Origin of the sequence: Plesiocystis pacifica SIR-1 (assembly GCF_000170895.1) — a bacterium.
GTDB classification, from domain to species: Bacteria; Myxococcota_A; Polyangia; order Nannocystales; family Nannocystaceae; genus Plesiocystis; species Plesiocystis pacifica.
Genome location: NZ_ABCS01000078.1, coordinates 1 through 47308 on the forward strand (window position 1 = coordinate 1; position 47308 = coordinate 47308).

Consider the following 47308-nt stretch of genomic DNA (forward strand, 5'->3'; position numbering starts at 1 on the left):
TAGACTCCGGTGGTGGATCGGAGCGCCGCGATCTTTTGGACCCTCATCGTCTACAAGCTCGTGATGATCGCCATCGGGATCGCGGCCGAGCGCATGGCCAAGGACGACAGCGACTACTTCGTGGGCGGGCGCAACCTCGGCCCCGGGGTCGCGGCCCTGAGCGCCTCGGCGAGCTCGTCCTCGGTGTGGACGCTGATCGGCGTGACCGGCTACGCCTACGCCCACGGCCTCGCGGCGCTGTGGCTGTTCCCGGCCTGCGTCGGCGGCTTCGCCCTGAACTGGTTTTGGCTCGCGCCGGCGCTGCGCCGGGCGGCTCACGAGCAGCGCGCGGTCACGGTCACGGATCTGCTCGCCGGTCCAAGGCCGCGGGGCGGACAAGGGCAGGGGAGCCGCCGCGCCGTCGTGGTGGTGGCCTCGCTGATCGTGCTCGTGTGCCTGGTGACCTACGTCGCCGCCCAGTTCCAGGGCGCGGGCAAGGCCTTCGCCGAGACCTTCGAGCTCGAGTTCTCCACGGCGCTGCTGCTCGGCGCCGCGATCGTCGTGTTCTACACCCTGCTCGGCGGCTTTTGGGCCGTCAGCCTGACCGACACGCTGCAGGGCCTGATGATGGCCTTCGCCGCCCTGCTCCTGCCCATCGTCGCCCTGATCGCCGTGGGCCCGGGGGACCTGTGGGCCGAGCTCAGCGGCGTCGAGGGGGGCGTGGGCGCGGCGCTGACCAAGGGCGCGAGCGGGGCCGCGGCGATCGGCTTCGTGCTGGGTCTGCTGGGCATCGGCCTGGGCTATCCGGGCCAGCCCCACGTGGTCAATCGGCTCATGGCCCTGCGCGACGCGGACGCGGTGCGGACCGGCCGGCGCATCGCCATGGCCTGGGCGGTGGTGCTCTACGCCGGCATGCTCGTGCTCGGCTGGAGCGCCCGGCTGCTCTTGCCCGAGCTCGCCAGCCACGAGGACGCCTTCGTCGCGAGCACCGAGCAGCTGCTCCACCCCGTGCTCGCGGGGATCATGATCGCGGCGCTGCTCTCGGCGATCATGTCGACGGCCGACAGCCAGCTGCTCGTCGCGGCGGCGACGGTCAGCCATGACCTCATCGGCGGCGGTCAGAGCGACGCAGGAGCGGACCAGAAGACGAGCAGCCTGATGCGTTCGCGCTTGACGGTGCTCGCGCTCGCGGCCGGGGCGGTGGTCGTCGCGCTGTTCGTCGACGAGACCATCTTCTCCTCGGTGCTGTTCGCGTGGACGGCGATGGGATCAGCCTTCGGCCCCGTGCTGCTGGTCACCGTCCTCTACCGCCGACCGAGCACCGGCGGCGTCCTCGCTGCCATGCTCGTCGGCTTCAGCCTGGCCGTGATCGCGCACTGGATCCCCTCCGCCAAGGGAGGGGTGCTCGAGCGGATCGTGCCCTTCGTCGCCGCGCTAACGCTGTCCTGGTGGTCTGCGCGACGGACCGAGATTATTGCGCGTTAGATAAAAAGTAAGCCAGCTTGCCAGGGCAGCAGTGTCGTCCTACCTGATTAACAGGGACCCGCGACCACGGAGGCCGCGCCCCGAATCACGCCCAGGGAAGGGCACGCCGACCAGGAGGGTTGGGATGACCGCGATCGAAGCACGAGTGAACGAGCACTTTGGAGAACTGACCCCCGCCACGCGCGCTCCTCTTTCCGGAGCCGTCGCTCACAGGGTTCGGGGCGCGCGCCAGCGCCTCGCCGCGAGCGTGCGCCTGGTCCGGGCGCTGCAACGCCGCGACCTGGCTCGAGTGATGATCAGCGTCGGCGACCTGCGCCGCGCGGCTACTCGGTGAGCGCGGCGATCATCGCGTTGTAGACGTTGTTCCAGCCCTCTTCGGTCTCGAGCACGATCGTCGGGTTGTTGTCCGCGTAGTTGAAGTAGCTGCGCAGCGAGCCGTCGGCGCCGTAGATGTAGATGTCGTCGGTGCCCAGGCCGGTGTCGTTCAGGAGCTCCCAGGCGTCGACCTCGGCGGTGTCCTGGAGCAGCGGGAAGGCCACGCGGTCGATGAATTCTTGCTGCGTGGACTCGTAGCCCATCTGGTTGATGGCCAGGAAGTAGACGTCGTAGCCGTCGAGCTCGAGCTCGAGGCGCATCTCCTCGAGCTTCTCGATGGTGCCCTGGCAAATCTCGCAGGTCGTGCGCATCAAGGTGACGAGGGTGACCCGGCCCTTGTAGGCCTCGAGGCTGGTGGTCTCGCCGAAGTTGCAGCTCTGGGGCTGGAAGTCCTCGAGCTGGAAGTGGGCCCAGCTCGATCCGGGCGCCTTGGGGTCTGCGGGCTGGGGCTCTTCGAGGGGGGGCACGGCGTCGAGGGGGCCCTCGCAGTCGGGCTCGCCGGTCTCGGTGGTGTCGTCGGTGCTCGCGTCCGTGTCCGTGGGCCCGGCGTCGGTGGTGTCGCCGTTGGTCTCGGTCTCGCCGGCGGTCTCGGTCTCGCCGGTAGTCTCGGTCTCGCCGGTGGTGTCCGTCGAATCGTCCATGGCCTCGTCGCCCGCGGTCTCGCCTCCGTCGCCGGCCTCGTCCTCGGTGCCCGAGGTGCACGCGAGGCTCGTGGTCAGCGCGACGGCCGCGAGGGCCAGGAGGGTCTTGGATGCGAGGCGGGTCGAGGTCGGCATGGCAGGCTCCTAGGCGCCCGAGTCTATAACAATCTACGGCTCCGACCGCGGGGACGTGACGCGCGTGAGCCCTTCTTCCATACTCCGGCGATGCGCGTCGCCGTCGACACCCACGGTTGCCGGCTCAACCAGGCCGAGAGCGACGCGATCGCGGAGCAGCTGCGCGCGGCGGGCCACGAGCTGGTGCCAAGGGCGGAGCTCGCCGACCTCTACCTGCTCAACAGCTGCGCCATCACCCACGAGGCCGACGCGGACGCCCGCGCGGCGGTCCGTCGGGCGCGGCGGCACAACCCGGCGGTCGAGGTCATCGTCACGGGTTGCCACGCCAACGCCGAGCCCGAGGCCCTCGCGGCCATGCCCGAGGTCACGGCGGTGCTCGGCAACCTCGAGAAGGGCCGCGCCGAGCTGCCGCGGCTGATCGCCCAGGCGCTGGACTCTGCGCGGGGCGAGCGGGCGGATGGCGGCGCGTTCGTGTCGGTGTCGCGCCTGAGCCGATCGGTCCGGCGCGAGCGTCCGGACGCGTGGAGCCTGCCCCCGGCGACGAGCGTGCCGCGGACCCGCCCGCTGCTCAAGGTCCAGGACGGCTGCGACTACCAATGTAGCTTTTGCATCGTGCCCAGCGTGCGCGGGCGCAGCCGCAGCCTCGACGTCGAGACCCTGGCCACGCAGCTGCGCGGGCTCGTCGACGCGGGCCACCCCGAGGTCGTGCTGACCGGGGCGCACCTGGGCCTGTGGGGTCGAGACCTGGGCCAGGGCGAGCGGGGCTTGGCGGCTCTGGTCGCGGGCCTGCGCGCGGCCGTGCCCGAGGCGCGCCTGCGCCTGGGCTCCGTCGATCCTCACGAGGTCGACGACGCCCTGGTGAGGTGGGTCGCCCGGGGCGTCGACGGCCGCGGCGCGGGTCTGGTCCCGCACCTGCACCTGCCCATCCAGCACGGGGACGACGGCGTGCTCCGGGCCATGCGACGGGCCCACCGCGTCGCCGACCTCGAGCAGCTGGCGCCGAAGCTGCGCGCCGCCGACCCGCACATGGCGATCGGCACCGACGTCATCGTGGGCTTCCCGGGCGAGGACGACGGCGCCTTCGAGCGGACCCACGCGCTGTTCGAGGCCCTCGCCATCCCCTTCGCCCACGTGTTCAGCTGGTCGCCGCGCTCGGGCACCCCGGCGGTGGACCTGCCCGACCGCGTGCCCGCGCCGACGGCCGCGGCGCGCTCGAAGGCGCTGCGCGAGCGGGTCGCTACCAACTGGGCGGGCTTCGTCGACGGCCAGCTCGGCGCGCTGCGCTCGGCCGTGGTCCTGCGCCGACGCAACCGCCAGGGGCAGCTCGTCGCGCTGACCGACAACTACCTGCGCGTGGTCCTCGACGGGCCCGACTCGGCCCTCGGGCGGCGGGCGTGGATCGAGCTGCAAGGCCGCGAGGACAAGCGCGTCCGCGCGAGCTTGCGCGACTAGCAGGCCGGGGATTTCCTCGACACGAGCCACAGCACGCCCCCGACGCGCGAGTCCTTTGTCGCCGAAAGCTCGCAGTACACCCGGTACAGCTTCGTTTTGGCTTCGCGGTCTCGCACGCCGGTGACGCACTGTGGCCCGCGCCGAGAAAATCCCCGGCCTGCTAGTTGGCGACCTCGCTCAAAAAGTCCACGGCCGCCTCGACGACCTGGGGGTCCCGGACGATGCGGCGGTGCCCCAGGCCCGCGGTTTCGACCAGGGTCGCCCCGGGCCAGCGCGCCGCGAGGGTCCGGCCCTCGGCGATGGGCACGTCGTCGTCGTCCTCGTCGTGGATGATGAGCAGCTTGGCGTCGAGGGTCTCGGCCAGGGCGGTGACCTTGGCGTCGGAGAAGGGGTAGCCAAAGCGAGCCTCGATGCGTCGCTGCGCCCGACGACCGACCTTGGGCGCGAAGCCCAGGAAGGCCGCGGCGCGGTGCAGGTATTCGTCGGGGTGGGCCGGCGGCGCGACGTAGACGACCTTCTCGGGGGCGAGGCCGCGGGCCATGGCGATGGTCACCGCCGTGGTCCCGAGGGAGTGGGCGATGATCGCCCGGGGCTCGCCGATGACCTGGGCCACGCGCTCGACGGCCTCGGCCAGCTCGGGCAGCCCGGTCAGCCGCCCGTCGGCGTCGCCGTGGGCCGGCGCGTCGAAGGTCACCACGCGGTGACCGGCCTCGACGAGGGGCCGGGCGAAGGCGGCCATCTGCGCCCCGCGACCGGCCCAGCCGTGGACCAGCAGCACCGGGCCGCCGTGGAGCGAGCGTCGACCCCAGGCGAAGATGGGCACGTGGCGGCGATCGTCGAAGCGGATGCTCCCGCGCTCGGCCGTGGCCAACCATTCGTGCTCGCGCTTGGGCCGAGGGTGCTTGCGTGGGGTCAGGAAGAGCTGCTCGAGGCAGCGGGCCGAGAGCTCCGGGGAGACCCGGGACAGGGGCGGCGCCAGGGTCTGAATAACGCGAACGGTCGTGCTTTTCTCGGTCATGGTGGAGCGTCTCGTGGGTCGCTGGATCCGGAGACTCAGCGGGGTGAGGGACCCTGGGCGTCGCGGATCAGCCGCTCGAAGGCCCGCTTGGCGCGGCGCGGCGAGGCCTCGATGCCCATGAGTCGTTGGTATTGGTGGAAGGCCAGGACGAAGGCCCAGGTCTCGAAGGCGAGCTGACGGGTGTCGAGATCGGCGCGGAAGTGGCTGACTTCGACGGCGATCTCGGCGGCCCGGACCAGGGTCTGGCGCAGGTCCTCGAGGTGCATCACGAGGCGCTGGCGCACGACCCCGGGGCGATCGTCGAAGTCGGCCGCGGCGGCGACGAAGGGGCAGCCGCCGCGCATGGCCGTGGTCGACCACTCGAGCCACAGCTCGAACATCGCCTCGACCCGCGGGAGCCCCCGGGGCTTTTTGATGGCCGGCAAGACCACGTTGAGCCGGAAGCTCTCCGCCGCGGCGTCGAGGACCTGGCACTGCAGATCCTCTTTGGAGTCGAAGTGGGCGTAGAGCCCACTCTTGGACATGCCGACTTGCTTGGCGATGACGCCGATCGACAGACCCTCGAGCCCGATCTCGGTGGACAGGTCGAGCGCCTGGCTCAAGATCGCCCGGCGAGTGTCGTGGCCCTTACCCATGCGTCATCTTCGCTGCTTTTTCGAAATAGCACGACCGGTCGTTTGTGACAAGAGTTGTGACTCGGGCGGGGGGTCTCCAAGGGAGATCCCAAGGCACACAAACTACTGGTGTTGCATCTGTTCGAATCAATGCCAGCCACGAGAGCGCTCTGTTTGGCTCTCGGCGGAGGGGTCGACTCGAATCACCGGCTAGCTCACGAGAATTGGGGGTCTAGGCGGCCTCGCAGGCCTTGCCCGTGACTTGTGATTGCCCCTTGCGTGACTGACTTGTGACTGACCCATGGTACACGCCGCCCCATGCCGACCACCATCCTGATCGTGGAGGATGAGCAAGACCTTCTGGATACGCTGGAGTTCAACCTGCAGCGCGAGGGCTACGCCACACGCCGGGCTGCGAGTGGCCGGGCGGGCCTGGAGGCCGCCGCGCTGGAGCCGGCCCCGGACCTGGTGTTGCTCGATCTCATGCTCCCCGACATCTCCGGGACCGAGGTCTGTCGGCAGCTGCGCGCGGCCGAGCGGACCCGCAGCGTGCCGGTGGTGATGCTGACCGCGCGCGGCGAAGAGGTCGACCGCGTGGTGGGCTTCGAGGTCGGCGCGGACGACTACGTCACCAAGCCCTTTTCGGTCCGCGAGCTGATGCTCCGCGTCCGCGCCATCTTGCGCCGGGCCGGGACCAAGGCCGAGGCGCCCAGCCGCCTGCAGCACGGCGACCTCGAGGTCGACGTGGCCGGGCACCGCGTGTGGGTGGGCGGCAACGAGATTCGCCTGACGGCCCTCGAGTTCCGGCTGCTGGCCACGCTGCTGTCCCGCGCCGGTCGGGTCCAGACCCGCGACACCCTGCTCTCGGACGTCTGGGGCATGCACGCCGGGCTGACCACGCGCACCGTCGACACCCACGTGACCCGCCTGCGCAAGAAGCTCGGCGACGCCGGCAGCTACATCGAGACCCTTCGCGGCGTCGGCTACCGCTTCCGCGACTCCCAGGACGGCGGCGCCGCGCTGCCCCCAGGGGCGGGTGCGCCCTCGCCCTCCGCCTCCCCGGGGGCCAAGGCCGTCGAGGCGCGCTGATTCGAGCCCGCACCCGCCCGCCAGCCCGCGCAGCTCCCTGGCGAGCTGAGGCTGGCGGTACTTTCTCCACGGGAGAGTCAGCGTGCAACTCGGCGTCCGGGCCAAATTTTTCATCGTCACCGTGCTCATCGTGGTCGCGGTCGACTTCGCCGCGGGCGTGTACCTGCAGGTCAAGCTCAAGGCCGATCACGAGGCGCGCATCGAGGACGAGCTGTCCCGCCACGCCCGGGCGTCGCGGGAGTTCCTGGGCCCCCTCGACGCGCCCTGGGCCCCCGAGCTCATCGACCCCTGGGCGGACCGCCTGGGCGCGGCCATGGACACGCGGGTGACGATCATCGACGCCGAGGGCCTGGTGCTCGGCGACTCGAACCTCGAGGTCCGTGAGCTCGCCAGCCTCGAGAACCACGCCGACCGCCCCGAGGTCCGCTCGGCCCAGCCCGATCGCTGCGGGCTGTCCACGCGCTACAGCGAGACCCTGAACACCGAGATGCTCTACTGCGCGGTCGTGCTCGAGGGCGAGCGCGGCTACGTCCGCGTGGCGACCCCGCTGCGCGACCTCGACGAGACCTTCGAGCGCCTGCGCCTGGTCCTGGTGTTCGCGGGCCTGCTGGCCGTGGCCCTGGCGATCGGCGCGGGCTCGGTGGCGTCGAGGTTGATGTACGGGCGCCTGCGCGCGCTGATGGAGGCGGCCCAGGCCGTCGCCGAGGGTGACCAGAGTCGAGAGATACCTGTGACGAGTAGCGATGAATTTGGGGGCTTGGCCGGCTCGCTGAGCCGCGTGTCCAAGGAGCTGGAGCGGACGGTCAAGGAGCTCACCTCCGAGCGCGACTTGTTCGAGGCCGTGCTCCAGTCCATGGAGGAGGCCGTCCTCGCCGTCGACGCCGACCGCCGCGTGGTCGCGGTCAACCGCTCGGCGCGGGACTTGCTGAGCATCACCGGCAAGGTCCAGGGGCGCCTGCTGCTCGAGGTCGTGCGCATCCCGCAGCTGTCCGACGCCGTCGACACGGCCCTGCGCGGCGAGTCGCGCAGCATCGACGTCAACCTCGAGACCCGCAGCGGCCTGCACCACCTGCTCGTGCGCGCGACCCCGCGGGGCGAGGGCAGCGGCGCGGTGCTGGTGATCCACGACGTGACCGAGGTGCGCCGGCTCGAGACCGTGCGTCGGGACTTCGTGGCCAACGTGTCCCACGAGCTGCGCACGCCGGTCAGCATCATCCAGGCCAACACCGAGACCCTGCTGGCCGGGGCCCTCGACGAGCCGGCCCAGGCGCGCCGCTTCCTCGACGCCGTGCGCCGCAACGCCGAGCGCCTCGGCCAGCTGATCTCCGATCTCCTCGACATCTCGCGCATCGAGGCGGGCAAGTACGCCATCGAGATGCGCCCGCTGTCCGTGGCCTCGGTCGCGCGCTCGGTCAACAAGGCCGTGGCCGAGGCCTGCCGCCGCCGGGGCGTGGTGCTCGAGGTCGACATCGAGCCCGAGCTTCAGGTCCGCGCCGACGCGGGCGCCCTCGAGCAGGTGCTCATCAACCTGGTCGAGAACGCGGTCAAGTACGGCCCCGAGGGCGGGCTGGTCGAGCTGGCCGCGCGGGAGGACGGCGCGGCGGTGCGCATCGAGGTCCGCGACGAGGGCCCGGGCATCGCCCCGGATCACCGCAAGCGGGTGTTCGAGCGCTTTTATCGGGTCGATCCCGGGCGCTCCCGGCACATGGGCGGAACCGGCCTCGGCCTGGCGATCGTCAAGAACCTGACCGACGTGATGGGCGGCGACGTGGGCGTCACGCCTCGCGAACCCACCGGATCGATCTTTTGGCTGAGCCTCGGCCGCGTGACCGAAGATGACAATTCGACCCACCAGGCGAGTGGGGGGAATGGTCAGAGTTCGGGTGGCGGCGAAGAAATCAATATTGTCCAAAAGGCCGCTCAGGGCTGATTGAGCTGTAGTTTTCCAGTGGCAGTGTGACGGGACGCGGGGCCGGTGTCTGGCCCGTGTGTTGTTTGCGCAGGCGCCCGCGAGCCGTCGGTATTTTGTGACAGCCCATTGCTATGGGTGGAAATCATGGAGCGTCGGTTGTTCTCCGCTGCGCTGGGCGCACTCGCTGTGCCCTCGACGAAGCCCGACGGCTTGCACAACGTTGGTCCAGGGTCTTACGATGGGCAGCTAGGCCCGCGTAGGCGGGAGATCACGATGAGCGAGTCCGCGCCACGACAGACCCCCCGCGACTACGAGAGCGAGCTGCGCGGGCTCAAGACCAGCCTCCTGGCGATGGGCGGACGCGTCGAGCAAATGATCGGGCAGGGGACCCGGGCGCTGCTTCATCGCGACGCCGTCGGAGGTGCCGAGGTCCGCAAGGCGGACAAGGCGGTCAACGACGCCGAGAAGGACATCGACGGCATGGTCCTGCGCATCCTGGCCCAGCGTCAGCCCATGGGCTCGGACCTGCGCTTGCTGACCCGCGCGCTCAAGATGGTCACGGACATCGAGCGCATCGGCGATCTGGCCGTCAACCTCGGCAAGCTGGCCATCGACCTGTCCGAGCTGACCACGCCGGAGATGACCGTGCACCCCGCCATCGAGCGCATGGCCGAGACGGTCCGCTCGATGATCGCCGACGCCCTCGACGCCTTCGTGGAAGGGGACACCGAGCTGGCGCGCAAAGTCATCGCGCGCGACGACGAGGTCGACGAGCTCCACGACCAGGTGTTCGAGGAGGTCCTGCTCGGGATGATGGGCAAGAGCATGGGCGTGGCCGTTGGCATCCGGGTTCAAGAGGCCGGGCGCTTGCTCGAGCGCATGGGCGATCACGCCACCAACCTCGCCGAACAGGTGGTGTTCCTCGTCCACGCCGAGGACATCCGCCACCCGCCCCGAGAAGACTGAGGGGGTCTGGGCCCCTATAGTGCGCCGCATGACCGAGTCTGACGGCAGCACGGGCGGCGTCCCCCGCAGGGTGATCGCCCTGATCGTGGCAGGGATCCTGGTGACCCTGGTGAGCTCCGGTGTCCTGCTCTACTCGCGCTTGTCGGCCGTGGGCAGCGAGCAGTTCGAGGCGGTCCCCGACTTCCTGGCCGCGCCCGAGACCATCGAGCCGCGGGTCCGGGCGGTGTCCGAGGTCTTGATTCGCCTCGAGCTCGGGCGCAGCGCCATCGACATCGTCGACGGCACGGGGCAGCGCCACTCCATCTCCCAAAACGGCAACTGGACTCGAGAGGAGTCGCCGGTCGAGGGCGGGAAGAGCTTCCCCCTCGCCGAGCTCGACTTCAGCGCGGTCCCGGCGATCGTCGCGTCGGCCACGGCGCGGGCCGGCACGAGCCCGACCCAGCTGGTCGCCGAGCGCGTCGAGGGCGAGCTGCGCTGGCAGGTGCGGGTGCCGGGGGAGGGCGGGGTGCAGGTCCTCGACTACGGCCTCGACGGCGCGCCGCTGCCTTGACCCCGAGAGCCCGCGATGTCCTGGCTCTGGCTCCCGTTCGCGGCGCTGCTGAGCGGACCGCCCGGGGAGCCTGGGTCGGCGGACCTGCCCGCGCTGACGTTGCGCTGGGACGCGCCGGAGCCCTGCCCGACGAGGTCCAGGTCCGCCAGCGCGTGGCCGCCTAACGGAGCGAGGGGACTGCGCTGCGCTGCGCGAGCTGTCGGCGGAGGCGAAGCTGCGCGGGCGAGAGCCGGGGGCCTGGTCTCTTCACCCGGGGTCGATGGCCTCGACGCGGTCGACGACGAGCCGCTCGTCCTCGACGTGAAAGCGCAGGTTGACCCCGGCCAGGCGCACCCCGTAGCTCCGCGACGCGTCGCCGCGCTGGTGCGCGGGCCTCGGGTCCCAGCGCAGGCTGTGCTCGATGGTCGCGCGCAAGCTCGAGGGCTCGGGCGCGGCCGCGAGGGTAGCCTCGGCCTCCGTCGAGAACGCGACCGCGAGGGCCGCGGGCGGGCTCGCGGCCCACTCGCAGCGGGCGTCGGCGGGGGCCTCGGCCCACGGCAGGTAGGGCTTGAGGTCGAGGACCGGGGTGCCGTCGAGGAGGTCGGCCGCGAGCACGCGCAGGCGTCGATCGTCGACGCCGAGGACCCGGACCAGGGAGAGCGCGAGGGGGTTGGGCCGGTGCGGCGAGCGGGTCGCAAACACGCCCAGGCGCGTGGAGCCGCCGAGCCGAGGCGGGCGCACGGTGGGCCGCCAGCCCTGGTCCGCGGTCGCGTGGAACACCGCGATGACCCACACGTGGCTGACCTGCTCGAGGCCGCGGAGCGCCTCTTGGGGGATGCGCTCACGGTCGAACTCGATGGTCGACTCGACCAGCTCGGCGAGGCCGCTCTGACGCGGGATCCCGAATTTTTCGGCGTAGGGCGAGCGCACCCAGGCGACGGGCTCGAGGGTCACCGAGGCGCTCATGGGCGACCGCCGAGGCCGGCGGCGGCGAGCAGCTGGCGCAGCCCCGGCGCCCCGGCGCGCATGGCCTCGGCCTGCCAGCCCAGGTAGCGCTGGCCGTCGATGAGGTAGACCTGCGAGAGGATGCGCCCGGCCTCGGGGTAGTCCTCGTCCAGGGTGCCCACGGCGCGGGCGCCCACGCGGCGCAGGAAGGGGAGGGCGGCGCGGTTGTGGATCGGCTCGAGCACGATGGTCGTGAGGATGTGATCGTGGCCGGCCTCGCGGATGAGGTCGTCGAGGAGGCGCGCGGCCAGGGCCACGCCCCAGCGCCGCGCCCCGGGGGAGGGCAGCACGGCGAGCTGCTCGATGTAGGCGACGCGCTGGCTGGCCACGCGCTCGAGCTCGAACTCGGGGACCCAGTCGACGGCCTCGCGCCGGGCCCACAGCGGCGAGGCGCGCAGCACCGGATCGTCGAAGCTGAGCCCAAAGCCCCAGATGGGCTCGGGGCTGTCTGCGCCCGCGGGCCGCTCGAGCACCCAGCCGCGGCCGTGCTCGAGCATCGCCCGGTAGCCGTCGGCGTCGCAGCCGAGCAGGAAGCCACCGGCGCGCGTGGCCCCGTGCTCGGCAGCGGCGGCCATGGGCAGGGCGCGCTTGACCGTCACGAAGGCCTCGGCGTCGGTGGTCGTCGCCCGGCGCAGGCAGGGGGCCCGAGGGTCGAGGGCGATCATGTCTCGTCGACCTCGATGATCCGCGCGCCGCGGAGCTGGTAGAGGATGGCGCCGAGGATGGTCTCGACCTTCTGGTTGTCCGCGAACGCGTTTGGCATGGGCTGGCGGTGCTCGGGCAGTTGGTACCAGGGCAGCTTGGGCATGCGGTGGTGGGTGGCGTGCTCGTTGAAGTTGAGCAGCCACCACGAGGCGACGCGGTTGGGCCGCAGGCTGCGGACGTGGAAGCGGACCTGTGGCCCGTAGCTGGTGTCGTAGTGGTAGATGTAGACGAGCAGGGAGTAGACCCAGGCGAAGGCCAGCAAGGGCGCGCCCAGGCACAGGCCCCAGACCCGCGCGCCGCCGAGCTTGGCCACGCCCAGGTGCACGCCCACGCCCACGGCGAAGGCCGCCATGGACAGCAGCTGGTCCCGCCCGGTCCACCCGCGAAAGGCCGGCGAGATGCGGCGCGCGACGGACAGCGGCATGGCGAGGAACAAGAGCACGGAGATCAGCGAGTGGATGAACCACCCGCCGGCGAACACCGCGATGAACCACAGGACGTGGCAGCGCAGCCGCGCGAGCTTCGAGGCCGGCCGCTTCAGCACGAAGGTGTCGATCGCCGAGGTGTGGTGATCGCGGCGGTTTTGGCCGTGGTGGAAGGCGTGGATCTTGCGGTGAATGCGGAGCGGGAGCATCAAGGGCAAGAGCAGGAGCTGACCAATGGCGTCGTTGATGCCGCGGTGCTCGGGCCACAGCTTCCGGTGCGAGGCTTCGTGGGCGACGACGTAGAGGCGGTGAAACCAGCAACCTTGCGCGAATACGCATAGGCCCACGACCAGGCGGTTTGCGCCTGCGTGATCCGCCCACAGCGTCAGCGCTGCGAGGGCCGCGAACACCCCGACGGACTCGAGCAAGAGGCGCAGCGTCAGCGGTCGATGGCGCGGATCGAGCGGCGTTTTGGGGCGCGTCACGACCTGGTTTTCGCGCACCTGGGGAAGGGAAACAATGTGGGTTTGATCGGGGGAATCAGGAATGGGGGTTGAGCGATATTGAGCTGTGAGGAGCGCACGCACTCGAATGATCGATATCGATTTTTTTTGGACTCTAGATCACGGCTGAGAACACATATGAAGTGAGCCGCGGTGGGCTCGGCGCCTGGCAGGGAGCGGAAGGCGCATGGTGACCGCGAGTCATGAAGGAGCTGTTCGAGATGGAAGACAAAGCCGACGATCGCCGCCCCGCCGCTGATGGCGCACGAACCCGGGGGGTCTTGGATCCCGGGACCACGATCGCCTACCGCTACGAGATTCGGGACGTGGAGTGCCGCAGCGCCTTTGGCCTCCGCTACCGCGCCTTCGACGTGGTCCATGGCGTCACAGTGTCCTTCCTGCGCCTTCGCCGGGAGTTCGCCGGGGACGAGGTCCGCGACCGCCTGTTCGAGACGCGGGCCTCGGCCTGCGACGAAGGCTCGGCGGTGGTCGACCTGCGCGACTACGGGGTCGACATCGACGGCCGGCCTTACCTGGTGACCGAGCGCGACGAGGCCAGCGAGAGCCTCGGTCAGCGCATGGCGCAGGGCCCCGTGGGCTACGAGGAGGCCCTCGGCCTGCTCCAGGCCATCGCGTCTGGGCTCGCCTCGGTCCACGTCGACGGTCTGGTCCACGGCTGCGTGGAGCCCGACTGCGTGCTCATCAACGACGCCGACAGCGGCCGCGCGCCCATCGAGCTGCGCTGCTTTGGGCTGCTCCCGGCGCTGGGCGGCGCCGGCTCCCGGGGCCGCGCGCTGTCCCTGGTCAGCAAGGCCGACTACGTCGCGCCCGAGGTCATCCGCGGCACCGAGCTGAGCCCGCGCACCGACGTCTACGGCCTCGGGGCGGTCGCCTGGGCGCTGCTCAGCGGCGCGCCGCCCTTCTCCGGGCCCAGCCTCAAGGTCTTCGAAGATCACCTGCACGGCGAGCTGCCCGAGCTCACCCTGCCGGCCGGCTCGGATCCGGCCCTCGCCGAGCTGCTCCAGCGGATGCTGGCCAAGGAGCCCGAGCAGCGCCCGGCGGACGCGGCCGAGGTCCTGTTCGAGCTCCGCCGCCTGCGTCCCTTTGCGACCTGCTCGCTCGCGGAGCCCGTGGAGATCAGCCAGGCGGCGACGGTCCCGGTGAGCCTCGAGCCGGTCGAAGAGCTGGCCGAGGTCGAGCCCGAGCAGCTCGAGCCCGTGGCCGGCGTACCCGGGTGGATCCCCAGCCCGGGTGAGGCGGCCGCAGCGAAGCCCTCGAGCACCACCAACAGCCACAGCGTCGTCGATCTGGTGTCCGCGCCGCGCTCGAGCCGTCGTCGCGGTCGCTCGCGCCAGGCTCGCTGGGTGGGCGTGGGTGCCCTCGCGGCTTCCCTGGCGCTGGCCTGGGGCGGCGCGCTGGCCAACGAGACCCGCTCGGCCACGCAGATCGTCGAGGCCGCGGATTCCCAGGCAGCCGCGCACGTCAGCTCGAACTCGGGCGAGAGCCTGCGCGCGGCGAGCTCGAAGGTCGCTCGGGACGACGAGGCCGCTCGCGCCGAAGAGCGCGAGCCCGCCCCGGCGCCCGCTCCGGCCGTCGAGCTCGCGCTGGCGCCCGAGAGCCCGGACGTCGTCGACGTCGGCCCCTCGAAGCTGCGCTCGGCCCACTTCAACGCCCGCAAGCGCGACCTCTACCGTCGCGCCGGTCGCTGCTCCGACGGCCAGCTCCGCCGGACGGTCAAGGTGGCGGTGCGCGTCGATCCCAGCGGAAAGGTCAGCCGGGCCTCGGTCTCGGGTCCCCAGGCCAAGTCCAAGCTCGGCCGCTGCGTCAAAAAGCAGAGCGCCAAGCTGAAGTTCCCGCAGACCCAAAACGGCGGCTTCCACACCTACACGCTGCACCTTCGCTGAGTTCTACTTTGCCCCCACGAGCGCCTCGAGACCGGGGGCGCTTCGTCGCTCCGCTCCTCCGCTTTGGCTTGGTGGGCAATGGAGTTCGTGCCTACGAGAAGGCTGGTGGTCGCCCCCGCAATCGGGGGCGTGGATTCGTTGACCAGTCCCTGAGTCGTGGACGTGGGGCAGGGAGGGCGTGGCGTCGTCCACGACGGCTAAAATAGACAGAGGGGGGGCCAAACTCGTTTTGGCCGACCCGCTGAGAGTTCGTTTCTCCATGTCGGCCCCAAGGCGGCCGCGACGTGATTGCGCGTCGCGGCCGTCGTCTTTGGTGTCGACGCGACAACATTGCGCATGCGCGCCGAAGCGTTGGCGCACGAAAAGCCAGCGCTTTCCCGGGACTGGTCACTCCTTCACCGTGGACGGGATGCCTATCTCGCTTGCGTTTGTCCGCCCCACCGGCCCGGATCTATGGGCCTTCTACCTGCTCATCGGTCTGTGGCTCGCCATGGGCAGCGCCGGCTGGTTGCTGCTGCGCTGGCTGTGGAGCTCGGAAGAAGGCCACCGCGGACTCTGAGGACGGGTCGACATGTCTGGCATCCCGTCTGCAATCGCTGCCCTCGGCCCGGGCGCCCTGCTCGCGGCCGAAACAATCCCCAACGAACAAGCGCTGGCCCTGGGTCCGACCCTGGGCTGGCTGGTGTTCGCCTGCGCCCTGCTCGTGATGGCCATCGCGGTCCTCGACGTCGAGCGGGTGCGCGCGTTTTGGTTGAGGACGGAAGATCCCCGCAGCCTCGGGGCCTTCCGCATCGTCTTCGCCCTCGTGTTGTTGCTGAACATCAACAACATGTGGGCCCACTTCGAGTTCCTGTTCACGGACGAGGGGCTCTACCTCGGCGACTCGGCCCGCCAGTACGGGGCCGGCAGGCAATTTTGGGGCTACGGCCTGGGCGGCGAAGGGGAGGCCGCCGGCTTCTTCGACCTGAGCGCGGTGCTGTGGTGGGCCAAGGGCCCGCGCTACAGCCTGCTGCACTTTTGGGACTCGCCAGGCTTTTTCTGGGGCTACATCGCGGTCTTCGAGATCGCCACGATCGCCTTCCTGCTCGGCTTTCGAACCCGGGCGATGGGCTTTTTGAGCCTGATCTTGACCCTGGGCTTGATGAACCGCAGCCCCATCTACCAGTCGGGCGCGGACGTGGTGTTCCGGGTGATGTTCGTCTACCTGGTGCTCTCGCGCTGCGGCCACGCCTACAGCATCGACAACTGGCTGCGCTGCCGAAAGCTGCGCCGCGCCGGTCGGCTGAGCGAGCGCGACGGCCCCGGTGAGGGGGCAGGCGCGATCGTCAGCGACGACGAGGGGAAGGACAGCGAGCAGCCTCGGGAGCTCGAGGCGATCTACCGGCGCATCCCGGCCTGGCCGCGGATGCTCATCCTCTTGCAGCTGGTGACGATCTACCTGTGGACCGGCTGCGCCAAGACGGGCTCGGTGTGGTCCAAGGGCGACTCGCTCTACTACGCCCTCAACCTCGACCACTTCTCGCGGGTGCCGACCCAGTACTTCGGCTACGTGTTCGGGACCAACCTGTTTCGGATGATGACCTGGACCGTGCACTTTTGGCAGATGGGCTTTGGGCTCATGGTGCTCGGGCTGATCGTCCGCTGGGCGCGGCGCGAGGGCCTCGAGCGTCCGGAGCAGCCCTGGCGTCGCTGGGCGCTGCGGGCGTGCTGGCTGGGCCTGGCGCTGCTGGCCCTGGCGATCACCTGGGTCGGCCTGCCGGTCCACATTCCCCCGGACGCCAAGCTGAGCCTGGGCGCGCTCCGTGGCCTGGTCGCGGGCGGCTGGCTGGTGTTCATCACCCTCTTCGCCCTCGGCTGGCGGCGGCTCCGGGATCGCCCCGTGGTCCTGCGCCTGCGCGGCCACGAGTGGACCTTGGATCTCGAGAGCTTCTGCACCGTGTTCCTCGGCCGCAAGCTGTGGCTGACCCTCGGGCTGTTCTTTCACCTGCACATCCTCGTGCTCATGAACATCGGGATGTTCGCCCCGGTGATGATCGCCGTGTACATCGCCTGCCTCAACGGCACCGAGGTCGCGGTCATCCTCCGCCGCCTCGGCATGGCCCTCGCCCGCCTGGGCGTGCCCGGCATGGCCGAGTGGGTCGTGCGCGGGGAGGCGATCACCCCCACGGAGTCGCTCGAGTTCATCCGAGAGCGCGAGGCCAAGGGCCTGCGGCGCGTCAGCCAGCCCCTCGTGGGCGCGCGCCTGCTGCCCGTCGGCGTGCTCGTTGCGAGCTTCGCGGGCGTCGTGGCCGGGGTCTTGGCTCGGGTCGAGGACGTCTCGTGGTGGGCCTGGCCGCTGGTCCTCGGCGTGGCTCTGCCCACGGCCTACGCCCTGGGCGGGCGCCTCGTCGGCGGCCGCGAAGGCACGAAGAGCAGCGACAGTGGCGACGCGAAGGACGGCTGGGTCTACGCCTACGGCGCGTTCGGCCGCGGGGTCGTCATGACCTTCGTCGCCGTCCACCTCGCGTGCGTGGCCGCCTGGTCGATCCCCGACAAGGACTGCACCCGCTCGTTCCGCGCGCCGGCCCGCGAGGTCGTCAAGCCGTGGATGTACCGGACCCAGACCCACCAGTCGTGGAACATGTTCGCCCCCAACCCCACGCGCTCGAACGTGTTCATGAAGGTGTTCGTCACCGACGCGGAGGGCGAGCTGTGGGACCTCTACACCGACGCGAACTCGCCGCGGAACAAGATCCAGCCGTGGTTCATCTACGACCGCATGGGCAAGATCACCCGTCGGGTCACCGGCAAGGGCAAGCACTACCAAAAGTGGGTCGCCCGCTACCACTGCCGGATGTGGGCCCTCGAGCACGACGGTGAGGTGCCCGAGGAGGTGATGATCATGAAGCAGTGGTATCGCGTGCCCTCGCCCGAGACCATGCGCAAGCGCGGGCCCTACCAGCCCGAGGACTACCTGGCCAAGCACGGCCACCAAAAGGAGGTCTACACGGCCAAGTGCGCCACCGAGCCCGACGCCCAGCCCACCAACGAGCTGCGCCGCCGCCACGGTCTGCCCGAGGTCGACGAGGCCACCATCCACCGGGCGACCAAGCGCCGGAGGCCGCGCTGGGACTCCCGCCAGGGGGTCGAGAGCAAGGTCCGCAAGGGTCGGGCGAAGGCGACCAAAGCCCTGCGTCAGGCCAAGCGCGAGGCCCAGCGCCACGCCTGGCAAACGCTCGGGGCTCAGCCTCCCCAGCGCTGAGCGCTCGCGCCCGAAGCGAGGAGCCCCCCGCCGACGACGTCGACGGGGGGCTCGACACGTGGGACTAGCCACTAGCCGATCGGCTCGTACTCGTCGCAGGTGCTCTCGATCAGGTCCACGGCCTGCTCGAAGAAGTCGGTGTAGTTGGCCTCGCACACCGAGCCCTCGATGTGGTTGGGGAAGTAGTTGACGAACTCGCGGATCTTCGCGGGATCCTGGGACTCGGCCGGGCAGATGCCCTCCTGGTCGTTGATGAGCCCGAGGGTAACCACGCCCGAGCCGTCGCCGATCTTCTGGGCGACGACGTTTTGGTACCAGCCCGCCGCGGTGCCGGGGGAGTCCGTGTCTTCTTCGTCGGTGATGATGGTCAACACCAGCACGGCGTCGTCGCGCAGGAAGCCCGAGTTGCAGCCGCCGGGGCCGTTGAGGGTCGGGCCGATGGCCTGGGTGAGCGCGGCCATGGGGCGCTCGCTGTTGTCGCCGTCGGTGCCCACGGAGGCGATGCAGTTGAACTTCTGGGGCAGGGCGTTGAAGTCCTCCTGCGGGGTGATGAAGCGCTGGCCGCCGGCGAGGTCACAGAACTCGTTCGAGGCGTCGTCCCCGAGGGGGAAGGTGACGCCGCTGCCGAGGGTCTCGTCGCACACCGAGGGCGCGCCCGCGCAGCCGTCGATGCCGTCGAACACGCACAGGAAGGGGAAGAAGTTGCACTCGATCTGGCAGTCGTTCCAGTAGGCGTCGGTGTCGACGACCATGATGTGGTAGCTGTCGACGTCGGCGATGGTCTCTTGGATCTTCGCAATGAAGCCCGGGAAGCTGGCGATCAGGTTGGCCTGGTTGTCGCCCATGGACCCCGAGTTGTCGATCACGAACAGGAAGTCGATGGCCGCGCAGCCCGTGTTCCCTGCGCCGTCGTCGGCCGACTGTTGACCCTCCTCGTCCGAGGGCAGGGTGTCGAGCTTGACCCCGCCGGTGGTGGTCTCCTCGGCCTCGTCCTCGCCGTCCATCGGCGTGTCGTCGTTGCTGTCGTTGTCGTCGCCGGCCTCGTCGGTGTCGCCCGAGTTGCTGTTGCTGTCGCCGCCCCCGAGGGTGATGGTCGAGGGGCCGTCACCGAAGGTTTCGCCGCCCGTGCCCGAGTCCGAGCAGGCCGTCGCGGCGAGAACGAGGGCGAGGGTCGAGACGAGGGGAGGGAGCGAGTTGAGGCGATACATCGTCGTTTTTCCAGTGCTCAGAGCGTTTATAGAGTGGGACGGGCGCGCCACCATACTCGGGATCGGGGACCGTCGTTGTCAAGGGCGGGCGCCGCTCAGCGCAATCGCAAAAGCGCAAATCGAAGCGCACGGAGGCGACGGAGCATGCCTCGGTCATCTCGGCGGTAGGCGTGAGCTTCAGCTTCCGCCTCGGCGATGTAGGCTGCGACACGGTCGCTACTCAGGCCGAGGGCGTCGCCGAGCTCGCGGGCCCGCGCGCGCTCGGTGTCCTTTAGCTCGTCGACGGCGGCGAGTGCCAGGGCGCCGATGAGCAAGAAGGGCCCGCGGATGCTCCCAGGCTCGATGAGCGCGACGACGTGTTCGCGCCGGACGTCGCTGACGTCGAAGGCCAGGAGGTGATCCTGGACGTCCTCGGGCATGTGGTAGCGGGCGAGGATGTCCTGGAGGCAGCGGCGCTCGGGGGCCGAGAGCTTGCCGTTGGCATCGGCCGCGATCCACTTCGCCGCCTTGAGCAGGTTGAGCTCGTCCTCGAGGCTCAGCGCTTCGCCGATCGCCTCGCGGGCGTGGGCGTGGACGGCCTCCTCGGCGGCCTCGAGGGTCTCATCGTCGAGGCGGTCGAGCAGGGAGGTCGTCGACGCGAGGATGGGGTTGTCCGCGACCATGATCGGCAAGGCTCGGCGCGAGAGTATCAGGCCTCGTCTCGCCCCGGCGGACCGCCGTTCACGCGCTCTACCCAGCGCGCCGTCGAGGCGGCACGATGGCCGGGTGCCGAAGCGTAGCCTGAGCCAGCCCCCGCCCTTGTTGAGCATGATGACGCCGCTCCAGGTGATCCTCCGGAGCGCGCGGGCCGTGGGCCAGGGGCCGCGCGCGTTGACCGTGCTGCTCCAGCGCATGACCTCCAAGGACCGCAAGCCGGAGGTCTTCGCCGGGCACCGGCCGGCCGCGCGCGACGTGTTCGTGGCCTGCTTCTCCAAGTCGGGGACGAACTGGGCGATGCAGCTGGTCGTGCAGATCGCCCACCGGGGGGCGGCGCAGTTCGAGCACGTCCACGACCTCGTCGCCTGGCCCGACTCGCGCTTCCCGGGGATCGTCGCCCTCGACGATCCGGCCCCAGCCGCGGGCGCCCCGACGGGGCTGCGGGCGATCAAGACCGCGCTCGAGGCCGACTACGTCCCCTACGGCCCGGAGGCCAAGTACGTCTCGGTGATCCGCGACCCCAAGGACGTGTGCGTCTCGGCCTACTACTTCCTCACCGGCGTGTTCGGCCTGCGCGGGCACGTCGGGCTCGACGCCTGGGTCGACCTGGCGCTCGAGCCCGGGAGCTTCCTGACGACCTGGCCGGGGCACCTGGCCGGCTACTGGGCGATGCGCGACCGGCCCAACGTCTGCGTGCTCGAGTTCGCGGCGATGAAGCGGGAGCTCGGCGCGGCCGTCGACGCCATCGCCGAGGTCATGGGCGTCGCCCTCGCGCCCGCCGAGCGGGCCGAGGTCATCCGCCGCGGGGGCTTCGACTACATGAAGGCCCACGAGGCCCAGTTCGCGCCGCCGCGGCTGCCCTTGCTGACCGGCAAGCAGCGCGGCGAGATGGTCCGCTCGGGCAAGGCCGGCTCCAGCAAGCAAGAGCTCAGCGCCGCCCAGGCCCAGCGCATCGACGCCATGGTCCTCGAGGGCCTCGACGCGCTCGGCTGCGACTTCCCCTACGCCGAGCGCTTCATGGCGGGCTGAGCAGCGCCCCGGGGCCATATCGGGGCTCTCGCCCATTTGATCGCTTGACTTCTAAGTTAAACGTCTGTTTAACTTAGAAGTGGCTGGATCGCGACGCCCCCCGACGCGCAGAGACGGAGATGCTCGCCGAGGCGCGCTGCTCGAGGCCGCCCTCGAGCTGTTCGCCGAGCGTGGCTACGCCGGCGCGAGCGCCCGAGCCATCACGAGCCGCGCGAACGCCAACGTCGCGGCGATCAAGTACTACTTCGGGGACAAGGCTGGGCTGTATCACGCCGCGCTCGAGCTCGCCCATGCGCGGATGCTCGCGGCGGTACCCGACAGCGCGGAGCGCAGCGAGGATCCCGAGCAGGCGCTGCGCGACTGGTACGAGTCGCGCATGCGGGTCGCCGTCCGGGTCCACGTCGACGGGGACCCGGCGGCGCGGCTGCTGGTTCGCACGGCGAGCGAGGCCGCGATCGTCCCGCAGCTCGACGCCTTCGTCGGGCGCGCCAGCCAGGCGATGCAGGCCGAGCTCGAGGTCCTGCTCGCGCGCCTCGACTCGAGCGCGGACGCAGCGTCGGTCGAAGGCGCCGCCCGCCTGCTGCTGTTCTTCGGGACGCACCTCGCGGAGGACGCCGCGGCGCTCGAGCGCTTCGGGCTCTCGCTGCCCCGGGGGGGCGCCGAGCTCGACGACTTCCTCGAGCGGACCTGGACCTTCCTGCGGGCGGGTGTCCTCGCCGCCTTGTCCCAGCCCACGCCCTCCAAGCCCCCAGAGCCCCCAACCTCGCCATGAAGTCCAGCCTCCCCTCACCGCTCACCCTCGTCACCCTCTTTGCGCTCTCGCTGGCCTCGACGGCTTGCAAGCCCGCGACCTCGGACCCGCAGGAGTCCGACGCGGAGGCCTCGACCTACTACCGCGACGTGCAGCCGATCATCGCGGCGGAGTGCGGGGGCTGCCACCAGGCCGGCGGCCTCGGCCCGATGGAGCTGTCGACCTACGAGCAGCTCGTGAACTTCGCCGAGCTCGTGGACGAGTCGATCCGCGCGGGGAGCATGCCGCCTTGGCAGCCCGATCCGGACTGCCGCAGCTTCGCGGGGGAGCGGAGGATGAGCGAGGAGGACAAGCAGACGGTGCTGACTTGGATCGAGCAGGGCATGGCCGAGGGCGATCCGGCTGACGCGACGCCCGTCGAGCCCCCAACGCTCGAGCTGGAGGGGGTCACCGAGGTGGTCTGGTCCGCGCAGCCCTACACCCCCGACGCCAGCACGCCCGACGACTACCACTGCCTGGTCATGGACATCGACTTCGCGGACGAGACCTACCTGACCGGCTACCAGGTCGTGCCAGGGGACCCGGCCGTCGTCCACCACATCATCTTCTACCTGGTGCCCCCGAGCGGCGCCGACTCGCTGCTCGCCGCGGACGCGGCCTCCCCCGAGCCTGGCTACGCGTGCTTCGGCAGCTCCGGGCACGGCGGACAGCCGATGGGGGTGTGGGCGCCCGGGGGCCTGCCTGTCCAGTTCCCGGACGACTCGGCCTTCGTCGTCGAGCCGGGCTCGAAGCTGGTCGCGCAGATGCACTACTTCACCGGGGGGGGCGTCGCATCGCCCGACGACTCGCAGCTGCAGCTGGCGACGAGGGCGGAGGCGCCGGGGCTGCGCGTGTCCATGCCCCTGCTCTCGGGCTTCTTCGACATCCCCGCCGACGACCCGGCCTACACCGTCGAGTTCAGCCTCGAGATCGACGACCCGCAGACCAAGCAGATCTTCTCCGTCATGCCCCACATGCACCTGCTCGGGCGGCGCATCGACCTGCACCGCGAGCGCGACGGGGAGCAGACCTGCATCGCGCGCATCGACGACTGGGACTTCGACTGGCAGCAGTTCTACGACCTCGAGCTCGGCGACTTCGTCGAGGTCCGAGCGGGCGACACCCTGCGCTACTCGTGCACCTTCGACAACTCGGCGGCCAACCAGCCGATCGTCGACGGCGAGCAGCGGACGCCCGGGCCCGTCGCGGTCGGCGAGGGCACCCTCGACGAGATGTGCCTGCACGTCGTCGCGATGGTCGAGCCCTACGTCGAAGCGGAGCCGACCGCGGCCTGCCCGGGCATGCTCGAGTGCGCCGAGCAGAGTTGCCAGCCCGAGGACGGCCTGTGCTTCCTCGACTGCAGCGAGCAAGAGCCGAGCGCGTGCGGGGACTGCCTGCTGCCGGCGCTAAACGGCTGCGGCCAGGCCTTTTGCCCCGACGAGGCCGACGCGGTCGTCGGGTGCCTGGCGCTGAACTGCGAGGCAGACTTCACCGACGTGGCGGCTGTCCGCGACTGCCTCGCGGGCGTGTGCGCGGCCGAGTTCCAGGCGAGCTGGGCGTGCTACTCGCCGCACTTGTACGCTGGCGAGTGCGACGCCCAGTTCGGGCCCTGCGGGCTCGAGTTCTAGCTAGACGGCTCAGCCCGCATCGGAGGGACGAGCGGAGCGCGACGAAGCCGGGGCGAGGTCAGATCTCGGAGAACATGTAGGGGTGCAGGGTCTCCTGCAGGCGCTGGCGGGGATCCGAGCCGTCCATGTACCACAGCGCGCAGGCCATGCTCGACAGCAGCGAGTTGCCGTCCTGGGGCGTGAAGCAGTAGCCGGTCACGCGCAGGCCGTCCTCGGACACGTGCAGGCAAGCCGGGGGGACCACGGTCTGGTTGAGGATGCGGCCGTAGAAGCCGTGGTCGCGGCCGAAGGAGAACACCGTCGCGGCCGAGCGCTTCTCGGTCAGGGCGACGCGGGGGTTGGACTGCAGGCGCTCGATGACCTTGGCCTTGGTCGTGGGCTGGCTGAGGGTCATGGAGAACTGCAGCACGTGCATGTACTGGGTCGGCAGCTTGACCGCGCTCGAGAACAGCGACAGGTCGTGGCCGAGGGTCTTGAACACGTGCCAGGCGTCGCGGGCGTGGTGGGTGCCAAAGCGCGGGTCGGAGTGCTTGCCGACCTCGGGGGCCGGGATGAAGCCCGAGGCCTGGGAGATGTCCGTGGACCGGCGCAGGCACAAAAAGCGCGCGTCCTCGACGGCGATGTCGCCGTTGACCTGTCCGCCGAGGGTCTTGAGCATCCCGCAGATGTTGTGGGTGTTGCAGGACACGATCTGCACGAAGCGCTCGTCGAGGTTGAGGGCGCTGTCGTTGATGCCGCGGGCGTACTGCTGGCCGAAGCCGAACTCGCTGCCCTGCGCCATGTAGACCTTGGGCCCGGCGATCTCGAGGTAGCGGGGCTTGAGCTGGTTGCCCACGGGGGTGCAGTCGATGACCGCGCTGGCTCGGGCGATGGCCTCGTCGGCGGTGTAGCTGACGGTGTGGCCGATGCCCTCGAAGTCCTTGACCTTGTCCGAGTCGACGACGAGCTTGGCCCCGCGGCGGATCATGCTCTCGACCTTGGCGCGCTCGTCGGTCAGCGGCGTGCGCTTGTGGAAGGTGACCTCGTCGATCTCCCACTGCTTCTCGAAGGCCGTGAACAGGCCGATCAGAGGCTCGCCGATGGTCCCAGTGCCGATGATGTGGACGATGCGCTTGGACATGTGCGGCCTTCTATCCTTCGCGCCCGTCGAGTCAAGGTGCGCGGTCGGCCCGCGACGATGGACTCCGCACGGGTGAGGGCCGCTCACGCGGATTGAGACTGCGCGGCCCTGGCTCGGCCTCGGCGGCCAAATTCGCGGCCCGAGCCGAGGTCGCCGTGCGTGCTCCGGCGACCTCGGCTATGCCGCGATCATGCTGCGCAGCGACCGCGAAGAGTGGGGATCCTGGGTGTGTGCGTTCGCTCGGAACCTGGCGTTCTTGGCGATCCTCGGAGTGCCGATCCTCGGCGGGTGTGCGTCGAGCTCCGGCGCCATCGAGGACGGGCGGGTCTCGGCGACCACCCTCGACAGCGCCCTCGAGGGCCGGCCCATGGCCTACTCGGTCTATACGCCGCCCGGCTGGGACGGCGAGACGCCCCTGCCGCTGGTGGTCTTCCTCCACGGCGGCGGCGACGACGAGACCGTGCTGTTCGAGCACGCGCAGATCACCGCGACCTTCGACGAGTGGATCGAGGCGGGGGTGCTCGATCCTTTCATCCTCGTCGCCCCGGACGGCGAGCGCGGCTTTTGGATGAACTGGCACGACGGCAGCCACCACTACGAGGACTTCGTCGTCGACGAGGTCATCGCGGCCATGCGCGCCGACTACCCCATCGCCGAGGGCCGGGAGAACCTCCACCTCATGGGCATCTCCATGGGCGGGGCCGGGACCATCTACACCACCGTCCACCACATCGATCGCTTCGCCTCGGCGACGGTGCTCAGCGCCCCGATCTTCGACACCGATCGGACCATGAACTTCCTCAACGGCGGCTTCATGCGCCGCGTCCCCGTCGAGCGCATCTTCGGCCCCGTGGGCCCCGAGGACCGCGAGCGCGTGGCCGCGAGCAACCCCTTCGAGCAGCTGCAGTCGGCCGCCGATCTCCACGGCACGCGGCTGTTCCTGGGGGTGGGTCGCCGGGACATCCCAGGCCTCTTGCCGAGCAACCGTGAGTTTCACCGCCACCTCGTCGAGCACGACGTGCCCCACCACTACGCCGAGTATCGGGGCGGGCACGACTGGCGCTCGTGGTCGCGGCTGTTCCCGATCGCGCTGTGCCTGCACACCCGGGCGGAGGCCTGCGCCCTCGCGGACAGCCGCTTTTTGGAGCTCGAGCGCGACGGGCGAGTGGAAGATCTGGCCCGCGGCTTCGACGTGGCTCGGCCCGCTCCGAGCTCGGGCGACGAGTCGGCCAGCGAGTAGGGCAGGGCGCGGCCGCGTGTCGCGGCACGGCTCCTCTGGTACTGTCCAGGCGAGCCATGCACCCCATCCAACGCATGATCGAGACGCTGCACGGCGAGGGCCGCTGCCCCCGACTGCGCGTCGACGTGACCCAAGAGCAGGTCGTGTGTCCGGACTTCGTGGTCGAGCGCCACGGCGAGAGCCTGATCATCGACCTCGACCCGGAGTACCCCCTGGACCTGGCCTTCACCGAGGTCGGCGTCGAGGCGGACCTGTCCTTCGGCGGCTTCGTGACCCGCTGCGTGTTCCCCTTCGCCGCCATCTACATGATCTTCGACCGCGAGACCGGTCGCGGGATGAAGTTCGACGCGGCCATGCCCGAGTCCGTCCGCCGCCAGCAAGCCGCGCCCAAGCCTGCCCCCAAGCCCAAGCCGCGCCTGGTCGCCGTGGGGGACGAGGGCGAGCCGGAGCCGAGCGAGCAAGCCGAGCAAGCCGAGCAAGCCGAGCAAGCCGAGATTGATCCGAACCTCGCCAAGGTGAAGGTCGACAGCGGGGCCAAGCGCTCGCGCCGAAAGCGACGCAAGAAGCGAGGCGAGGCGAGCGAGGCGGCGCCGCCCAAGGCAGCACCGCCCAAGGCAGCACCGCCCAAGGCAGCACCCGTGGAGGCCGCGCCCGAGGTCGCGAGCGAGCCCGAGGCAGCGCCGACCGCCGACGCGGCGTCCGAGGCCGAGTCGAACGGGGCCAGCGAAGAGCGCGCGCAGACCCGCCGGGCGGCCTTCCGGGTCATCGACGGCTCGGACTGAGGTCCCGACCTTCCCGTCGCGCAGCGCCTGGGTCGAGCGGGGGAGCCCTTGACTGCGCACCCAGGGGGCCGCGCGGCGAATTGGTCGCGCAGTGCCCTGGACAGGTCCGAGAGCAGGTAGAGGCGGTCGGGGGTGGACAGCAGCAGGACCTGGCAGTGGACCCCGCTGGCCTCGCACAGGCCAAAGATGTCCTCGGGGGTCGCGCCCGGGGCCAGCGGCAAGAACACGTCTCGGGGTCCTCGGCGCCCTCGCGTCCATGGGCGGACGCGAGGGCGCCGAGGGCTCGGGCGCGGGCGGCTCGGCGCCGGGCTCCGCGTGCTGCACGCGAGTCAGCCGGCGAAGCTCGAGGGGCTCGACGCTGGGGTCGATGGGCGCGTCCCCGAGCGAGGGCAAGGCGCCGCCGCAGCCGACGACGAGGCTGAGCCCGCCGATCAGGCACGCGCGCACGGAGAGAGGGCTCGAGACTCGCATCGCTGCCTACGCGGGCAGGATAGGGCTCGAGCCGTCACTTGGGTCCTGGCGAGCGAGGGAATCGCTTGCGCCGGTCAGACCCCGAGCAGCTCGCGGATGGTCCCGCTGACCATGGCCGTGGGCAGGCACATGCGCGCCCCGGCGTCGCGGGCCGCCGATCGAATCTCGTCGGTGGGCTCGTCGTGCACGGCGATGATCTGCGGCTTGTGCTCGGAGCTGGCGAGCTTTGAGATGACCTTGCTGCTCTCGAGGTCCGGCACGGTCAGCGAGACGATGACGTGGTGCGGCGGGGCGGTCTTGGCGACGAGGGTCGCGTCGGCGCCGGTCTGGGCGGTGAGCACCTCGACGGCGGGCTTGGCCTGGGTCAGCTCGTCGCGGACCTTGGTCCGAAAGTCGGCGTTTTGGGTGACGACCAGGACCTTGGTCGCGCCCTTTTGCTTGGCCGCCTGCTGGACCTCTTCGTCCTTGAGCTTGAAGGCCTCGATGACCCGGCCGCGGACCTCGAGCACGTCGAGGGGCTTTTTGAGGCAAGCCACCGCGCCGGCGTTGATGATCCGCTCCATGTTGGCTTCGGTGTAGTAGCCGGTGATCGCGATGACCTCGGTGTTGGTCGTGGCCGCGTCCTTCTTGAGCCGGGTGCAGACCTCGAAGCCGTCGACGCCGGGCATCATCAGGTCGAGGAAGATCAGCTGGGGGCGGAAGGTGGCGACGAGGCGGCCGGCGTCGAAGGCGTCCTTGGCGACCTCGACCTCGAACTTGTGGTTGAGCTCCTTGACCACGTCGCTGACGAGCTCGAGGACCACGGGCTCGTCGTCGACCACGAGGATGCGGCCGACCTCCGTGCCGGTCGGGACGTTGAAGGGGATGCCGCGATCTCGGCACACCTTCTCGAGGTCCTCTCGACGCACGCGCCGGTGGCCGCCGACGGTCTTGAACGCGGGGATGAGGCCGTCCTCGATCCACCGGATGACTGTCGTGGGGGTGACGCAGCAGATCTTGGCCACGTCGTGGGTCGAGTAGGTGTCCTTGACTGGGGGTGTACGTCCGCGACTCATTAACTGGGTTCCGTATCGGATGGCGGGGGGGCGGTTGGGGGCGGCGGGCCTTCGCGGGGCAGGGTCACGGTGAAGGTGGTCCCGCGCCCCGGCTGCGATTCGAGGAGGATATCACCCCCGTGATCGCGGACGATGCCGTAGGAGATCGAGAGGCCCAGGCCGGTGCCCTTGCCGATCTCTTTGGTGGAGAAGAAGGGGTCGAAGATGCTGTGGCGAATCTCTTCGGGGATGCCCATGCCCTCGTCGGACACGGCGAAGATGACCGTATCGGCCTCGCCCTCGCCCAGGCGAATGCGGATGGTCCCGCCGCGGGGCATGGCGTCGACGGCGTTGGACAGCAGATTGAGCAGGACTTGCTCAATCTGGTCGGCGTCGGCCATCAAGGTCAGGGGGCGCTCGAGCTGCTCGGGCTCCCGGAGGATGCGCACGTTGTGCATCTTCCACTGGTACTCGCCCACCCGGACTACCCGGTCTACGAGCGTGGCGAGATCGACCTCGGTCCGCTCGCCGCCTTGCTGGGAGCGGGAGAACAGCAGCACGCCCTCGACGATCTTGCGGCAGCGCTCACCGGACGCGGCGATGCGCTCGACCTTCTCGCGGATCTTGGGCTCGAGGGGCTTCTCCAGCAGCAGCTTGGAGTAGCCGACGACGCCCGAGAGCGGGTTGTTGATCTCGTGAGCGATGCCCGCGGCGAGCAGGCCGACGGCGGCCATCTTCTGCGACTGCAGGACCTGCTTTTCGAGGGCCCGGCGGATGCGCAGATCGAGGCCGACCAGCACGGCGCCCTTGACCTCGCTGCCGTCGCGGAGCAGGCGGCCCTCGAGGTGCACGGGGATCTCGTCGTCCTCGGCCCCGAGCAAGATGATCTCTCGGGCCATGACGCCGTCGCGCAGCAGCGTCGACCACATCTCGCGCCAGCGCGGGAGGTCCTGGGCGCGGGCGACCTCGAGGCCGAACAGGCGGCCCTTGGCGTCGTCGCTGGAGATGCCGACGAGGCGCTCGCTCGCGCGGTTCCAGGTGACCACGCGGCCCTCGGCGTCGAGGGAGTTGAGCAGCACGGTGGTCTGGTCGAGGACGCGGGCCTGGTAGGCGGCGAGGGCCCGGGTCTCGAGCATGAGCAGGCCGTTGGCCAGGCCCATGGCCAGCTGCGGGGCCAAGGTAGCGACCAGGCCGAGCTCTTCGTCGCCCCAGGGCTCGCGGCGATCGAAGGCGCACACGAGGTAGCCGACGACGCCGCCGGTCGCTCGCAGGGCCATGCGCAGGCCCGTGGCGGCGGCGTTGAACTCTCCGAGCAGGGCGGCGAGGGCGGGGGCTGGGTGGCCGCCGACGAGCTCGAGGGGGTGCATGCCGCGGTCTTGGGCCCACGCGCTCGGCGGTCGGGTCGACGCGGACAGGGGCACGAAGCGCGGCGGGCTGTCCTGGGCCGTGGTCCAGCGCTCCCAGTGGCCCGAGAAGCGGGTGAGCACGATGACGCGCAGGGCCCCGAGGCCGCGGGCGAGGGCCTGGCAGGCGGCGGAGATGGCCTCGCGGGGCTCGGCCGAGGACACCAGCGCGCGGTCGACCTGGGCGGTGATCTGGGCCTCGAAGGCGCGCCGCCGGCTCTCCCGGAGGTCGCGGCACAGGACCACGGCGGGCGCGCCCTCGCCGGATCCAGCGGCCAGCGAGAGCTCCACGGGCACGGTCTCGCCGTCGAGGCGCTTGAGGTCGATCTCGCCGATCCAGCTGCCGTCGCGGGCCAGCGCCAGCCCGCGCCCGAGCTGATCGAGGAAGGCGGGCTCGGCCAGCTCGAGCAGGCCGCGGCCGACGATGGCGTCGCCGAGCAGATCCTGGACCGAAGGGTTGGCGTGGACGATGCGGCCCTCGCCGTCGACGAGCAGCACGCCCTGGTCGAGGCCGTCGAGGGCCCGGGTCACGGCACGCCCGAACTCGGTCTCGGCGTCGGCGACCTGGGACCGCTCGAAGGTCAGCAAGACCTCGTGGGCGTCGAGCTTGGCGGCGCGGACTCGAAAGCGCAGGGCGGGTCCGAGGCTCGGCGCGAGCTCGAGGTCGCGGGTGAAGGCCTGGCCGGGGCTGCGCTTGCGCAGGCCCAGGAACTCGCGGCCGAAGGCCTCGCGCTCGTTCGGCCGCCGGATCCACATCAAAACGGGCTCGCCCTCGATGGTGCTGCGATCCATGCGCAAGACCTCGGCGAGGGCTCGGTTGGCGGCGAGCACGATGCCCGACGCGTCGAGCAACGCCGCCGGCAGGGACAGGCCGCGGAGCACCTGGGCGTGGGCGCGCTCGTGCTCTTCGACCTCGAGCCTCGGGCCTTGGCCGAGGAGCTTGAAAGAGCTGGTCCGTTTGACGTCCACTGGCGTTCGCGGCCGAAGGGCCGACCCGGGTGCGGGGCTCTGCCACCCTAGCGCAGCTTCGGTCCGAGATCCTGGGTGTTGCTACCGCACCCCCCCAAACCGGCAAAGCCTCGATTCCGAACAGCGAGCGCTGTGTTTGGCGTGATCCAAAGCCCGCGGTGCGCGGGAGGCGTTGACGGCGCGAGACTAAATCTCTTTGATTACCGTGAAACAATCGGAGCGGCCCATCGAAGAGCCCGGGCGAGGGGGATCGTCCCCCAGGCGGGGACTCACCCGCCGCGTGTACGGCCCGTGGCGGCCACTTGGGGAGTCGCGCTAGTTGCGCCGGGCCTTGATTGAGCGGCCGCTCAGGCGACATAGTCGCTCTCCCGCCGGCTAGCCCCTTCGATCGAGCAACAGAGAAGCAGCATGTCCAACCTCTCCTCCACCACTGACGCGACCTTCGAGACTGACGTCATCAACTCCTCGACCCCCGTCGTCGTCGATTTCTGGGCGACCTGGTGCGCGCCCTGCAAAGCCATGGTGCCTCACCTGGAAAAAGCCCAGGACGAGCACGGCGACGCCCTCAAGATCGTCAAGTTGAACGTCGAGGAAAACCCCAACATCGCCACGCGCTTCAAGGTCCTGAAGCTCCCGACCCTGCTCGTGTTCAAGGACGGGCAGAAGGTCGACCAGATGATCGGCAACCCCGGGCCCCGCAAGCTCCGCGAGTTCTGCGCCAAGCAGCTCTGAGCGGTCTGCTTTGAACCGGATAGAGGCGAGCGCTCCTTCGGGAGCCTCGCCTCTCGTTTTTAGGGTTTGTCAGGGTCATTCGGGGTCACTGGCCGTGCACGCGTCGGGCTCCCCCAACTCGCAGGCCTTGGCGAGCAGGGCCTCGATCTGCTCGGGCGACTTGGGCAGGCCCTGGCCGTTGGCGAGGTTGAAGCAGGCGGTGGGGTCCTCGTCTCGCTCGCAGCCCCTGGCGAAGAAGATGTCGGCCCGGACGAGATCGTCGGCTCGCCAGTGCAAGATGCCGGCTTGGTTGCAGCTTTGCTCTCCCCCGAGCTCGCAGGCGCGATCGACCATCTCTCGACCGCGGGCGGGGTCGGCCTGGACGCCCAGCCCGTCGTGGATGCGCACGCCGTAGAGCTCGCAGGACAGGGCGTGGGCGCGCTCGCAGCCCATGTTCAACAGGACGTTGGCGTGCGCGTCGTCGCGGGCGGTGCCCCGGCCCTCGCCCGCGAGCATGGCCACGTAGTAGCAAGCGTCGAGGTCCGTGGGCGCGCAGGCCCGCTCGAAGTGCTCGTAGGCGGCGGCGTCGTCTTGGGGGACCCCGTCGCCCTCGAACTCGAGCAGGGCGAGGTTGTAGCAGGAGTCCCCGTAGCCCTTGTCGCAGGCCTTGGCGTAGTGCTTGGCCGCGACCTCGGGGTGGCCCTGCCGCCACGCCTCCACGCCCACGTCGTGCTGGAACTCGCCGGTGCACGCGGACGCGCACAGGGCCGCCGAGAGGGCCAGCAAGGTGAGGCGGGGGCAGGGGGTGGCCATCGAGGGAGAGCGTTCCATTCGCGGGGTGTTGGGTTCGTCGCTCGGAGCGGGAGCCCGTGGGAGGCTGATCTGGGGGCGTCGGTCCACGCGTCAGCGCCCGCGCAGGTGCTCCGCGAACACGCGCGCGTCGGGGGCGTGGGCGCGGGCCAGATCTTCGCTCAGCCGCCGCTCTCGAACCAGCCGGGCGAGCACCGCCTCGAGGGCGATCATCCCGTCCTGGCGACCCTTTTGGATCTCCGAGCGCAGCTGGTGGGCCCGGGAGTCGCGGATCTTCGTGGCCACGGGGGTGTTGACCCGCATGAGCTCGTAGGCGGGCACGAGCGGGCTGCGCAGCCCGGGCAAGAGCAGCTGGGTGACGACGGCGCGCAGGGAGCCCGCGAGCTGCTCGCGGACCAGGGCGTGGCGGTGCTCGGGGAAGGCGTCGACGATGCGGTGGATCGCCGAGGCGGCGTCGGAGCAGTGCAGCGTCGACAGCACCAGGTGCCCGGTCTCGGCGGCCGTGAGCGCGGCCTGGATGGTCTCGGGGTCGCGCATCTCCCCGACCAGGATGATGTCCGGAGACTCGCGCAAGGCCGCGCGCAGGCCGGCCTGGAAGCTCTCGACGTGCACGCCCAGCTCGCGCTGGTGGATCAGCGCGCGGCCCGGGGGGTAGACGTACTCGATGGGGTCTTCGAGGGTGATGATGTGCTTGGGCGCGCTGCGGTTGATGGCCTCGAGCAGGGCGACGAGGGTCGTCGACTTGCCCGATCCCGCCGGCCCGGTCATCAGCACGAGGCCGTCGCGGTGGGCGGTGAGCGAGTCGAGCTCGCCGCCCAGGCCGAGCTCGCGCAGGGTCGGCGGGTTGCGCCGCACGGGTCGCAGGGCCGCCGCGAGGCCGCCGAGCTGACGAAAGAGGTTGACCCGAAAGCGCAGCGCGGTGGGCCCGTAGCCCGCGAGCGCGGCGAAGTCGACGGAGCCGCTCGTCGCCAGCAGCTCGCGCTGGTGGCCGGGCAGCTCGCCAAAGGCGGCGTCGAGATCGAGGGCGCCGAAGTTCGCGTCGGCGAGCTCCACGATGTTGCCGCCCACGCGCAGGTGGACCTCGCCGCGGGCCGACAAGAACACGTCGGTGGCCCGCTGGAGGACGGCGCGCTCGAGAAGCTCGGCGAGCTCCGGGTCGCGCACGCGCAGCTCGTGGGCGGGCCCGAGGCTCGGCGCGGACGGTCGGGGCGGCGGGGCGATGGGGGCTCCCGGGCTCGCCGGCTCGCGGACGCGGGTGGCGGCCGCAGGCGCGGGGGTCGAGGCCGGGCGACTGCGGATCGCCGGACCGCTCGGGCTGCGTTGGATCGCGGCGGGGGAGGGGCCGGAGCGCCGCCGGGCCCGGGCCTTGCGCTCGTTGAAGTCGAGGCGCAGCCCCGCGGCGGCGCGCCGAATCGTGACCTCGAAGTCGACGCCCGAGGGCGTCCGGTGCTGGCACTGCAGGGCCTGGTCGTCGGCGGTGCTCGCCTCGAGGGCGTCGAGCTCCCCGCGTCGCGCCTCGCCGAGGACCTCGCGGGCGATGTCGCCGAGCATGCCCGCGTCGAGGCCCGGCATCGACAGGGCCTTGCGCGCGCCCCCGCGGCCGATCACCGGGGGCTTGCCGATCTCGAGGTGGAGGGCGTCCCCGCGTTGGGGCGGGAGGAAGTCCAAGAGCGCGTCGACGAGCATTCGCGGACGAGTTTTGCAGGCGCCGTGCCGCGCTGGCGAGGGAGCCCTCGCTGGCTCTCAGCGCCCGTCAACGTCCTGTTGGGGCCCGCGCCCTGCCGAAGCTCGCGCTGCGCTTGCTGACGCGATGTCGAAGTTTGCAGGGCGGGGCTGTCGACTCGTCGCTGGAAGGGGGGCGAAAAGTGACGGCGAGGGCGCGCCGGCAAGTGCAGTTGCCAGCCCGGATGAACGCCTCAATTTGAGGCCCGCGCCGGCTTTGCGCGGACTCAAATTGCTGCGCTTTTGAGCAGAATGAATTCATACGATTTGAGACAGTAGTGATTTTTCACATCAGTCGAATTGAGCACGCCCGATATTGGACATGGCATGTCGAGTGCAACATGATCTCCACGTGGACGAGCACAGCGCGAAGGCCAGCTCGGGGGACGAGGGCCCCTGGGCGTCGTGGGCCGATGACGACGCGGTCGTACAAGCGCGTGATCGCCAGGGCTCCGTGACTTGTCCAAACGCCGTAGAATTGCCCTGCAGCCCGACTCTGGCCGACTTCGAGGCCCTCGAGCGCGGCGAGCTCGACACCCTGGTGATCGCCGATCGCTACCGCGTCGACCGCTGGCTCGAGTGCGGCGGGATGGCGTCCATATTCGTCGGCGAGGAGCTCGCTACCGGTCGCGAAGTGGCCATCAAGGTCCTCCAGCACGGCGGCGAGAATTGGCATTCGACACTGCTCCGATTCATCACTGAAGCTCGCACGAGCTGTAGCATTCGTCACCCGAACATCGTCGAGGTGCTCGATTGGGGCACGACGCCGGACGCGGTGATGTACATCGTGATGGAGCTGCTGCGCGGGGAGGACCTGCACGCGACCCTCGAGCGCCGCGGCCGTCTGCCCTGGGAGCGCGTCAAACCCCTGATGCTGCAGCTGTGTGCCGGGTTGGCGGCGGTCCACGACGCTGGGGTGGTGCACTGCGATGTCAAGCCCGCGAACTGCTTTCGCGCGGTCGACGGCGGCCTCGAGACCCTCAAGCTCGTCGACTTTGGCATCGCCACACTGACACCCGCAGCCCTGGCGGGTCAGCCACCGGTGGGTTCGGAAGTCGTCGGGACGCCGGAGTACATGTCGCCAGAGCAGATCCGAGGCGAGTCGCTGGATCCGCGCACCGACGTGTACTCGGCCGGGGTCATCCTCGCCGAGCTGCTCACGGGGCGGACGCCCTTCGAGGGGAGCGACAGGCCAGCCATCTTCGAGGGGCATCTGCGTGGTCAAGTTCCCCCACTGAGGCGTCTCGCCCCGCCTCACCTTCACTTCGACCGGCGCTTGGAGTCGATTTTCGCGCGCGCCCTCGCCAAGCAGAGGGGCGAGCGATTTGCGTCGATCCGCGAATTTGCCGCGGCCCTGGAGGGGGTTCCAGCCCACGCCGAGGCCCTGGTGTCCGGCGAGTTCCTCGAGCTCCCGGTGCTCCTGGCGCAGGCTCGGCTCGAGGCGTCCCGGACCCTCCGCGATGAGCGCGAGCTCGCCGAGCTCGGTGCCCTCGGCGACCTCGACGACCTCGACGACGCGGATCGCCCCGAGGCGCGGGACGACGAGTGCACCGACGAGCTGCCCTTCATCGAGGCGTCCGGGAGCTTCGAGGCCCGCGCGCAGGGCAAGCAGCGTCTGCTCGACAAGCTCCTCGAACGCATTCGGCACCGCTGGCGCCGCTGAAGGGGCCCCCTGCGATAGGTGGCTGAGACGGGTCTCAGTCGCTCTCCTGGGGGCTTTACAGCCCTGGGGTCCGAGGGTAGATCCCCGGCCAAGGACGCGCCCATGGGGCGCGCGAGGGCAGCGAAGACATGCGCAGCGCGGGGGATACGCCACTCACTGTCGGAGTTCTCGGGGCTGGCCAGCTGGGCCGGATGCTCGCCCTCGCGGGCGCTCGCCTCGGGCTCCAGATGCGCTTTTTCGACCCCTCGGACACGGGGCCCTGCGTGGGTCTGGGCGAGCGCTTCGTCGGAGACTGGAACGACGAGGCGTTGGTCCGGGACTTTCTGTCGGGCTGCGACGTCGTCACCCTCGAGAACGAGTGGGTCGACCTCGACACCGTCGCGGGCTTGATGCCCGAGGGCGTCCCGCTGCTGCCCGGCAAGCAGACCCTCGACTGGATCTCAAACAAGCTCGTGCAAAAGCAGCACGCCGTGGACTCGGACCTGCCGGTCGGGCCGTTTCGGGCGTGTGGCTCCGTGGACGAGGTGCTCGCGGCGGGCGAGGCCTTCTCCTATCCCATCGTCCTCAAGGGCCTCGAGCACGGCTACGACGGCTACGGCACGGGCACGGCGGCCGACGCCGAGCAGGCCCGGGCGGAGTACGAGCGCCTCGCCCAAGACGGCGTGGTCCTCGTCGAGTCCTTCGTGCCCTTCGTCCGCGAGCTCTCGGTCATCGTCGCCCGCCGCCCCGACGGCGTCGACGAGGTCTACCCGGTGCTCTACACCCGACAAAAGGACCACCGCTGCGACGCCGTCGAGATCCCGGCTCCGTGCCCGGACGCGGTCGCGGCTCGGGCCCAGGAGCTCGGGCGCAAGGCGGCCGCGGCCTACGACTGCGTGGGGGTCGTCGCCGTCGAGATGTTCGAGCTGCCCTCGGGCGAGCTCTACCTCAACGAGCTCGCCCCCCGGCCGCACAACAGCGGCCACCTGACCATCGACGCCTGCGTGACCTCGCAGTTCGAGAACCACCTGCGGGCGGTGCTCGGCTGGCCGCTGGGCGCCACCCGCCTGCGCCAGCCGGCCGCGGTCATGGTCAACATCCTCGGCACGCGCGACGGCCTGTCCAACGCGCGCGGGGTCGAGGCGGCGCTGACCGTGCCCGACGCCTCGGTGCACCTCTACGGCAAGCAAAAGGTCCGGCCCGGGCGCAAGATGGGCCACGTCACCGTGGTCGCAGAGGACCTGGAGACCGCGCGAGAGCACGCCCGCGAGGCGGCAGGGAAGATCGAGCTATGACGCAAGCAATCGTTGGCATCTGCATGGGCAGCACCTCGGACCTGCCGACCATGGGCGCGGCCTCGGCCGTGCTCGAGGAGTTTGGGGTCGCCCACGAGACGCGCATCATCTCGGCCCACCGAACCCCGGAGCACATGTACGCGTACGCCAAGGCGGCCCACGCCCGAGGCCTGCGCGTGCTGATCGCGGGGGCCGGCGGCGCGGCGCACCTGCCCGGGATGCTCGCGGCGCTCACGGTCCTGCCGGTGATCGGCGTGCCCGTGCCGATCGGCCACCTCGTGGGCACGGACGCGCTGCTGTCGATCGTCCAGATGCCCAAGGGCTGCCCCGTGGCCACGGTCGCCATTGGCCAGGCCGCCAACGCGGGCTACCTCGCCCTGCGCCTGCTGGCGATGACCGACGACGACCTGCGCGCCAAGATGCTCGCCCACCGCGAGGCGACGGCGGAGCGCGTGCTCGGCAACGACCGAGACGTGTCCCAGGGCGTGCACGAGTAGGGCCTGCGCTGCGAGTCACCTGGACTCGCAGCCGAGGCTCGGCCGAGCGCGCTCGGATCACTCGCGGCACCGTGGGAAGCGAGCTGTGCTTCGGCTGGCCGGTCACACGCGAGAGCCCACACGAAGCGCGCCGGCGGACGCTGGCGACGCCGTGGAGTCGCCCACGTCGACGCGCTCGATCGCGCGGCGGGGTCGAGTATGGTGCTCGAATGTCGGCCTCGCTCGAGACGCTGCCGGGGCCTCCGCTCACCGGCGTGACGTCCCCGAGCGCGAGGCGAAGCGCGCCCGAGTTCCTGGCCGCGGGCGCCTCGCTCGGGCGCTACGTCGTCGTCGACTTGTTGGGCGCGGGCGGCATGGGGGCGGTGTACCGGGCCTACGACCCCGAGCTCGACCGCGTCGTGGCCCTCAAGCTGGTGCTCCGGCGCGCCAGCGAAGACCACCAGGTCCGACTCCAGCGCGAGGCCCAGGCCATCGCCAAGCTCTCGCACCCCAACGTCGTGCAGGTCTTCGACGTGGGCCGCGTCGACGGGCAGGGGGCGGTGTTCATCGCCATGGAGTACGTCGCCGGGGGGACCTTGCGCCAGTGGTTGCGGGCCGAAGAGCGCAGCGTCGCCGACATCCTCGAGGTGTTCCTCGCCGCCGGCGAGGGCCTCGCGGCGGCCCACGAGCGCGGGCTGATCCATCGCGACTTCAAGCCCGAGAACGTGCTCGTCGACGAGGCCGGCCGGCCGCGGGTGGTCGACTTTGGTCTGGCCAAGCTGTCCGGCCCGGGCGGGACCAAGGTGACCAAAGTCCCCGGGGGCGTCGCCGGGGAGGTCGCCGTGGTCGCGGCGAACCACTCGGGGCGTCACGACCTGCCGCCCTCGCTGAGCGCGACCTCCATGCCCTTCGACAGCGCGATCACCCGCGACGGGGCGACCCTCGGCACGCCGGCCTACATGCCCCCGGAGCAGCACCTGCGCCTCGAGGTCGACGGCCGCGGCGACCAGTTCTCCTTCGCCGTGGCGCTGTGGGAGGCGTTGTTTCGCCAGCTCCCCTTCGAGGGCAAGAGCGCGGGGGCCTACGCCATGGCGGTCCTCGACGGCCAGCGCCGCGCGCCGCCCAAAGATGCGAGGAGGGACACGAAGCGAGACGCGAAGGTGCCCAGCCACGTGCTCGTCGCCCTCGAGCGGGCCCTGGAGGTCGAGGTCGAGGAGCGCTTCCCGACCATGGCCGAGCTGCTCGCGGCCCTGCGCGCGGATCCGCGGGCGCGCCGACGCAGGCGGCGGTGGCTCGCGGCCATGGGCGTGGGCACGGCGGGCGCGGGGGCGCTGCTGAGCTTCGCCCTCGTCGGGGGCGCCGAGCCGGCGGCCCCGGTCGATCCCTGCGCCGGCGCGGGCGCGGCCATGGCCGAGCTGTGGACGCCCGCGCGCCGCGAGGCCGTGGACGGGGCCCTGCGCCGCATCGATCGACCTTACGCCGCGAGCACGAGCGCGCGGGTGGTCGGCGAGCTCGACGAGCTGGTCGCCGACGGGGCCGCGCTGTCCCACGAGCAGTGCCGCCGGGCCGTGATCGGAGCCGAGCGCTCGGGCGATACCCAGCTCGGCGCGCGCGGGGCCTGCATCGACGAGCTGCAGCTGCGCACGGCACGGCTCGTCGCCGCCCTCGAGTCCCCGACGCCCACGACCCTCGAGCATGGGGTCGACGCGGTGCACGGGCTCCGCGACCTCGCCCAGGCTTGTCGCGACCCCGCGCGGCTCGAGGCGCGTCAGCGGCGGGTCGGCGGCGGGGCGGAGCTCGAGGGCGTGGCGCTCCAGCTCGACCCGGCCCACGACGCCATCGCGCTGGGCCAGACCGCGGCCGTGACCAAGCTCGAGGCGGCGCATCCCCGAGGCCCCCGCGGCGGGCGGGTGGCCAACGGCCCTAGTGCTCGAGCGCGCGGGGCTGACCGCCCACGTGCGCTCGCAAGGCGGCGACTTCGAGGGGGCCCGGGCCGTGCTGCTCGAAGCGGCCGAGGCCGTCGTCGGCGGACCGCCGGCGCCGCTGTCGGGCGCGGCCTTCCACTCCCAGCTGGGCCTGCTGCTGTGGGACATCGGCGACATCGACGGCCTCGAGCGCGGCCTGTCCCGGGCGCTGCGCCTGACCGAGGGCGTGCACGGGCCGGACCACCCCGCGACCCACCTGGCCCGGGCCGAGTTTGGCCACGTCCCCTTCGCGCGCGGCGACTACCCGGAGGCCCTGGCGATCTACACCGCGGCCGAGGCCGCGCTGGCGACCACCCTGCCCGAGGACGACCTCGATCGCCTGGGCGTGGCGGGGTGGATCGCCGAGACCCTCGACAGCATGTCGCGCCACGCCGAGGCGATCGCGGCCCTCGAGTCCCTGCGCTCGCGCTACGCGGCGATCTACGGCGACGCCCACCCCCTGACCCTCGAGCGCCTCGAGTCCCTGGGCCGCTCGCGCCTGCGCGCCGGGGACCACGCGGGCGCGCTCGCGGACTTCGAGGGCGCGCTCGCGGGGCTGCGCGCCGATCCGGACTGGGACGACGCCGCCCACGAGGCCGTGCTGTTGGCGAACATCGGCGGCGCGCTCATGGCCGGGGAGGACTGGGCCGGCGCCGAGGCGCGCATGCTCGAGGCCCTCGAGCGCCTGCAGGCCTTTCACACCGCCAGCTTGGACCCCGAGGCCGGGGGCGAGGCGGGCGAGGGCGAGGACCTGACCATGCAGCTCGTCGCCCTCGAGGCCAACCTCGCGTCGATCCGCAGCGCCAAGGGGGACCTCGCCGGGGCCGTCGAGGTGCTCGACGCGTGCGTGGCCCGGGTCGACGCCCAGGGCGTGGACGCGAGCCACAACGGGATCATGATTCGCCTCCACCTCGCCCGCGTGCTCGTCGACAGCGGCGATCCCGAGGCCGCCATCGGGCGGGCCCGCGAGGCCCTCGAGCGGGCCGAGCGAGCGGGCAGCGAGGTGCTGCGCGTGCGCGCGAGCCTGCGCTTGGCCGGGGCTCTCGACGGCGCGGGTCGAACGCGCGACGCGACCCGGGCCCTCGCCCGCGGGCGCAACCTGGCCGAGACCTTGCCCGACGCCAGCGAGTGGCTCGAGGCCATCGCGGCCTACGAAGCCCAGCGCGGACACTAGCAGTCGCCCACCCCGGCCACGCCGGGACCCATGATCCAGGAAAGCGTCGTCCACGGACTCAGCTGGCGTTGAACCCGTGGGCGGCTGCCTTTCTCGGTAGGGCATCGGAGAAGTCCTCACGACACCTCGCTTGGTCTTTTCGCCGAGCTCTTTGTCGCCAAAACTTGCGGTGGGATCCACCACCGCGGCGTTTTGGCTCCGCGATCTCGACGAAAATCCACGGCGCGAGGAGCCGCGATGACTTCTCCGATACCCTGCTAGTCGGCGAAGGCCGCGACGAGCATGGCGACGAAGCGCTGGACCTTGGCCGCGCGCCGGCGGGGCGAGGGGATCACCGCGTGCAGGCTCAGCGTCGGCAGGGCGCACCAGCCCGGGCACACGTGCACGAGCTCGCCGCGCTCGAGCTCGCTGCGGACCAGCAGCTCCGGGAGCAGGGCGAAGCCGGCTCCGCGCACGGCCAGGGCCGCGAGCGCGGCGGCGCTGTCGACCACGACGGTCGCGCGCGCGGGCAGGGGCAGGGTCTGCTCGCCCCGGGTGACGCTCGCGTAGCGTCGGCGGGCGCGGTGGTCCAGCCAAGGCGCCCGGTCGAGCTCCGAGGGGTCGCGGGGGCTGCCGTCACGGATCAGCGAAGGCGCGGCGAGCAGGATGTGGTCGGTCTCGACCAGCAGCCGGGCGCCCAGCTCGGAGTCCGGCAGCGGCCCGGCCCGGATCGCCAGGTCGATGTGATCGCGGATCAGGTCGAGGTTGTGGGCGGTGACGCGCAGGTCCACGGCGCAGTCCGGGTAGGCGCGGACGAAGGCGGCGATGACCGGGGCGAGGGTGCGCTCGGCGACGACGTCGGGGGCGGTGAGGACCAGCGTCCCCCGGGGCTCGGTCCGGCCGTCGACGAGCGCCTCTCGGGCCTCGACCCACTCGGCGAGGATCGCCTCGGCGGCCGCGAGCACGCGCTCGCCCTCGCTGGTCGTCCGCACCGCCCGGCTCGAGCGCTCGAGCAGGCGCGTATCGAGGGCCTGCTCGAGGGCCGCGACGTGGTGGCTCACGGTGCTGCGCGACAGCCCCAGGGCCTGGGCCGCGGCCGAGAAGGAGCGCCGACGGGCGACCTCGGCGAACACCAGCAGGCGGGGGAGCTCGGCGGCGAGGGCAGGCTGGTCGCTCACGTCGACCAGTCTGCCCCAGGCATCGAACGCTGTGTTCGACGAGCTCGGACGGTGCCGGGGGTCCAGGCCTGCTAGGGAAAAGGCATGATCGACCACGACGACCAACCCCGGCTGCGCAACGCCATTGGCCTGTACATGGAGGGGATCCGCGACGGCAAGGCCCGCGAGGCGATCGAGAAGTTCACCGGCGCCCGTTACACCCAGCACTCCACGGGGGTGCGCGACGGCAAGGAGGGCTTCATCGAGTTCTTCGAGCCCTTCTTGGCCCGAAACCCCGAGCGCGACATCCAGGTCATCCGCGGCTGGCAGGACGAGCGCTACGCCTTCGTCCACGTCTACCAGTCGCTCAACGGCGGCGAGGCCCAGTGGGTGACCGCGGACTTCTTCGACTTCGACGCGGACGACAAGATCATCGAGCACTGGGACGTGATCGCGGCCTACTGCCCCGCGACCCCCAGCGGCCACACCAGCATCGACGGCGCGACCGAGATCCGCGACCTCGAGCACACCGAGGCCAACAAGGCGCTGGTCCGCGAGATGATCGAGCAGCTGCTGATGCGCGGCGGGGATGTCTCCAAAGCAGACCAGTACATCTCGCGGGACACCTACATCCAACACAACGCCGAGGTCGGCGACGGCCTCGAGGCCTTCGAGGCGCTGCTCAACCAGCCCGATCGGCCGCTGTGGTACGAGCGCGTCGTGCTCCTGGTCGGGCGGGGCAACTTCGTGGCGACGCTGTGCGAGGCTCGCTGGGAGGGCGAGCCCTACGCCCAGGCCGACGTCTTCCGGGTCGAGGGCGGGCGCATCGTCGAGCACTGGGACAACGTCGAGCCCTGCCCGCCGGAGGACGAGCTGGCCAACGGCGGCAAGTTCTGAGCGGACCCCGCCGACTGGGTGGGCACTCGGAAACCATCGGCCGCAGCCGACGTAGGCCGGCCCATGACACTCTCCATGAGTCGGGCGGGGGGGCTCGCCGCGGCAAGCGTAGCGCTCCTCCTGTCCTCGAGCTGTGACCGTGACGCTGCGCCACAGGGTGCCGGGCAGCCAGAGCCTGTCGCGGCCGCGAGCGAAGCCCCCGAAGACGCCCAGTCCCCCGCGGCCGACCAGAGCAGGGCGCCCGAGGCCAGGGAGGGCCGGGGCGCGGAGCAGACCACGGCTCAGCCCCCGCGGGAGAAGGTGGCGGCGGAGACCGAGACCCTCGGCACGCTCCCCGAGGGCGTCGGCCTGGCGGTGGGCAGCCCCATCCCCGAGGTCTCGGCGCGCGACCTCGACGGGCAGCCGGTGCGCCTGCGTGCCCTGACGGACGCGGGCCCCGTGTTGCTCATCTTCTACCGGGGCGGCTGGTGCCCCTACTGCAGCTTTCAGGTCCACGACGTCGCCCGCCGGACCGCCGACTTCGAGGCCCTGGGCGTCACGCCCGTGCTGATCAGCGTCGATCGGCCCCAGGAGTCGGCGAAGCTCGAGGCCAGCTACGCGCTGACCTTCCCGGTGTGGAGCGACGCGAGCCTCGAGGTCCACGAGGCCTTCGGGGTGGTCAACGTCCTCGACGAGGCGGCCCTCGCCAAGCTCCGCGCGTTCGGCCACGACATCGAGGGCGCGTCGGGGCAGACCCACCACAGCATCGCCATCCCCTCGGCCTTCGTCCTCGACGGGGGGAAGGTCGCGTTCGCCCACGCCGAGCACGACTACAAAAAGCGCCCCAGCGCCAAGCAGCTCCTCGCTCAGCTGCGGACCATGGGCTACGGCAGCGAGTAGGGGAGCTCGAGGGCGCCGAGGCTGGGCGGATCGGCCCAGCACTGCTCGTCCAGGTCGCCGCCGCCGCGTCCGTCGAGGGCGTCGATCCAGGTGCCCGCGCCCGCGGCCGGGCTGTTGGGGTCGAGGTGGTAGTCGCCCGCCCCGGGGTCGGCGAACAGCGGGTCTTCGCCGATGATGCCGCCCTGCTCGGCGACGGGCAGCATCCCCGGCGGGTCGGACTGCGCCGGCGCGTCGTGGCGGTGCCAGAGGTTGGTGGTGATCTCGAAGGAGTCGGGATCGGTGCCGCCCCCGACGTTGACCGCCGTCGAGATCTGGCCGTCGAAGGAGACGATGTTGTTGATGAAGCGGCCGCCGCTGGCGGGCAGGAACTCGTACTCGGCGGTCGAGCTCGTCTCCTGGAGGATGCGGAAGATCCAGCTGCTCGGCGTGTCGATGACGTTGTTGGCCGCGAGGCAGTCGACGCAGCCGACGAAGGCGAAGGGCGTGACGCCGCCGCGGAAGGTGTTGGCGATGACCCGGATGTCGCGGGCCTCGGCGTTGGGCTGGTCCGGCGACAGGGGCGGGCGGAAGAATTCGAAGCCCGTCGAGCCGCCCATGTTGATCGCGCGCTGGCCCGCGTCCTCGAACACGTTCGCGCGGATCTCGATGTCCTCGGCGCCGCCCTTGTTCTGGACCGCGCTGCCGCCCGCGCCCAGATCCGAGAAGTGGTTGGCGTAGATCAGCCCGCGGTGGCAGCCGACGTGGTCGATGGCGCTGCCCGACCCGCCGCCGCCGCAGCGGGCGAATTCGCTGTCGAGGACCCAGTAGTCGTCGAGGCCCGAGAGCTTGAGGCAGTCCTGATTCCCGCCCGCGCCGACGTCGTGGATCCATAGGTCACGGAGCACGATGAAGCGCGCGGCCTCGGGGTCGGCCGTGTTGCCCCCGTCGTCGACGTTGATGCCGTTTTGGGTCGCGTTGGCGACCTCGAGGTCGTGGATGATCACGTAGCGGGCCTCGCTGAGCTGGAAGGCCTGGCCGCCGCCGTCGATGAGCGGGCGCGCTTCGCCGGGGGCTCCGCCGATCCAGATGGGGGCGTCGGCGCTCCCCGTGAGCCCGGCGATGTAGCCCCCGCCAGCGTAGGTGCCCGCGTGCACGCGCACGGCGGTGCCCGGCGTCGCCAGGCCGGCGGCGTGCTCGATGCTCGCGCAGGGTTGATCGGGGGCGCCGCAGTCCGGGCTGTCCGCGCCGTCGGTGGCGACGTGGAGCTCGGCGCTGGGCTGCTGACCGTCCTCGAAGGTCGCGGGGGCGCCACACTCCGGGTCTCCGCCCGTGTCGGTGGACTCGTCGCTTTCTTCGGTGTCGTCGGTCGCTTCGGTGTCGCCGGTGGTCTCGCTCTCGCTGGTCTCGGTCTCGGTCCCGCTCTCGCTCGAGTCGCCGGTGGTCCCGGTGTCCCCCTCGCTCGTGCCGACCTCGTCGTCCGTGCTGGCCCCATCGTCCGGGGAGGGATCGGTGCAGGCCAGGGACACGAGGGTCAGCAGCGCCAGGCTGGGAGCGCGGACAAAGCGAGTCATGGCTGTTTTTCCCATGTTCCGGGTGGGGGAGCGAGTCGGAAGCCTCGAGGAGCGCACGGGCTTCATGGCGCGGCGGGACGCCTGGGACGCGGTCCAGGCCTCCGCCCCACTTGAGCGACGAGCGACTCACGGACTTCTGAACAGGCTCAGATCAGCCGTCACCGAAGCGAGGCTTCGGCCTACCAAGGACGAAACAGCCCCCAGGCTGTCTACCAATCGGTCAGTTTCTCATCAGAGCAGCTGGGCGTAGTACTCGGCCAGGGCCTCGGCGATGGCCAGCCCGTAGAGCTCGCGGGCGGGGAGGCTCTGCTCGAGCTGGACTCCGCCCGCGCCCCCCGCCGTGAGCCAATTGACGATGTTGCCTGGGTTGTCGCCAGGGTAGAGGTCGACCTCGGCGGACAGGCAGACCTCGATGCCCGAGCCCGCGAGCACGCCCGCGATGACCTCGCGGACCCCCTCGCGGAGCCACTGCGGCCCACCCCCGCCGACGACGACGAGGGGGAGGCTCGTGCCGTGGAAGGACAGGGCGTAGGCGAAGCCTCGGTCGGCGATGAGGTCTAGGCCTGGGAAGCTGTTGGGGCTGATGTCGGTGCTGGTGATGTGCCAGCGCTCGTAGGCCCCGCCGCCCTCGCGGTAGCCCTTGCACAGCCAGGAGCTCGCGCCCTGGTCGGCGAGCAGGCTCTGCATCAGCTCGGCTTGGTCGTCGGTGTGGCGCTCGATGAAGCCGCCGTGGGGGGCGAGGGCGATGAAGCTCTGGCTCTGGCCGTCGTCGACCAGGCGCTCGACGAACTCGCTCAGGTCCTTGGCCTCCTGGTCGCTCAGGCCCTCGGCGACGACGGTGGTCGACAAGATGGCGTCGAAGGTGTCCGTGGTCCCCAGGCGCGAGCGCGCCTGCATGCCCATGCGGACGCGCGTCTCGGAGTTCTCGCTGCGGAGCTGTCCGACGGTGTAGAGGGCGTAGCTGTCCTCTCCGCGGAGCACCCGACACTGGTCGCCCAGGCCCAGGTAAGCCGTGAGCGCGGGGTCGATGGACAGGTGCTCGGCCTTGGCGAGGATGGGCTGGTTCTTGCGCGCGCGACGAACCTGGACCTCGACGCTGGCCGGCGGGTTCGTGCCGCGAAAGCGCTCGAGCTCGAGGGGCACCTCGCGGTCGGGATCGGACGCGCACGCCTGCGCCATCAGCGGGACGCTGGCGGCGCCCAGCATGCGAATGAACCCGCGGCGGTCCAGGGCATCCTCGGAGCGGGGGGGCGCTTCGACTCTCTGATACTCGCTGTCTTCCATTGCGCGATGATGGAAGAGTGATGCATTTAAATCAAAGCATTTAATGATCGTACTTATGTGAAGTGTTCCAGTTCTTTGCAGAGGTGTAAATGACAAACGGCATTCATGCGAGACGGAGGGGGTGGTGGCGGAGTCACCCTGAGAAAAACGAGAGTGAACGCCGAGGATGATAACGAGCCTGAGTGCGCGTTTTTATGAACTGCAGGTTGCTATAAACGCCGATTACTGGCCCTCCGAGCAGGAAGATTTCGCCAATGACGAAGCCCTCAGTTGAGGGGTGACTAGTTCGTCATGCGCGACTGTCAAAGGCGATGAACCACGGGACTATTTTCGAAATGTAATGAATGTCTGAAGCGAGACTCATGGCTCGATTGTGGTCAACTGAGATCGTGGCCATTCCGAGCTCGACGAGCTGCCGAGGGTCGATGCAGTCCTCCGTTTCGGGGAGGCGTCGGGGAGCCGTGGTGGAGACCGTGCGGCTGTTCGAACACCCGCCGCGTGCCCCAAGTGTCCGCCCTGACCCTGCGGGCATGCGACCCTGATCAGCCATCACCGAAGTCGAGGCCTCCGCCTACCAAGGATGAAGCAGCCCCCCGCGGACTACCGAGCGGTCAGTTCCCATCAGAGAGACTGTCGAGGAATCCACGCCCCCGCGAGCGGGGGCGACCACGAGCCTCCTCGAAGGTACGAACACCATTGCCCACCAAGCCAAAGCGGAGGAGCGGAGCGACGAAGCGCCCCCGATCCCAGGCGCCTGTGGGGGCAAAACAGTCTCTCAGTCGTCTCCATGCTCGAGCTGTTCGAGGAGCTCGAGGTAGACCGCGCGGCGGTCGGGGCGAGCCTTGCGGGCCACCTTGTGGATGCGGGGGGCGAACGCGGGCCCCCAGCCGAGCGTGGCTCGGCGGGCCGCCTCACGGACCTTGGGGTCGCCGTGCTCGAGGTGCTCGAGGAGCAGGGGCGCGCCGGCTTCGTGGCGCGCGAAGCCCAGGCTGGACAGGCGCGAGATGATCACGTCCTTGCGGGTCTCGACGGCGAAGCTGGCGACGATGGCGTCGAGGGTGCGGGCAGGGGAGGCGACCTTGCGCAGGGCTCGGATGGCGGCGCTGCGCACTCGGGGGCGGCGGTCGGTGGCGAGGGCCTCGAGGGGGGATGCCCCCGCTTCGCCGCACTCGGCCAGGGCGTGGACGGCTCGAACGGCGACACCGTCGGCGAGGTCGGCCGCGCGGGTGAGGGCGGCGAGGCCCTCGACGTCTCCGTCGAGGCCCGCGAGGGGGTCCTCGGTGAGGGCCTGTGGGTGTATCGGGGTCGGGGCCGGGCGAAGATGGACGACGGCTTCGGGGTGGGTCTGGGCGACGCACTCGACCAGGGCGGCGAGGGGGCGCGCGGGGAGGCCCTCGGGGCTGCGCAAGAGCGGCAGCAG

At 70.8% G+C, this 47308-nt stretch carries 39 protein-coding genes and 1 pseudogene; 22 read left to right on the forward strand and 18 right to left on the reverse strand.

The features are described 5' to 3' along the window. Positions 1–12: 12 nt before the first annotated feature. Complete coding sequence (locus PPSIR1_RS29810; protein ID WP_006974938.1) at positions 13–1464, forward strand: sodium/proline symporter; 1452 nt, start codon at positions 13–15, stop codon at positions 1462–1464. Between the two features lie 323 nt (positions 1465–1787). Here PPSIR1_RS29810 and PPSIR1_RS29815 read toward each other — a convergent pair whose 3' ends face one another. Then, positions 1788–2615: a TlpA family protein disulfide reductase gene (locus PPSIR1_RS29815; RefSeq protein WP_006974939.1), complete on the reverse strand. Its 828-nt coding sequence runs from the start codon at positions 2613–2615 to the stop codon at positions 1788–1790. A gap of 90 nt (positions 2616–2705) precedes the next feature. Here PPSIR1_RS29815 and PPSIR1_RS29820 point away from each other — a divergent pair, with 90 nt between their 5' ends. Beyond that, positions 2706–4067 (forward strand): MiaB/RimO family radical SAM methylthiotransferase, encoded by a 1362-nt coding sequence (locus PPSIR1_RS29820; protein ID WP_006974940.1) that lies wholly within the window; start codon positions 2706–2708, stop codon positions 4065–4067. Positions 4068–4227: 160 nt separating this feature from the next. Here PPSIR1_RS29820 and PPSIR1_RS29825 read toward each other — a convergent pair whose 3' ends face one another. Next, on the reverse strand, positions 4228–5085 hold the full coding sequence (locus PPSIR1_RS29825) for an alpha/beta hydrolase (protein WP_006974941.1): 858 nt from the start codon (positions 5083–5085) through the stop codon (positions 4228–4230). A gap of 35 nt (positions 5086–5120) precedes the next feature. Next, complete coding sequence (locus PPSIR1_RS29830) at positions 5121–5720, reverse strand: TetR/AcrR family transcriptional regulator (protein WP_006974942.1); 600 nt, start codon at positions 5718–5720, stop codon at positions 5121–5123. A gap of 297 nt (positions 5721–6017) precedes the next feature. Between PPSIR1_RS29830 and PPSIR1_RS29835 the strand changes: the two genes are divergently transcribed. From PPSIR1_RS29835 to PPSIR1_RS29850, 4 genes are all read left to right on the forward strand, one after another. After that, positions 6018–6788: a response regulator transcription factor gene (locus tag PPSIR1_RS29835; RefSeq protein WP_006974943.1), complete on the forward strand. Its 771-nt coding sequence runs from the start codon at positions 6018–6020 to the stop codon at positions 6786–6788. 82 nt (positions 6789–6870) lie between these two features. Then, on the forward strand, positions 6871–8718 hold the full coding sequence (locus PPSIR1_RS29840; protein WP_006974944.1) for an ATP-binding protein: 1848 nt from the start codon (positions 6871–6873) through the stop codon (positions 8716–8718). 255 nt (positions 8719–8973) lie between these two features. After that, on the forward strand, positions 8974–9666 hold the full coding sequence (gene phoU, locus PPSIR1_RS29845) for a phosphate signaling complex protein PhoU (RefSeq protein WP_006974945.1): 693 nt from the start codon (positions 8974–8976) through the stop codon (positions 9664–9666). A 28-nt stretch (positions 9667–9694) separates the two neighbouring features. Beyond that, positions 9695–10216, forward strand: a complete 522-nt coding sequence (locus PPSIR1_RS29850) for a hypothetical protein (RefSeq protein WP_006974946.1) — start codon at positions 9695–9697, stop codon at positions 10214–10216. A gap of 246 nt (positions 10217–10462) precedes the next feature. On the opposite strand, the gene tsaA is transcribed toward PPSIR1_RS29850, so the two are convergent. From tsaA to PPSIR1_RS29865, 3 genes are read right to left on the reverse strand one after another with little or no spacing between them, the layout of a single operon-like run. Further along, on the reverse strand, positions 10463–11161 hold the full coding sequence (gene tsaA, locus PPSIR1_RS29855) for a tRNA (N6-threonylcarbamoyladenosine(37)-N6)-methyltransferase TrmO (protein ID WP_006974947.1): 699 nt from the start codon (positions 11159–11161) through the stop codon (positions 10463–10465). After that, a complete protein-coding gene (locus PPSIR1_RS29860) occupies positions 11158–11865 on the reverse strand; it encodes an N-acetyltransferase (RefSeq protein WP_006974948.1) in 708 nt (235 codons plus the stop codon). The genes tsaA and PPSIR1_RS29860 overlap by 4 nt, the downstream gene beginning before the upstream one ends. Continuing rightward, positions 11862–12815, reverse strand: a complete 954-nt coding sequence (locus PPSIR1_RS29865; RefSeq protein ID WP_157596116.1) for a fatty acid desaturase — start codon at positions 12813–12815, stop codon at positions 11862–11864. The genes PPSIR1_RS29860 and PPSIR1_RS29865 overlap by 4 nt, the downstream gene beginning before the upstream one ends. Positions 12816–13036: 221 nt before the next feature. Here PPSIR1_RS29865 and PPSIR1_RS29870 point away from each other — a divergent pair, with 221 nt between their 5' ends. The 3 genes from PPSIR1_RS29870 to PPSIR1_RS29875 all read left to right on the forward strand — a co-directional run bounded on the left by PPSIR1_RS29870 (position 13037) and on the right by PPSIR1_RS29875 (position 17978). Further along, positions 13037–14737 carry a protein kinase domain-containing protein gene (locus PPSIR1_RS29870; RefSeq protein WP_006974950.1) on the forward strand — a complete coding sequence of 567 codons (1701 nt, stop codon included), beginning with the start codon at positions 13037–13039 and terminating at the stop codon, positions 14735–14737. A gap of 409 nt (positions 14738–15146) precedes the next feature. Next, positions 15147–15296 carry a hypothetical protein gene (locus PPSIR1_RS48430; protein WP_157596117.1) on the forward strand — a complete coding sequence of 50 codons (150 nt, stop codon included), beginning with the start codon at positions 15147–15149 and terminating at the stop codon, positions 15294–15296. A 12-nt stretch (positions 15297–15308) separates the two neighbouring features. After that, positions 15309–17978: a hypothetical protein gene (locus tag PPSIR1_RS29875; protein ID WP_006974952.1), complete on the forward strand. Its 2670-nt coding sequence runs from the start codon at positions 15309–15311 to the stop codon at positions 17976–17978. 71 nt (positions 17979–18049) lie between these two features. Here the strand turns inward: PPSIR1_RS29875 and PPSIR1_RS29880 are convergent, their stop codons facing one another. Further along, complete coding sequence (locus PPSIR1_RS29880) at positions 18050–19186, reverse strand: hypothetical protein (protein ID WP_006974953.1); 1137 nt, start codon at positions 19184–19186, stop codon at positions 18050–18052. Between the two features lie 95 nt (positions 19187–19281). Further along, entirely contained in the window at positions 19282–19848 is a 567-nt protein-coding gene (locus PPSIR1_RS48435; RefSeq protein ID WP_006974954.1) for a hypothetical protein, read from the reverse strand. Positions 19849–19951: 103 nt separating this feature from the next. Here PPSIR1_RS48435 and PPSIR1_RS29890 point away from each other — a divergent pair, with 103 nt between their 5' ends. The 3 genes from PPSIR1_RS29890 to PPSIR1_RS29900 all read left to right on the forward strand — a co-directional run bounded on the left by PPSIR1_RS29890 (position 19952) and on the right by PPSIR1_RS29900 (position 23329). Further along, positions 19952–20911: a sulfotransferase domain-containing protein gene (locus PPSIR1_RS29890; RefSeq protein ID WP_006974955.1), complete on the forward strand. Its 960-nt coding sequence runs from the start codon at positions 19952–19954 to the stop codon at positions 20909–20911. 79 nt (positions 20912–20990) lie between these two features. Continuing rightward, on the forward strand, positions 20991–21683 hold the full coding sequence (locus PPSIR1_RS48440) for a TetR/AcrR family transcriptional regulator (RefSeq protein ID WP_006974956.1): 693 nt from the start codon (positions 20991–20993) through the stop codon (positions 21681–21683). Next, complete coding sequence (locus PPSIR1_RS29900; RefSeq protein WP_006974957.1) at positions 21680–23329, forward strand: monooxygenase; 1650 nt, start codon at positions 21680–21682, stop codon at positions 23327–23329. Before PPSIR1_RS48440 ends, PPSIR1_RS29900 begins: the two co-directional genes overlap by 4 nt. Positions 23330–23387: 58 nt before the next feature. On the opposite strand, the gene PPSIR1_RS29905 is transcribed toward PPSIR1_RS29900, so the two are convergent. Then, entirely contained in the window at positions 23388–24449 is a 1062-nt protein-coding gene (locus tag PPSIR1_RS29905) for a hypothetical protein (protein WP_006974958.1), read from the reverse strand. 190 nt (positions 24450–24639) lie between these two features. Between PPSIR1_RS29905 and PPSIR1_RS29910 the strand changes: the two genes are divergently transcribed. Beyond that, positions 24640–25689: an alpha/beta hydrolase gene (locus PPSIR1_RS29910; protein WP_006974959.1), complete on the forward strand. Its 1050-nt coding sequence runs from the start codon at positions 24640–24642 to the stop codon at positions 25687–25689. A 56-nt stretch (positions 25690–25745) separates the two neighbouring features. Then, complete coding sequence (locus tag PPSIR1_RS44225; protein ID WP_006974960.1) at positions 25746–26471, forward strand: ClpXP protease specificity-enhancing factor SspB; 726 nt, start codon at positions 25746–25748, stop codon at positions 26469–26471. A 545-nt stretch (positions 26472–27016) separates the two neighbouring features. Here PPSIR1_RS44225 and PPSIR1_RS44230 read toward each other — a convergent pair. Together PPSIR1_RS44230 and PPSIR1_RS44235 are read right to left on the reverse strand one after the other, a co-directional pair. Then, a complete protein-coding gene (locus tag PPSIR1_RS44230) occupies positions 27017–27997 on the reverse strand; it encodes a response regulator (protein ID WP_086001825.1) in 981 nt (326 codons plus the stop codon). Further along, positions 27997–30348: an ATP-binding protein gene (locus tag PPSIR1_RS44235; protein ID WP_006974962.1), complete on the reverse strand. Its 2352-nt coding sequence runs from the start codon at positions 30346–30348 to the stop codon at positions 27997–27999. The genes PPSIR1_RS44230 and PPSIR1_RS44235 overlap by 1 nt, the downstream gene beginning before the upstream one ends. A 408-nt stretch (positions 30349–30756) precedes the next feature. On the opposite strand from PPSIR1_RS44235, the gene trxA reads away from it, so the two are divergent. Beyond that, positions 30757–31080 (forward strand): thioredoxin, encoded by a 324-nt coding sequence (gene trxA, locus PPSIR1_RS29930; protein ID WP_006974963.1) that lies wholly within the window; start codon positions 30757–30759, stop codon positions 31078–31080. A gap of 75 nt (positions 31081–31155) precedes the next feature. Here trxA and PPSIR1_RS29935 read toward each other — a convergent pair whose 3' ends face one another. Both PPSIR1_RS29935 and PPSIR1_RS29940 read right to left on the reverse strand, forming a co-directional pair. Next, positions 31156–31872 (reverse strand): tetratricopeptide repeat protein, encoded by a 717-nt coding sequence (locus PPSIR1_RS29935; RefSeq protein ID WP_198154644.1) that lies wholly within the window; start codon positions 31870–31872, stop codon positions 31156–31158. A 90-nt stretch (positions 31873–31962) separates the two neighbouring features. After that, the gene (locus PPSIR1_RS29940; protein ID WP_006974965.1) at positions 31963–33555 is read right to left on the reverse strand and encodes a type IV pilus twitching motility protein PilT; all 1593 of its coding nucleotides are present in this window, start codon (positions 33553–33555) and stop codon (positions 31963–31965) included. A 388-nt stretch (positions 33556–33943) separates the two neighbouring features. Here PPSIR1_RS29940 and PPSIR1_RS44240 point away from each other — a divergent pair, with 388 nt between their 5' ends. From PPSIR1_RS44240 to PPSIR1_RS51340, 4 genes and pseudogenes are all read left to right on the forward strand, one after another. After that, entirely contained in the window at positions 33944–35254 is a 1311-nt protein-coding gene (locus tag PPSIR1_RS44240; RefSeq protein WP_006974966.1) for a serine/threonine-protein kinase, read from the forward strand. Positions 35255–35382: 128 nt separating this feature from the next. Continuing rightward, the gene (gene purK / locus PPSIR1_RS29950) at positions 35383–36528 is read left to right on the forward strand and encodes a 5-(carboxyamino)imidazole ribonucleotide synthase (RefSeq protein ID WP_045117024.1); all 1146 of its coding nucleotides are present in this window, start codon (positions 35383–35385) and stop codon (positions 36526–36528) included. After that, a complete protein-coding gene (gene purE / locus PPSIR1_RS29955; RefSeq protein ID WP_045117025.1) occupies positions 36525–37025 on the forward strand; it encodes a 5-(carboxyamino)imidazole ribonucleotide mutase in 501 nt (166 codons plus the stop codon). Before purK ends, purE begins: the two co-directional genes overlap by 4 nt. Positions 37026–37234: 209 nt before the next feature. Then, positions 37235–37789: pseudogene (locus PPSIR1_RS51340) on the forward strand (serine/threonine-protein kinase); the annotation flags it as partial. Positions 37790–38085: 296 nt separating this feature from the next. Here PPSIR1_RS51340 and PPSIR1_RS50365 read toward each other — a convergent pair. Then, positions 38086–38469, reverse strand: a complete 384-nt coding sequence (locus PPSIR1_RS50365) for a hypothetical protein (RefSeq protein ID WP_006974971.1) — start codon at positions 38467–38469, stop codon at positions 38086–38088. Positions 38470–38930: 461 nt separating this feature from the next. Here PPSIR1_RS50365 and PPSIR1_RS29970 point away from each other — a divergent pair, with 461 nt between their 5' ends. Continuing rightward, complete coding sequence (locus tag PPSIR1_RS29970; protein WP_006974973.1) at positions 38931–40142, forward strand: tetratricopeptide repeat protein; 1212 nt, start codon at positions 38931–38933, stop codon at positions 40140–40142. A gap of 257 nt (positions 40143–40399) precedes the next feature. Here the strand turns inward: PPSIR1_RS29970 and PPSIR1_RS48445 are convergent, their stop codons facing one another. Then, positions 40400–41299: a LysR family transcriptional regulator gene (locus tag PPSIR1_RS48445; RefSeq protein ID WP_006974974.1), complete on the reverse strand. Its 900-nt coding sequence runs from the start codon at positions 41297–41299 to the stop codon at positions 40400–40402. An 84-nt stretch (positions 41300–41383) separates the two neighbouring features. On the opposite strand from PPSIR1_RS48445, the gene PPSIR1_RS29980 reads away from it, so the two are divergent. Both PPSIR1_RS29980 and PPSIR1_RS29985 read left to right on the forward strand, forming a co-directional pair. Further along, positions 41384–42175: a nuclear transport factor 2 family protein gene (locus tag PPSIR1_RS29980; RefSeq protein ID WP_006974975.1), complete on the forward strand. Its 792-nt coding sequence runs from the start codon at positions 41384–41386 to the stop codon at positions 42173–42175. Positions 42176–42475: 300 nt separating this feature from the next. Continuing rightward, on the forward strand, positions 42476–43054 hold the full coding sequence (locus PPSIR1_RS29985) for a peroxiredoxin-like family protein (protein WP_006974976.1): 579 nt from the start codon (positions 42476–42478) through the stop codon (positions 43052–43054). On the opposite strand, the gene PPSIR1_RS29990 is transcribed toward PPSIR1_RS29985, so the two are convergent. The 3 genes from PPSIR1_RS29990 to PPSIR1_RS30000 all read right to left on the reverse strand — a co-directional run. Then, complete coding sequence (locus PPSIR1_RS29990; RefSeq protein WP_006974977.1) at positions 43039–44604, reverse strand: right-handed parallel beta-helix repeat-containing protein; 1566 nt, start codon at positions 44602–44604, stop codon at positions 43039–43041. The genes PPSIR1_RS29985 and PPSIR1_RS29990 overlap by 16 nt on opposite strands. A gap of 231 nt (positions 44605–44835) precedes the next feature. After that, positions 44836–45810 (reverse strand): poly-gamma-glutamate hydrolase family protein, encoded by a 975-nt coding sequence (locus tag PPSIR1_RS44245; protein ID WP_157596118.1) that lies wholly within the window; start codon positions 45808–45810, stop codon positions 44836–44838. Between the two features lie 853 nt (positions 45811–46663). Next, on the reverse strand, positions 46664–47308 hold a 645-nt coding region (locus PPSIR1_RS30000), incomplete at its 5' end, for a HEAT repeat domain-containing protein (protein WP_198154645.1).

Bases quoted from the DNA above. Each gene is read 5' to 3' on its own strand.
- PPSIR1_RS29815 (WP_006974939.1), bottom strand. From the start codon at position 2,615: ATGCCGACCTCGACCCGCCTCGCATCCAAGACCCTCCTGGCCCTCGCG.
- PPSIR1_RS29820 (WP_006974940.1), top strand. From the start codon at position 2,706: ATGCGCGTCGCCGTCGACACCCACGGTTGCCGGCTCAACCAGGCCGAG.
- PPSIR1_RS29825 (WP_006974941.1), bottom strand. From the start codon at position 5,085: ATGACCGAGAAAAGCACGACCGTTCGCGTTATTCAGACCCTGGCGCCG.
- PPSIR1_RS29830 (WP_006974942.1), bottom strand. From the start codon at position 5,720: ATGGGTAAGGGCCACGACACTCGCCGGGCGATCTTGAGCCAGGCGCTC.
- PPSIR1_RS29835 (WP_006974943.1), top strand. From the start codon at position 6,018: ATGCCGACCACCATCCTGATCGTGGAGGATGAGCAAGACCTTCTGGAT.
- phoU (WP_006974945.1), top strand. From the start codon at position 8,974: ATGAGCGAGTCCGCGCCACGACAGACCCCCCGCGACTACGAGAGCGAG.
- PPSIR1_RS29850 (WP_006974946.1), top strand. From the start codon at position 9,695: ATGACCGAGTCTGACGGCAGCACGGGCGGCGTCCCCCGCAGGGTGATC.
- tsaA (WP_006974947.1), bottom strand. From the start codon at position 11,161: ATGAGCGCCTCGGTGACCCTCGAGCCCGTCGCCTGGGTGCGCTCGCCC.
- PPSIR1_RS29860 (WP_006974948.1), bottom strand. From the start codon at position 11,865: ATGATCGCCCTCGACCCTCGGGCCCCCTGCCTGCGCCGGGCGACGACC.
- PPSIR1_RS29870 (WP_006974950.1), top strand. From the start codon at position 13,037: ATGAAGGAGCTGTTCGAGATGGAAGACAAAGCCGACGATCGCCGCCCC.
- PPSIR1_RS48430 (WP_157596117.1), top strand. From the start codon at position 15,147: ATGCCTATCTCGCTTGCGTTTGTCCGCCCCACCGGCCCGGATCTATGG.
- PPSIR1_RS29875 (WP_006974952.1), top strand. From the start codon at position 15,309: ATGTCTGGCATCCCGTCTGCAATCGCTGCCCTCGGCCCGGGCGCCCTG.
- PPSIR1_RS29880 (WP_006974953.1), bottom strand. From the start codon at position 19,186: ATGTATCGCCTCAACTCGCTCCCTCCCCTCGTCTCGACCCTCGCCCTC.
- PPSIR1_RS48435 (WP_006974954.1), bottom strand. From the start codon at position 19,848: ATGGTCGCGGACAACCCCATCCTCGCGTCGACGACCTCCCTGCTCGAC.
- PPSIR1_RS29900 (WP_006974957.1), top strand. From the start codon at position 21,680: ATGAAGTCCAGCCTCCCCTCACCGCTCACCCTCGTCACCCTCTTTGCG.
- PPSIR1_RS29905 (WP_006974958.1), bottom strand. From the start codon at position 24,449: ATGTCCAAGCGCATCGTCCACATCATCGGCACTGGGACCATCGGCGAG.
- PPSIR1_RS29910 (WP_006974959.1), top strand. From the start codon at position 24,640: ATGCTGCGCAGCGACCGCGAAGAGTGGGGATCCTGGGTGTGTGCGTTC.
- PPSIR1_RS44225 (WP_006974960.1), top strand. From the start codon at position 25,746: ATGCACCCCATCCAACGCATGATCGAGACGCTGCACGGCGAGGGCCGC.
- PPSIR1_RS44230 (WP_086001825.1), bottom strand. From the start codon at position 27,997: ATGAGTCGCGGACGTACACCCCCAGTCAAGGACACCTACTCGACCCAC.
- trxA (WP_006974963.1), top strand. From the start codon at position 30,757: ATGTCCAACCTCTCCTCCACCACTGACGCGACCTTCGAGACTGACGTC.
- PPSIR1_RS29935 (WP_198154644.1), bottom strand. From the start codon at position 31,872: ATGGCCACCCCCTGCCCCCGCCTCACCTTGCTGGCCCTCTCGGCGGCC.
- PPSIR1_RS29940 (WP_006974965.1), bottom strand. From the start codon at position 33,555: ATGCTCGTCGACGCGCTCTTGGACTTCCTCCCGCCCCAACGCGGGGAC.
- purK (WP_045117024.1), top strand. From the start codon at position 35,383: ATGCGCAGCGCGGGGGATACGCCACTCACTGTCGGAGTTCTCGGGGCT.
- purE (WP_045117025.1), top strand. From the start codon at position 36,525: ATGACGCAAGCAATCGTTGGCATCTGCATGGGCAGCACCTCGGACCTG.
- PPSIR1_RS50365 (WP_006974971.1), bottom strand. From the start codon at position 38,469: ATGCGGCGCAGGGCCCCGTCCACGGCCTCGCGGCGCGCGGGCGTCCAC.
- PPSIR1_RS29980 (WP_006974975.1), top strand. From the start codon at position 41,384: ATGATCGACCACGACGACCAACCCCGGCTGCGCAACGCCATTGGCCTG.
- PPSIR1_RS29990 (WP_006974977.1), bottom strand. From the start codon at position 44,604: ATGACTCGCTTTGTCCGCGCTCCCAGCCTGGCGCTGCTGACCCTCGTG.
- PPSIR1_RS44245 (WP_157596118.1), bottom strand. From the start codon at position 45,810: ATGCTGGGCGCCGCCAGCGTCCCGCTGATGGCGCAGGCGTGCGCGTCC.